The sequence below is a fragment of the Pseudoalteromonas sp. SR43-2 genome (assembly GCF_014163885.1).
Lineage (GTDB): Bacteria > Pseudomonadota > Gammaproteobacteria > Enterobacterales > Alteromonadaceae > Pseudoalteromonas > Pseudoalteromonas distincta.
Genome location: NZ_JACJED010000005.1, coordinates 93,907 through 151,577, shown reverse-complemented (window position 1 = coordinate 151,577; position 57,671 = coordinate 93,907). Strand labels below are relative to the sequence as shown.

Genomic DNA, 57,671 nt, shown 5'->3' with positions numbered 1-57,671 from the left:
CTTAAATAATTGAAATTTATATTATTAATTAAACTTTGCTTGAGCTTGTTCAATAGAAAAGCACATGCAAAATATCGCTTAAATATGAGGATATTATTATGCGTACAGTAGATTTATCACCACTTTATCGTTCATTTATCGGCTTCGAACATTTAGCATCACTTATGGATGCGGCAGCTAATACAGATAAGCAGCCAAGTTTTCCTCCTTACAACATAGAAGCACTCGATAAAGACAAATACAGAATCACTATGGCCGTTGCCGGTTTTAGCGATAACGAATTAACCATTGAGTCAGAAAATAACACATTAAAAGTTACAGGTACTAAAGCAAATAAAGATGAAAACGCAGAGCGTAAATTTATTCATCAAGGTATTGCTGAGCGTAACTTTGAACGTAAATTCCAGTTAGGAGATCACGTAAAAGTACTCGGCGCAGATTTAGCCAATGGCTTACTAAGTATTGACTTAGAACGTGAAATCCCTGAAGCGCTAAAACCACGCAAAATTGAAATTGGTAATAGCAATCTAATAGAAGGTAAATAATCTTCTAAAGTACATATTTCCCTGATTACTTAGCCGCCTCATTCGAGGCGGCTTTTTTGTTTACAGCGCTTCTAAATTATTAAGGTAGTAGGTTGCTTGTTGCAGCGTTTGTTCTTGGAGTGTTTTTTCTTGTTTATCCCAGTTTTTATATACCATACCAATACGTGGGTTCTTTTCTAGTCTGTCTCTGTGTTTATTCATGAAATGCCAGTACAGGCTATTTAGCGGGCAAGCTTTATCACCTACTTTTTGTTTAACTTCGTACTGACAGCTTTTGCAGTAATCGCTCATCTTATTAATGTAGTTACCGCTTGCAGCATAAGGTTTAGTCGCAATTATTCCATCATCGGCAAACTGGCTCATTCCTCGGGTATTGGGCATCTCTACCCACTCTATGGCATCGATATAAACACCTAGGTACCAATTATCTACGTCATCAGGGTTTATTCCTGTAAGCATGCAAAAGTTTCCAATAACCATTAGGCGTTGAATATGGTGGGCATAAGCGGTTTCAAGGCTTTGTTTTAATGAGTGGCTTAGGCAATTCATTTTTGTAGAGCTGTTCCAAAAATAAGATGGTAATGTGTTTTTGGCTTGTAGTTGATTTTTAACAGCGTAGTCGGGCATGTTAATCCAATAAATGGCACGTACATATTCTCTCCAACCTAATATTTGCCTAGTAAAGCCCTCTACTTGCGAGAGGGATATTTCACTGGGTCTTTGTTCGTATTCTCTTATTACACGTTTGATTACATATAACGGGTGGAGTATTTTTGCGTTTAGGGCAAACGATAATCGGCTATGGTACAAGCTGGTATTATTTTTACTTTGATCTGTCATCGCATCTTGAAAGTGACCAAAGCAACTAAGTAAATGCTCGCAAAAGTATTCTAGAGATTCAATAGCTTGTTTACGCGTTGTTGGCCACTCTAGTCTCTGATCGGCTATTTCGCCAAGGTAAACGATCTTGTGCTTATTTAAGCGAGAAATGATGCTCTTGACATCATTATTGAATAGCTTAGGTTTTGGTATACACGCTAAGTCAGCTTTGGAAAATTTATTGCGATTATTACTGTCAAAATTCCATTTGCCACCGGTTGGCTTAGTATCATCAACTAATATATTAAACTGCTTACGCATAGCACGATAGAAGTGCTCCATTGTCACATGCTTGTTTTTTGTAAAGCGTGTTTTTATATCGGTGAACGGTAATAAAAAATGTTCAGTATCTGTGGCAATTACATCAAATGAGCCATCACTTTTAAACTTAGCTAATTGAGACTTAAGCCTAAACTCATCAGGGTATTGATATTCAATAGTTTCGCATTGGTATTTACCGGCAATTCGCTTGAGTAATTCAATTAAATCTTTGTCGTCAGCGGTATCGTCAAGTGTTAAATGCAAAACATTAAAACCTGCCGTTTTTAATGCAGTCGCAAAGTTTTCCATAGCATTAAAAAAAGCACACAGTTTTTGAATGTGATGCTTAACGTAGTCGGTTTCTTGTTTTAATTCTGCGATGAGATAAAGCGTGTCGTCGTCTTTTTGTTTATACCATGAATGAGATGGGTTTAGCTGATCGCCTAGTATTAATCTAAGTGTTTTATGATGGGTCATAGTAAAGCCAAATTTTTTTATACGGGCATAGTTAATTAAACGATCGTTTTAATATTTTACAACAAGCAAATAGGAGTAATTAAGTGCATAACGACAATAGTTTGCTGTTTTTAATGCTGGGGATTAGTTGTTTCTTGAGTTTAATAATAGATTAGTAAAACGAATAGAGGCGGTAAATAACGCAATACATTGTGCTGTTAGCAATAGGGCAAAAAAGTTTAACCGCATATCGAGGCGTTTTTGACCATGGTGTTAAAATGAGCATAATTAAGGGGAGATTAAGTAAATTAAGTCTCCCCCCCAATTGAATATCTAAATTTTATTACTTTGCTTTTGCTGCATTCTTTGTTGTAACGAAACCACATTGGTAACGTTGAAAAGAACATTGCTTGCAAAGCTTTCAAAGTACCTAAGCGCTTTTTTCCAAGCGAGCTGACTCTCAGTATTAAAATGCTTACCAAGGTGCTCTTCAAGGGTTTCGTAAAAAGCGTTAGATAAAAGGGCAATGTCACTGTGTGAAGCGCCGCTTTTTTTTAGATACATTAAATGGTGAGCTAAAAAAGGAGCTACCGATGCTGGTTTATCTAAATGTTTAACAATTCGTTCTAACACGCAAAAGAGGGTAAAGCTCTTTTCGTTAAACTGTAAGGCCGTCGGGTAATTCATCTCAATACTAGATTGGGCTAATTTACTATGAAATTTAGCCGTAAACGCATGAAAGTTAGGCTTAATAATTGTTAAGTTATTTAATAATGCTGATTGTTGTTGATTCATTTTTATCTCGTTGCAGTGAGTAATAACTATTATTATCAAGTAGGAATAATGTTGATTATAGCGGGCAGTTCAAATTCTGCACGTTTTTTAGTGTGAAAGTATGGCTTTTTGTTATATCTATTTACTTTCTGGTAATTAGTGAGCCTTTAAAACGTATTTTAAGAGTTATTAAACTTCAGTTTATCTGATTTTTATCCTGAAATAATAAGCTACTACATTTTATGACTCAAGTATGGGCATTTTATAAAGTTGGCTGATTACTTATGTTACTTACATATACATTAAATTAGCATCTTGACGAATTGCAAATTTTATAAACTAATTGCGTATTATAGTTGCTAATTATCCTGTACATCCTTATAATAGCGGCCATTGTTTAGCGTGTTGTATAACAGCTAACAGCGATATTAAATTTAAGGTTTGATATCTATTGGCGCGGGATGGAGCAGTCTGGTAGCTCGTCGGGCTCATAACCCGAAGGTCGTCGGTTCAAATCCGGCTCCCGCAACCAATTCTACTAGTAGGTATTACCTTACTAATTTATATCGCGCATTCTAAGTAATGCGCGTTTTGCGTTTTAGGCTATGTAGTTTAATTAGGTCAGTTTACTGACTCGCAACCAAGCTTGGCCCTCGGCCACACAGTTTTATGCTTTATTGGTGTGACGCCCCGCTTGGTTCGGGGCGTTGTTGTATCTGCACCTTACGATTTGTGGCAATTGCTATCAAATTAAAATTTAAACTCAGTATTTTAGGGCTATAAGCCCTTTTTTTGTTTGTATGGAGGATTTTCGTGACAAAACTTGAACAAGATTTAGTAACCATGTTAACGCCTGCGGTAGAAATGTTAGGCTTTGAGTTGCATGGTCTTGAATTTGTACAAGCGGGTCGCCATTCTACCTTGAGAGTATATATTGCTCATGAGGATGGGATCTCAGTTGATAACTGTGCGGATGCCAGTCGCCAAATTAGTGCGATTTTAGACGTCGAAGACCCAATTACAAATGAATATGATTTGGAAGTATCGTCTCCTGGTGTTGATCGTCTATTATTCAAACAAGATCACTACGAGCAGGCGCAAGGAGAGGAAGTACGCGTGCGTACTAAACTTCCACAGGATGGTCGTCGTAATTTTAAAGGCGACTTAGTAGCAGTTAGCAGCGATATGATCACACTATCTAGCGATGGTGCAGAGCATCTGATCATGCTTAGTAACATCGAACGTGCGAATTTAATCGCGAAGTTTTAAATTCGAGTGCGAAGGAATAGGGCAAGCGAGGCATTACCCATGGCAAAAGAGATATTATTGGTTGCTGAAGCCGTTTCCAATGAGAAAGCGGTTCCAAAAGAAAAGATTTTTGAAGCTCTAGAGTTCGCTCTAGCGACAGCGACAAAGAAAAAACACGATGGCGAAATTGAAGTACGTGTAGCAATTGACCGTAAAACCGGTGATTACGATACGTTCCGTCGCTGGCAAATTGCCGCTGTATTAGAAGATGGTTCTTTAGAGAACCCATACAGCGAAATCACTCTAGAAGCAGCACAGGTTGAAGAACCTGATTTGCAAATGGGTGATTATGTTGAAGAGCAAATTGACTCAATCAAATTTGACCGTATTACAACACAAATGGCTAAGCAAGTTATCGTACAAAAAGTACGTGAAGCTGAGCGCGCTTTAGTTGTTGAAGCATACAAAGATCAAGAAGGCGAGCTGGTAACGGGTGTTGTTAAAAAAGCAACTCGCGATGCAATCGTACTTGATTTAGGTAACAACGCAGAAGCGGTAATTTACCGTGATGACATGTTGCCACGTGAAAACTTCCGCCCGGGTGATCGAATCCGTGGTCTTTTATATGAAGTTAAACCTGAAGCACGCGGTGCTCAATTATTTGTAACGCGCTCAAAACCTGAAATGCTAATGGAATTATTCCGCATCGAGGTGCCAGAAATTGGCGAAGAGATGATTGAGTTACGTGCAGCTGCACGTGATCCAGGTTCACGCGCTAAAATTGCTGTTAAATCTAACGACAAACGCATTGATCCAATTGGTGCATGTGTTGGTATGCGTGGCGCACGAGTTCAAGCTGTATCGTCTGAGCTTGGTGGTGAGCGTGTTGATATCGTACTTTACGATGACAACCCAGCACAATTTGTTATCAATGCAATGGCGCCAGCAGAAGTTGCTTCAATCGTAATGGATGAAGACACTCACTCAATGGATATCGCTGTAGAAGCCGATAACCTAGCACAAGCAATTGGTCGTAATGGTCAGAATGTTCGTTTAGCAAGCCAATTAACTGGCTGGGAACTAAACGTAATGACTGTTGAAGACATGCGTACTAAAAATGAAGCTGAATCTGATAAGTTACTTAACTTATTCACTGAAAATTTAGATATAGATGATGAGTTTGCATCATTACTTATTAACGAAGGTTTCTCGACACTTGAAGAAGTGGCGTATGTACCTGCGTCTGAATTTTTAGAAATTGATGGTCTTGATGAAGATACTGTAGATTTATTGCGTTCACGCGCAAAAGATGCATTGACAACTAAAGCACTTAAAACGGAAGAAAGCTTAGATGGCGCAGAGCCTGCTGAAGACTTACTTGCGCTTGAAGGCTTAGAGCGTCACTTAGCATTTGTTATGGCAAGCAAAGGTGTTGTTACACTTGAAGACTTGGCAGAGCAAGGTATTGACGAATTAGTTGATATCACAGAACTTTCATCTGAAAAAGCGGGTGAACTGATTATGGCTGCACGAAACATTTGTTGGTTTGCAGACGAGTAATTTATTAACGGAGGTATTACACACTATGGCAGAAGTAAATGTTGAAAAACTAGCCGGCGATATAGGTACAACTGTTGATAAATTGCTACAGCAGTTTTCACAAGCAGGTATCACTAAGCAAGCAACTGATAACGTAACAGAAGCTGAAAAAGCAACGTTACTTGATCATTTAAGCAAGCATCATGGTGGTACAGGTTCAGATGGCCCAGCGCGTATGACTTTACAACGTAAGAGCAAAAGCACATTAAGTGTGACTGGTTCTACGGGTAAAGCTAAAGATGTTCAAGTTGAAGTTCGCAAAACACGTACCTACGTGAAGAAAAGCGCAATGGAACAAGAACAAGAGCAAGCACGCTTAGCCGCTGAAGAAAAAGCCCGTCTTGAACAGCAACAAAAAGCTGAACAAGAAGCCGCAGAATTAAAAGCGAAACAAGAGGCAGAACGTAAAGCGAAAGAAGAAGCTGACCGTAAAGCCAAAGAAGAAGCTAAACGCAAAGCTGATGCAGAGCGTAAAGCGAAACAAAAGCAGATGACCCCAGAGCAAAGTGCTAAGTCTGAGAAAGATCGCATAGAAGCTGAGCGTCTGCAAAAAGAAGCAGAAGAGGCCGCATTGAAGAAAGCTGAAGAAGAAGCGAAACGTCAAGCAGAAGAGGCAAGAAAGCTAGCTGAAGAGAATTCAGCACGCTGGAAGAAAGAAGAAGAAGAACGTAAGAAACGCGAAGAAACAGCGGATCACCATCTTACGACTTCAACTTATGCACGTGAAGCAGAAGATGTTGCCGATGCTCGTGATGAGCAAGGCACTCGCCGTGCTAAGAAAAAGAAAAAAGCGCCAGCAAAAGATAAATTTGCAGCGTCAAGAGGCCGTAACAAGTCTAAATTAAAAGCACCAGCATCGCTGCAGCATGGTTTCCAAAAACCAACTGTTGATGTTAAAAATGAAGTGCGTATTAGCGAAACAATTACAGTAGCTGAGCTTGCATCACGCATGGCTGTTAAAGGCGCTGAAGTTGTTAAAACAATGATGAAAATGGGTGACATGGTTACTATTAACCAAGTGATCGACCAAGAAGCTGCACAACTAGTTGCAGAAGAAATGGGTCACAAGGTTATCATTGTTAAAGAAAACGAATTAGAGCAAACAGTACTTAACGACCGCCATGAAGATGGTAAGTCAGAGCCTCGTGCTCCAGTAGTAACTGTAATGGGTCACGTTGACCATGGTAAAACATCGACTCTAGATTACATTCGTTCTGCGAAGGTTGCTTCTGGCGAAGCCGGTGGTATTACACAGCATATTGGTGCATACCATGTTGATGTAAACGGCAATATGATTACCTTCTTAGATACTCCAGGACATGCTGCATTTACATCAATGCGTGCTCGTGGTGCTAAAGCGACAGATATCGTAATCTTAGTGGTTGCAGCAGATGATGGTGTTATGCCACAAACTAAAGAAGCGGTACAGCACGCACGTGCAGCTGGCGTTCCTTTAATCATTGCTGTAAACAAAATGGATAAAGAAGGCGCAGATCCAGATCGCGTTAAAAACGAACTAGCTCAGCTAGACGTTATCCCTGAAGAATGGGGCGGCGATACGCAGTACGTTCATATCTCAGCTAAAACTGGTCTAGGTATTGATGACCTTCTTGAAGCCGTACTTATGCAATCTGAGCTTTTAGAGCTTTCAGCCCCTACCGAAGGTATGGCTGCAGGTGTTGTAATTGAATCTCGTCTTGATAAAGGTCGTGGTCCAGTTGCATCAGTACTTGTTCAATCTGGTACGCTTAACCAAGGTGACATTGTATTATGTGGTCTTGAGTATGGCCGTGTTCGTGCAATGCGCGATGAAAACGGTAAAGATATCAAGTCGGCAGGTCCATCGATTCCAGTAGAGATTTTAGGTCTTTCTGGTATTCCAGCTGCGGGTGACGAAGCAACTGTAGTTAAAGATGAGCGTAAAGCGCGTGAAGTTGCTTTATACCGTCAAGGTAAGTTCCGCGATGTTAAACTAGCACGTCAGCAAAAAGCTAAGCTTGAAAACATGTTTACTAACATGACTGAAGGTGATGTTTCTGAAGTTAACGTGGTACTTAAAGCAGACGTTCAAGGTTCTATCGAAGCAATCTCTGATTCACTAACTAAACTTTCTACTGATGAAGTAAAAGTGAAGATTGTAGGCTCTGGTGTTGGTGGTATTACTGAGACTGATGCGACACTAGCTGCAGCGTCTAACGCAATTGTAGTTGGCTTTAACGTTCGTGCTGATGCTTCTGCTCGTAAAGTGATTGATACTGAAAACTTAGACCTTCGTTATTACAGCGTAATTTATGCTTTAATCGAAGAAGTTAAGCAAGCAATGTCAGGCATGCTAGCACCTGAGTTTAAACAAGAAATCATTGGTCTTGCGCAAGTTCGTGACGTATTCAAGTCTCCAAAAATTGGCGCAATTGCTGGTTGTATGGTTACTGAAGGTGTTATTAAACGTAGCGCTCCAATCCGTGTACTACGTGAAAACGTGGTTATCTATGAAGGTGAACTTGAGTCACTTCGTCGCTTTAAAGACGATGTTGCTGATGTTCGTAACGGCATGGAATGTGGTATCGGCGTTAAGAACTACAATGACGTACGTGTTGGTGACCAAATCGAAGTATTTGAAACAGTTGAAGTACAACGTACTCTTTAATTGTTAGCTCGCTAAACTAATAAATGGGGGCTTAGCCCCCATTTGTGTATCCATTATTTAATTAGCTTATTATTAAATTTCAATAAGTTATGATTTTAGGACAAATGCAATGAGAGAATTTTCTCGCACTGATCGTGTTGCACAGCAAATCCAAAAAGAAATTGCTGTAATTTTACAACGCGAAATTAAAGATCCACGCTTAGGTATGGTGACAGTGTCAGCGGTAGAAGTATCGCGTGATTTATCTTATGCCAAAATTTTCATCACTGTGTTTAACACACAAGATGAAGATGCAGCTAAGCAAAGCGCAAAAGTACTTAATGAAGCAACGGGTTATATTCGCTCGTTACTTGGTAAGCGTATTCGTGCTCGTATAATGCCTGAGTTAAAGTTTGTAGTTGATAATTCACTGATGGAAGGTATGCGTATTTCTAATTTAGTGGATTCTATTATCCGCGAAGATAACGCAAAGCATGTCGATGAAGATGTAGAAAGTGTTGATGCTGATATTTCAAATAGTGAACAAAGTACTAAGCACGTAGAAGATACAGATAGCGAAGAAGGCACTGATACAGATGGCAAAGCGCAGTAAAGGCCGTGCAGTTGACGGTATTTTGTTGTTAAACAAACCGCAAGGCATTTCATCAAATAAAGCTCTGCAGCAAGCGAAAGGTGTTTATTTTGCACAAAAAGCTGGCCACACTGGGGCTTTAGACCCGCTTGCTACAGGTATGCTGCCAATTTGTTTTGGTGAGGCGACTAAGTTTACGCAGTTTTTACTCGATACAGATAAAACCTATATCGTTCGTGCAAAACTGGGTGAGCGTACAACGACATCAGATTCTGATGGTGAAATCGTAAGCACGAAAGATGTGAATGTGACGCGTGAGCAGTTAACAAAAGAAATTGCAGCTTTTGTTGGTGAGTCAGATCAATATCCATCAATGTACTCAGCACTTAAGTATCAAGGTAGACCATTATATAAGTACGCACGAGAGGGTATTGAAGTCCCTCGTAAATGCAGAAAAATAAATGTGTTTAGCTTATCGTTTGACGAATTTGATGAACAAAACAACGTATTACAAATGACGGCTCATGTATCAAAAGGGACGTATATTCGTACAATAGTTGATGATTTGGGCGAAAACCTAGGGTGTGGCGCACACGTTATAATGCTTCACAGAACTGCTGTTGGTCAGTATCCGGCAGATAAAATGGTTTCGCTTGATGAAATTGAAGCGTTGCTTGCTAAAGCGAAAGCAGAAGAGCTTGCGCCTTCTACTTATTTAGACTCGTTGTTATTACCTATAGACACTGCTTTAACTGATTTACCTGTTATTGAAATTTCGAAAGAGCAGGGCAAAGTATTTAGTCATGGGCAAGCAGTCGAGTTACCTGAAGCTTTACCTGAGGGGGCAATTAAAGTTGTTGCGGATGGTGTGTTTATTGGTACTGGCGAGCGCAACTCAAGTGGCCATTTAAAGGTTAAACGTGGTCTTGCTAGCCAGCAAGATGATTACGTAAAGCCTGAATAAGCAATTAGTGTGCCCAGCAGTGGCTTATTAGTTGTAGATGGGAATAATTAACTTGTAGTTATTCCCACAGTTGGTAGAATACGCCGGCTTAATCGTTTTGGCTGAATTAGTGATCGGCTAAGACACCTTTTAAATTTAATTTTTGGAGTTACTATGTCACTAAGCAATCAAGAAAAAATCGATATCATTGCTAAATTTGCACGTGCAGAAGGCGATACAGGTTCATCAGAAGTACAAGTAGCATTACTTACTTATGATATCAACAAGCTTCAAGGTCACTTTGCTGATCACAAGCATGACTTCCACTCACGTCGTGGTCTGCTTCGTAAAGTAAGCACTCGCCGTAAACTACTTGATTACCTTAAAGGTAAAGATATCACTAGTTATACTGCACTAATCAAAGAACTTGGCCTACGTCGTTAAGAACTAGATTATAGAAATGGGAGCTTTTTAGCTCCTTTTTTTGTGCCTAAAATTTGTGTTTGAAAATAAAACAAATTTATAAACTTATTGAATTATATTATAAAACTCCTATTTCATAGCTTATCAAGCATCGTTGTATTTACCCACTCATTAGCCCAACTTAAATCTAGTAGCTAGTGTGTGTTGACCTATCGTGATTAATTTTGCAGCTGTATGTTTGGTCTTTAGGCAAGGCAGCGCCTATGTAGTGTGGTTATTCCCCATAAATAGGCGATAACGCAGCATAAATGCCAAACATGCGCTGCCCTAGGATGAACAAATTTCAATCCACAAAGATCAACACACCCTAGACTCGCATTTTGAAGTAGCTTTGGTATATACTATGCGCGTAGGTAAAAAGGTTTATCTGCAATTATTCACATCATTGCCAATTGTAGTACTTAATTGATTTCCAACTGAATACAATTATGTACTGTAATTGGTACTTTGATGACAACTTATTAGAATACATTTAAGGAATATTTTAAGTGCAAGCAATTATTAAAGAATTCAAACTAGGTCAACATACAGTGACTCTAGAAACTGGTGCAATCGCTCGTCAAGCAGACGGCGCTGTACTTGCAAGCATTGGCGACACTTCAGTTTTAGTAACTGTTGTTGGTAAGCGTGAAGCACAACCTGGTCAAGACTTTTTCCCACTAACAGTTAACTACCAAGAGCGTATGTACGCTGCTGGTCGTATCCCTGGTGGTTTCTTAAAGCGTGAAGGCCGTCCTAACGATGGCGAAACTCTTATTGCACGTCTTATTGACCGTCCAATTCGTCCACTTTTCCCAAGCGGCTTTGTAAACGAAGTACAAGTTATTGCTACTGTTGTTTCTGTTAACCCTGAAATCCAACCTGATATGGTTGCGATGATTGGTACTTCAGCAGCACTTGCTATCTCTGGTATTCCATTCAGTGGTCCAATTGGTGCATCTCGTGTTGGTTACATCAACGGCGAATACGTACTTAACCCTACATTAAAAGAGCTTGAAGAAAGCCAACTTGATTTAGTGGTAGCCGGTACTGATAAAGCGGTACTTATGGTTGAATCAGAAGCTAACGTACTTGCAGAAGACGTAATGCTTGGCGCTGTTGTATATGGTCATGAGCAATCTCAAGCGATCATTACTGCAATCGAAGAATTTAAAGCGCAAGCAGGCAAGCCTACTTGGGATTGGACTGCACCTGAGAAAAATGTTGCACTAGAAGATAAAGTAGCAACTATTGCTGCTGAAAAAGTAGGCGCAGCTTACTTAATCACTGATAAAGTAGCGCGTAAAGAAGCTCTTGGTGAAGCTAAAGATGAAGTTGTTGCAGTATTAACAGCTGAACTTGCTGAAGGCGATTCTTTAGACAAGCAAGAAATTGGCAAAATCTTCGGTTCACTTGAGAAGAAAATCGTTCGTGGCCGTATCGCTGCTGGCGAAAAACGTATCGATGGTCGTGAACCAGATATGATTCGTGCACTAGACGTAATGACTGGCGTATTACCGCGTACTCACGGTTCTGCTATCTTTACACGTGGTGAAACTCAAGCGTTAGTAACAGCGACACTTGGTACAGAACGTGATTCACAGTTAATCGACGATTTAACTGGTACTCATAAAAACCACTTTATGCTTAACTACAACTTCCCTCCATTCTGTGTAGGTGAAACTGGTTTTGTTGGTTCTCCTAAGCGTCGTGAAATCGGCCATGGTAACCTTGCTAAGCGTGGTATTTCAGCTGTAATGCCTACACTTACTGAGTTCCCTTACTCAATCCGTGTAGTATCTGAAATTACTGAATCAAACGGTTCTTCTTCAATGGCGTCTGTTTGTGGTACTTCTCTAGCACTTATGAACGCGGGTGTACCAATTAAAGCATCTGTTGCCGGTATTGCGATGGGTCTAGTTAAAGAAGACGATAAATTCGTTGTTCTTTCTGACATTTTAGGTGATGAAGATCACTTAGGTGACATGGACTTTAAAGTTGCCGGTACTGCTGCGGGTATTACTGCACTTCAAATGGATATCAAAATCGAAGGTATCACTCAAGAAATCATGCAAATTGCGCTTAAACAAGCAAAAGCTGCACGTTTACATATCTTAGAAGTGATGGATGAAGCGATTTCTGCTCCTTCTGAAGAGCTATCAATGTTTGCTCCTCGCATATACACAATGAAAATCCCACAGAAGAAAATCGCTGAAGTTATTGGTAAAGGTGGCGCAACTATTCGTCAGCTTACTGAAGAAACTGGTACAACGATTGAAATCGGTGACGACGGTACAATTAAAATTGCCGCTACAGATGGCGAAAGTGCAGCTAATGCAATTAGCCGTATTGAGCAATTAACAGCTGAACTTGAAGTAGGTACTATCTACGAAGGTAAAGTTGTACGTATCGTAGACTTCGGTGCGTTTGTAAACATTCTTCCTGGCAAAGATGGTCTAGTACATATTTCTCAAATTAGTACTGAGCGCGTTAATAACGTGGCTGATCACCTTTCTGAAGGTCAAGAAGTTAAAGTTAAAGTACTAGAAGTAGATCGCCAAGGCCGTGTACGTCTAAGTATTAAAGAAGCAATGGAATCAGCAGCACCTGCAGCTGACGCGCCAACTGACGCGTAATTGCTAACTTATTAATCTAGTTATATTAGCTAGATAGTAAAAAAGGGGCTGTTTAGCCCCTTTTTTTATGCTTTAATGAAACCTTATTGGACAAGGTCTGTCTTATATTAATCGCGATATATCTTGGTATTAAGGATTTTAATGATACTCAAACATTTAGCTTTGGCATCTTTTGCTATTTTGTCTTTAAGCGCTTGCCAAACTACAACAGAATCAGAACCAACCCCGATTGTTAATGTGCCATTTACTGCACCTTTAGCTTCTGACTTTAGAAGTGAAATTGCTATTGCACGCTACTCAGAGCTATTAAATAGAGCCGACTTAAGCGAAGAACAACAAGCTAAGCTTTATTACGACCGTGGTGTACTTTTTGATAGTCTAGGTATGACAACTCTTTCGCGTATTGATTTTAATCGCGCAGTAAAGCTTAAGCCTGATTTAGCTGAAGTGTATAATTTTTTAGGTATTCAACATACGCTTATGCAGCAGTATGAAAAAGCCTATGAGTTTTTCGATTCTGCCCTAGAACTTGATGAAGAGCATGAATACGCCTATTTAAATCGTGGTATCGCACTGTATTACGGCGACAGAGCAGGCCTTGCTAAAAATGATTTTAATGAATTTTTAGCTCGCTCTCCAAAAGATCCGTACCGAGTTTTATGGGTTTATTTAGCACAAGCACAAGAGGATAAAGCCGTTGCGCTTGATGCACTTAAACAAAATGCCACTGCACTTGATGAGTCACAATGGGCGTACCAGTTAATTTCTCTTTATACGGGGGATATGAGTGAACATGCATTTTTATCTGGCATTAGTGATGGTGTTAGAACTGAGCAAGAATATGCGCAGCGTTTATGCGAAGCTTATTTTTATTTAGCTAAAATGCATCAAGCAGCAGGTGAGCTGTATTTAGCATCAGATTACTTTAGGCTTGCGCTAGCAACTAATGTACACGAGTTTATTGAGTACAAATATGCGCGTTTAGAGCTTGAGTTGATGCAAGGTGTTGACGCAAGTTAAGCGTTTTAAATTAACAGGTGTATTACTATGTTGTTTGTTAATTACAGGCTCGAGTAATCACCTAGGCGCTATTGGCTTTTGGCATGTTTTAAACGCAAAAGCTAATGTGCTACAAAGTTATTGGAAATCACCTGGTTATTTTTCTGATCACTTAGAGCAGTTACCAAATACCTCTTTAGCTATACTCGCCCGCAGTAAAATTTCTTCAGCCCAATATATGTATTCTCTTAAGCTTATTAAAAACAGTCAGAGCGATACTGCAAAACAATTTTGGCTCTCCGCTATAAATGACTTAACAATCCCAGAGCGTAAAATATTAGCAACAAAGTTACTTGAGCGCTCACGTTGGAGCGATTTAAAGTTACTCGCTAGTAAAAACAAATTACCAGCAGGGGATGTGCTAAATCATCTAAAGCTTCAGTTAAAAACACCACAGAGTAAAGTATCTAGTGAGTTTATCCACGCTCTTGGTTTTTCATCTTTAATAAATATAAGCAAACCTAATAAGCAATGTATGTTTAACGTGCTGGCTATGAGCGATCATCGTAGTGGCTTATATAAACTCACCGAGTTTATTAATGCTTATAATAAACAGCCAGAGCCCCGTGAAAATATTTTTTGCTTTTCAAAACCAGTTTACGTTGCAGGTATGCTTGAGTGTAAAAGTAGCATTAATCAAATAGCAAAGTGTGACTGGCAATCAGCTAAACTCAATAACCAGCTTCCTAACAATTTTGATTTTATAGTAATGATGCCAAAAGATGGAACGGCTAATGTTTCTAAAGGAACAATGCTAATAAACTCAAAAGCAAAATACAGTGTGTTTTTGCATGAGTTGATGCATTTTAACGGTTTTGAAGATGAATATGCGCTACCTAAAGCTAAACAAGCATGGTTGTGTACAAAAACAGGTTTTGTGGCACCTAATTTATTTATTTCTCATGATGAGTCGCCCCCAATAGGCTGGCATAAAGCAAAGAGTTGCCAGATAGGTGGTGTTGCATATAAACCTAGTGAAAATTGGTCTATTATGCAATATCAGCAGTTAGGGCTCTCGGCGCAGTATAGAGAGATTTGGTTGAAGCATTTAGATATGACCAATGGTAATTCTTATCGCCACTCCAGCGCGCTTACATTTGCAAATAAGGCCATATTAAATTAACAATTATCAGTATTAATTAATTGTTTTTGTAGGCTTAATAAATTGTTAGTTCATGTTTAAAAAACACCCATACAGAACCGCTTTTTATAGACAAAATCAGTGTTTTTCAGTATAACTATAGTCATTAATGTCGTTTAAAAACAGGCAGTAAAAGCATCCCTTAGTATTAAAAAGAGATGCCCTGATAAACTTATGATAATAAAAGGCCCTACATTATGACTTTGCTCTGGATACCCTTGTTATCCTTAATTGGCAGTGTTATTTCTGCATGCACAGGTAAGTTATCCCGCAATTTAAGCACTAGTTTAACGGCTCTTGCGCCTTTAACGGCTTTGGGAATAACTTTATACCATGCACCTGCAGTTTTAGCGGGCGAAACCATTCGTTACTCTTTCGCTTGGATCCCGTCAATAGGGCTCGACCTATCTCTGCGGTTAGACGGCCTCAGTTTATTGTTTATGTTTATGATTTTAGGCATAGGCTTGCTCGTTATTCTCTACACGCGTTACTACCTCAGTGCCAACGACTCAATGGCTAAGTTATATAGTTATTTAATGCTGTTTATGACCGCAATGCTTGGCATTGTTATGTCTAACAATGTTATTCAGCTGTGGTTGTTTTGGGAATTAACGAGCATCAGCTCATTTTTATTAATTAGTTTTTGGTGGCATAAGTCTGAAGCGCGAAAGGGTGCTCGTATGGCTCTTGCTGTAACAGGTGCGGGTGGCTTAGCGTTACTTGCAGGCTTAATGCTATTAGGTGATATTGTTGGTAGTTATGACCTAGATGTTATCCTAGCGAGTAAAGCAATAATTCAATCTCACGATTTATACGAAGTAGCATTAGTATTGGTGCTATTGGGTGCGTTTACTAAATCGGCACAATTTCCATTTCATTTTTGGCTTCCTCATGCAATGGCAGCGCCTACGCCAGTGAGCGCGTATTTACATTCTGCAACCATGGTAAAAGCCGGTATATTTTTGTTAGCACGTTTTCATCCGGCTTTAGCTGGCACCGATACGTGGTTCTTACTTGTTGGATTAACAGGTTTAGCTACGCTGTTGTTTGGTGCTTATATAGCATTATTCAAACACGATTTAAAAGGATTGTTAGCCTACTCAACAATAAGCCATTTGGGTTTAATAACGCTATTACTCGGGCTTGATACTGAGCTTGCGACTGTTGCTGCTATATTTCATATAATTAACCATGCAACGTTTAAAGCGTCGTTATTTATGGCCGTTGGTATTATCGATCATGAAACAGGCACGCGCGATATGCGTAAATTAAATGGTATGTGGCGATACTTACCATACACTGCAACGCTTGCAATGGTCGCGGCGGCTGCAATGGCAGGGGTTCCATTACTTAATGGCTTCTTGTCTAAAGAGATGTTTTTTGCAGAAACGCTGCATCAGCAAGTGCTTGGTTCTATGTCGTGGTTAATTCCAGTACTGGCAACGGTTGCAGGCGCATTAGCTGTTGCGTACTCCGCACGCTTTATTCATGACGTGTTCTTTAATGGTGAGCCAATCGATTTACCTCGCACGCCGCACGAACCGCCACGTTATATGCGAGTACCAATAGAAATATTAGTTGTGATTTGTTTGCTAGTGGGTATGTTCCCACACTTTACAATTGATGGCATTTTATCTGCGGCCTCTTTAGCTGTACTTGGAAAAGAAATGCCAGTTTACGAATTGGCTATTTGGCACGGGTTTAACTTGCCTCTATTAATGAGTGCAATGGCGATTGCTGGCGGTTTATTTATTTATATTAATCGTAAATATCTATTTCAGTTTCAAGCGTCATTACCACCTTTAAATGCTAAAAAAACCTTTGAACGTGTAATTTTAAGTGTTGTTGCCTGGTGTCAGTCAAAGGTAAGCAGTATTGAAAATGGATCGCTGCAGCGCTACCTAGTAATTATGTTAGCGGTAGTCTTACTGTGTGCCGGTTGGCCATTATTTGAAATGCAACAACTTGCTGGCAGCATGCCACTTACCCCTGTTGATGTGCACAATGCAATTGGTGCGGGCTTATTGATTATTGGTGCTCTTGCTACCGTTATTTGGCATCGCTCTCGAATGGTATCGTTGTTAATGCTCTCAATCGTAGGGTTAATGGTATCGGTTGTGTTCACACGTTTTTCTGCTCCAGATTTAGCGCTTACACAGTTAACTGTTGAGGTTGTTACTATTATTTTACTTATGCTGGCATTGTTTTTCTTGCCCCAGCATACGCCAAAAGAATCAAGTTCATTACGCGTACTTCGAGATTTAGGAATTGCCTCTACGTTAGGTGTAGTTATAGCGAGTATCTGTTATGCATTACTTACACGTCCATTAGATTCAATCTCAGACTTCTTTATTGCTAACGCTAAAATTGGTGGCGGTGGTACTAATGTAGTTAACGTTATTTTAGTCGACTTTAGGGGCTTTGATACGCTTGGTGAAATTACCGTATTAGGCATTGCCGCATTAGGTATATTTAAAGTACTTTCTCGAATCCCATTATTTATGCCAGCAAGTGACAGCGAAGGGCGCCCATGGGCACGAGAGCGCCATCCAATATTACTGGCGAGTATTTCACAAAGTTTATTACCGCTTGCGTTATTGGTTTCTGCATATATTTTCTTACGCGGACATAACTTACCTGGCGGTGGCTTTATTGCAGGACTGGTAACGTCAATCGCGTTTATTTTGCAATACATGGCGCATGGTACAGCATGGATAAACGGACGTTTTGATGTTAATTATCGTAAAATCATAGCTTCAGGCATTGGTATTTCACTGTTCACTGGTGTGGGTAGCTGGTTCTTTGATAAGCCATTTTTAACAACTTGGTTTGACTACTTTGATATTCCGTTTGTCGGTAAAACAGAGCTTGCCAGCGCTATTGCATTTGACCTAGGTGTTTACTTAACGGTTGTAGGCGCTACGCTAATGATTTTGGCAAGCTTAGGTAATATGACGGCAGATACCCAGAAAAAAGAGGTAAATATTTAATGGAATTATTGTACGCATCTTGCGTTGGAGTATTGGTCAGTTGCGGTGTGTTTTTACTGCTAAGAGCTCGTACGTTCCCTGTAGTACTTGGGCTTACTATGATTTCATATGCTGTTAACTTATTTTTATTTTCAGCAGGTCGTCTTACTATTAATAAAGCGGTAGTGCTTGGTACTGGTACAGAATACGCCGACCCATTACCTCAAGCTTTAGTGCTTACAGCTATTGTTATTGGTTTTGCGATGACCGCATTCGTGGTTATTTTGGCAATACGTGGACGCGCCGATTTAGGTAGCGATCATGTTGATGGTTATGTGCCTAACACCTCGGCAGATAATAAGGAGCAAAAATGATCCAACATTTAGCTTCGCTCCCTATTTTATTACCTATGCTGACGGCCGTTATTTTACTGCTGCCACCATGTGGTAAAAGCGTTAAAATTCGCCGCTTAGTTTCAATTGTAATGGCAATAGCTACTTTTGCCATTAGTGTGCTTTTACTTGTACATGTTAATAATACAGGTATTAACGTTTACGCTATTGGTAATTGGTCTGCACCATTTGGAATAGTCTTAGTAGCCGATATGTTGTCTACCTTATTGGTTACGTTAACTTCATTTTTAGGTTTGGGCGCTATTTTATATGGTAGTGCTGGCGATGATGAAAAAGGCAGCTTTTATCACCCACTTGTTCACTTTTTGATATTAGGTGTAAATGGCGCGTTTTTAACTGGCGATTTATTTAACCTATTTGTATTTTTTGAAGTGCTACTGATTGCATCTTATGCATTGTTAATGCACGCAGGTGATAAACAAAATACTCGCGCGGCATTGCAATATGTAATATTGAATTTAGTTGGCTCAAGTGTATTTTTAATCGGTTTGGGGATTTTGTACGGTGTGCTTGGTACGCTTAATATTGCAGATATGACGCAAAAGGTATCACTACTTACAGGTGATGATGTATATCTAGCAAAAGCAGGCGGCTTACTACTATTAATAGTATTTGCTTTAAAAGGCGCACTATTACCTCTGCATTTATGGCTTCCAAATACTTACGCAAGTGCTAAACCTGTGGTTGCTGCATTGTTTGCGATTATGACTAAAGTAGGCGTTTACGCTATGCTTCGTGTTTATACGGTGATATTTGGCGAACAAGCAGGAGCGCTTGAACACATGGCGCAGCCTTGGCTTTGGGGCTTAGCAATTGCGACCATTATAGTAGGTGCAATTGGTGTGATGGCAGCACAAGACTTACGTAAACTCACCTCTAACTTAGTATTAGTATCGGTAGGTACGCTGGTTGCGCTAATAGCATTGCAAAATGTAAATGCCACTGCTGCACTTTTATATTATTTAGTGCATTCAACACTTGTTAGTGCCGCACTATTTTTACTAGCAGACTTAGTTTCAATCCAGCGCGGTAAAGTTGGCGATAGACTAGTAGCAGGTCGCTCTGTAAAACAGCCATTTTTATTAGGTGTGTGCTTTATTATTGCGTCTTTAACGGTAGTTGGTATGCCACCACTGTCAGGCTTTGTAGGTAAAATTTGGATACTTAAAGCGACATTAAACAGTGAGCAAGCTTTACTATTTTGGCCAGTATATTTAGTAACAAGTTTTGCGTTGTTAGTTGCGCTTTCGCGCGCTGGCACAACTTTGTTCTGGGAGCATAGAAGCAAAAATAGCGAAAATGCCGATTGTGCAAGTGCACACCCGTTGCAGGTAACTGTAATTATAGCTTTACTTGCATGTTCGCCATTGCTCGTTATTTTGGGCGGACCAATAAGTGAATATATGCTAAATGCTGCTACTCAGTTACATGATCTAAGCGGCGGTATTAATGCTGTACTTAAAGGAGGCATGTGATGAGATTACAAGCCCGTTTTCGTTGGTTACCAACGCCATTTCGTAGCTTATTTTTGTTTATGGTTTGGTTATTGTTAAACAATAGCGTATCGGTAGGGCACTTAGTATTAGCGACTATTTTTGCGATACTTATCCCTATTTTAAGTTTTTCGTTTCGAGACCCTCAGCCACTGATTTTAAAGCCAGGCTTGGCGCTTAAACAGTTACTTATAGTGCTGTACGATATTGTTGTTGCAAATTTACAAGTGGCTTTACTTATACTTGGGCCATCAAAAAAATTGCGTCCGGCATTTATAAAAGTACCGATAGATTTAACACACGACATGCCAATTACTATATTGGCCAGTTGTGTATCGCTTACACCTGGTACTGTGAGTGCAGAAGTTTATCCAATTGCTGAGTCGTTACCTGAAGGTGAAGAGCCAACGCAACGCTACTTATTAATACATGTGCTTGACCTTAAAGATGAAGAAGCACTTATCAAACAAATAAAACAACGCTACGAAGCTCCACTAAAGGAGATATTTCAATGTTAGACACCGTATTACTCATTGTTTTTTCGATGATTGGTTTATCATTATTGCTTAATTTATGGCGATTAATCATCGGTCCTTCAGTGCCTGACCGTGTTTTAGCGCTCGATACTATGTACATTAACGTCATCGCACTGATTATTTTATACAGCATTAGTATGGATACAGGGCTTTATTTTGAAGCTGCACTGCTTATTGCCATGCTCGGCTTTATAAGTACGGTTGCAGTGTGTAAGTATTTACTACGTGGCGATATAATTGAATAAGGTGAAAACATGATCAGCGAATGGGTTGTATCAATATTATTGTTATTTGGTGGTACGTTTATTTTAATTGGCTCAATAGGTTTAATTAAACTACCTGACTTTTTTATGCGTTTGCATGGACCAACTAAAGCAACCACGTTAGGCATGGCGAGTATGTTAATTGCGGCTATGGTCTATTTTGCAAGTTCAGAGCATGGCCTAAGTGTTAAAGAAATACTCATCACTATATTTTTACTAATTACAGCACCGATTAGTGGTTACATGCTAATAAAGTCAGCTATTCATCATAAGCTAAAGGCCAAAGAAGGCACTAAAGGCCTAGATAATGTAGAAGACGACTAACGCAAAAATTAATTTATAAAAGGCCGAATAAATACATTTTATTCGGCCTTTTTAATGATTGCTTGTACCCTTTACAATACAAACTATTCATGTGACTATAAATCCATTATTTATATGAAAGGATATTATTATGGGTAAGGTACTACTTTTATCATTGCTAATTTTTTCTAGTAGTTTATATGCTGAACAAAATACTAAGCAGCAAAAAATAGATGAACTCATTAAAGTAATGAATTTAGATTCAATGGTCGATTCTATGTACGGCCAGGTTGAAGGTATGATGAAAGGCATGTCAGACCAAATGGGTGTTAAGCCTTCTGAGCAAGCAATTTTTGATAAGTACTACGGCGACATGACGACGGTATTAAAAACTGAGATGAGTTGGGCTAAAATGCAGCCAATGATGGTCAATGTATACGACAAGCATTTTAGTGAGCAAGAAATTGCCGATATGTTAGCGTTTTATAAAACAGATACAGGGCAAAAAATACTTGAAAAAATGCCTGTTGTAATGCAAGAGTCTATGCAAATGTCACAAAGCTTAATGAAAGATGCTATGCCTAAAATACAAACTTTAGCGCAGCAACTAAGCGACGAATTAGAGCAAAGCCGTAGCGAATCAAACTAGGGCAGCGCATATTTGGTATTTATGCTGCGTTATCGCCTGTTTATGGGGGATAACCACACAACATAGGCTCTGCCTTGCCTAAAGACCAAACAGTCTGCATAAATTAAATCACCAATGATCAACACGCCCTTACATTAATACGCGCCTCACTTAGGCGCTTCTCTGCTAAATTACGCCCCCTTCAGATAATACACGGCCAATATTAGCTTAAGTTAATTATGTTTGTGTCACTATACCAACGAGCAATAATACATAATCAATTTGAGGGATTAAATTCGGCGCTAACTGCGTTAAACATTTTTGAGATACGACTGCATGGATGCAGGGGCAATTAATAATAACAACTAAATAACGAAACCTTTGCTCTGCTATCCACTCGATTTATTGTCTTAAATAGAGCACTTAATTAAGCCAATTAGTATTATTTTGTTAGTTTTAAAATAGCCATTGACCTATGTGTTGCACCTAGGTTTATTATGAAGCTATTCAAACACGACGGAGCTAAATTATGTATGTTAAACAACTCGCCAAGTTAATGGGCGTGACTGCCGATACTGTTCGTCATTACACACGAATTGGGTTACTTCATCCAATACGCAGTGAAGAAAATGGTTATCAAGAATATACAAAGCAAGACCAGCAGCGTTTAAGGTTTATTATTAGCTCTCGTCAACTTGGTTTTTCACTCAAAGATATTCAACACATTATAGGCGAGTCTGAGCAGGGGAATTGTCCTTGTCCGTTAACGCGTAAACTCATTACTAAACGCCTAGAAGAAACCGAAGCACTATTTCAAGAAACATTAAAATTACGAAACAGAATGCATGCAGCTCTGGCGCAATGGGATACATCAGCCGATGGTGCAAATGCCAGTGACGTGTGTAGTTTAATAGAATCTTTTGTTGATCCAATAAACGATTCTGCAAATAAGGAGCAGCGTAATGACGACTAATACAAAAGACACCGCGCAAAACTTTATTATTGAAGGCGCTAATTGCGGCAGTTGTGTGGCTAAAATTGAAAAAGCCCTTAATAGCGTGCAAGGTGCGCAAAATGTAGAAATGAACTTTGCACAGCGTACTGTCCGTGTAGAAGGTAAAGCCCGCGAAAGCACGCTTATTAAAGCAGTCGAAAACATTGGTTATTCAGCTAAGCCAATGAGTAACGAGTCTGATCAAGATGCACTTGATGAAAAAGCAAAGTCGGATGAGGCACATTATAAAAAGCTAATGCGTAATATGATATTAGCGTTAGGAGTCGGTGCGCCGTTAATGATATACGGGCTTATTTTTGATATGAGTGTGACCACCGACACACAACGAATAGCCTGGTTTTTAGTGGGTATAGTCACGCTTGTGGTTATGGCTATATCAGGTAAACAATTTTACAACGGTGCATGGCAGGCATTCAAAAACCATGCTGCCAATATGGATACATTAATAGCGCTTGGTACAGGTACTGCGTGGTTGTATTCAATGTTTGTGGTAATAGCACCAAACTTATTACCACAAGTTGCAAGACACGTATATTTTGAAGCATCATCGATGATCATCGGTTTAATTAGTTTAGGGCTCGCTTTTGAAGTAAAAGCACGTGGGCGCACCTCACAAGCAATTAAACGCTTAATTGGCCTGCAACCAAAAACTGCACGCGTAATTCGCGATGGTCAAGAGCAAGACATCGACATTAGTGATGTTGTAAAAAATGATGAAGTACGCGTACGCCCGGGTGAAAAAATCCCTGTGGATGGCGATGTTATTGAAGGCAGCAGTACGGTTGATGAGTCAATGCTTACTGGTGAGCCAATGGCTGTAAGCAAAAAAACGGGCGATAAAGTCGTTGCCGGAAGTATTAATAAAAGTGGCACTTTATTATTTAAAGCCACGCACATTGGTAGCGAAACCACACTTGCCAATATTATCAATATGGTAAAGCGTGCACAAAACTCAAAGCCATCAATAGGGCGCTTAGCTGATGTTATATCAGGAATATTTGTACCAACAGTCATGATTATTGCGGTGCTTGCAGGCCTTGCATGGTTAAACTTCGGACCTGAGCCATCAATTGCTTATGCCGTTGTTGCGGTTACCACTGTACTTATTATTGCTTGTCCTTGTGCGTTAGGACTCGCAACCCCTATGTCAGTTATGGTGGGTATTGGTAAAGCTGCAGAGTCAGGAATATTAATTCGAAATGGTGAGTCGCTGCAAACAACATCTAAAATCACCACCATGATTTTAGATAAAACAGGCACTATTACTCAAGGCACACCGCAAGTTACCGATGTAGTTACCTTTAACAACAGTGATGAAAATACAGTAATGCAACGTGTCGCAAGCCTTGAAAGTAGCTCAGAGCATCCACTGGCCCAAGCAATTACGGCACACGCTAAAAAGCAGGGCTTAGCTTTAAGTAAAGTAGCCGACTTTAACGCAATTACAGGTAAAGGTGTCACTGGCAGTGTTGACGGGCAAACATTGTTGTTTGGCAATAAAGCGCTAATGGATAAATACAACGTGGCCGTTGATGATGCAACCGAGCAAGCTCAAACACTTGCCAGTGATGCTAAAACACCCATGTATTTTGCAAGTAATAATAAGCTCCACGCTATTATTGCAGTAGCCGATCCTATTAAGGAGGATTCAGTTGAAGCTATTAAACGCCTGCAAGATAAAGGTATCCACCTAGTTATGCTAACAGGTGACAACAAAGCCACTGCACAAGCCGTTGCTAAGCAAGTCGGTATTGATGACTTTATTGCAGAAGTAATGCCCGATGACAAAGTAAACGAAGTAACAAAACGCCAAGCAAATGGTGAAATAGTGGGTATGACAGGTGATGGTATTAACGATGCCCCCGCACTTGCGCAAGCCGACGTAGGATTTGCAATTGGTACAGGTACCGATGTTGCAATAGAAAGTGCAGACATTACCTTAATGCGTGGTTCGTTACATGGCCTTGCTGATGCAATTGCAGTGAGTAATGCAACTATTTCAAATATTAAACAAAACCTATTTGGTGCCTTTATTTATAACGTGGCGGGTATTCCGATTGCAGCCGGCGTGTTGTATCCATTTTTTGGCATACTACTTAACCCTGTTGTTGCAGGTGCAGCTATGGCACTTTCATCGCTTACAGTGGTAAGTAACGCTAATCGCTTACGTTTTTTCAAACCAAATGAATCGTAATTTAAGCTAAGGAGTACATTATGTTGATGATTAATATAGGTGGTGCACTGTTAATAGCCGCAATTATTTATTGGTTTTGGCTATACAAACCAGAGCAAACACAAAGTAATGATAGTCGTTGATAACGGTGTTTATAAGCCAGGACATATTATAGTGGCAGCCAACAAAGAGGTTGTACTTACCTTTGATAGAAAAGACAGCGCGCCGTGCGCCGAAACAGTGGTATTTCCACAGCTTGATATAAGTAAAACGCTGGCAATGGGTGATGGCAATACAGTTAAACTACCTACGCTTGAAGCCGGTGAATACGACTTTCATTGCCAAATGCAAATGTATAAGGGCAAGCTAGTTGCAGAGTAACCTGAACTAAGTAGGTGTTGGGGTCGTATAGTTGCCTTATATAAGCTGTATAAATAGATGAATAGGAGTCGTTATACTAAATGAATAAACTAAACCCTAAAAAATTATTGAATAGTAAATGGACCGCAACACCTGCTATAAATAAAGAAAAACACTTCATTATTGTTGAGGTGGAATTTGATGAAGACGGTAATGTAATTGAATGTATTACCGAGGCTGTTATGTCAAAAAATCAATATCCAATTAGTTGGCGAGATTTAAAAGATAACCAAAAGTGGCTGCAAGGGTGGAAGTAGTTTAAGTCTATATAATTTACCTCACTCCAATAGCTGGCACACGATGTAGGTTTGCTTAACTCAAGCGAACATATGTTTTACAGCGCATTAAATTATGAGTTTAATGCTACAACTTAGCTTTAGCATTGAAACCTTCCTAAATAAATTCGCCATTTGGCAACAAAACAGTTAATTTCAAAATATCTTTCCAAAATTTTTATAATAAATTTCAAAAAAAATCTAACTTACTGATTATAAGTAAATTAATTATTTAATAGCCGCAAATAAATCCGATGTAATTTCCATGTTCATATTCAGTTTATCTTGAAGGCTAACCTAAACGCCCCCTTATTGGCTTTTTAGCAAAAGTGTGTCTTTTTAATTAAACTTAACCAATTGATTTATAATGGTTTATTATTTTTAGTTAAATGACTGTTGCTAAATAGCAACAATAACACCTCCTCAAATTAAGCTTTTCTCGCTTTATATCATTTAACTCATTGTTTTTAAATAATAAATAAAAAGTGGCACCGAAGTTGTAATACCTAGAGTGTATTAAGCAAAACGTGATGAAAGCCAAAGGCCTTAATCGCAACAACCCAATGAAGGAATACTATTATGAAAACATTTCAATCAACATTAGTACTAATGGCGCTAGCTTCTTCATCAGCGGCTTTTGCAGCAACAGATTTTGATACGCTAGACGTAGATGGTAATGGCGCAATCAGCCAAGCCGAAGCATCAGTGGATGCTGAGCTTTTAAGCAAATTTGAAGAACTCGATACAAACCAAGATGGTGAGCTATCTGAAGATGAGTTTTCTAAGGCCTAAAATTAAAGCCTTAAGCAGTTAATGCTCTGTAATGTTATCTAAATTCTGAGTTGCCAAAGACAACCTAAGTAGGCACGGGAGCCTACTAAAAAGAATAACCAGGAAGTGACTAGAGAGCACTATAGAGCAAATTTATTTAGGACGCCGCATACTTTTGAAGGATTAAATTATGAAAAAGCTACAATCAACATTTGTACTTATGGCTATTGTTTCTTCGTCAGTAGTATTTGCAAACACAGACTTTGAAACACGCGACGCAGACGACAACGCTTCAATTAGTCGCTCTGAAGAGTCACTGCAAGTGATAGAGCAATTTGACGAGCTGAATGTTCAAAGTAGCGGTGGTCCGACAGAAAATGATTTTTTTGAATATTAATTTATAGACACTTTACTCCTAAAGGATCTTTGAAAAGGACTTCTTACCTCTAATCAGGTCACCCCTAATCAGGCTCAAAGCCTAAGGAAACGATTATGAAAACATTACACAAAACTTTAGCACTTGTAGCCCTAGCTTCTTCTTCAGCGGCGTTTGCTGCGGTAGATTTTGATTCTTTTGATACTGATGGCGACGGCGTAATTAGTAAAACAGAAGCTCAAGTAAACTCGCAACTAGTACAGCTTTTTGATCAATTAGATACAGATGGAAATGGCGAGTTATCTAAAGAAGAGTTTTCGAAGGTTCAGTAATAAGCTCTATGTAGAACCTTACCAGTCATACTCACAAAGCAGCTAAGTAATTAATACTTAGCTGCTTTTTTGTGCATTTAATTTAATATATTACTTTTTAGTCACCAAAGTAGTGCAAAACTTGAGTTTGAATAGTGTCAAATTACTGATTATTAAGTTATTTTATTGTTGGTTTTAAACTTGCAAATCTATTTATAACTTAGGTTAATGAGTATTTAAAATGGCGCGAATGAGTTATATCAGTAGTGTTGAGCGCTACCACGAATATGAGCATGTAATACACAGTTTACTTGAATCTATTTTAATGAGTATTGAGGACGGATTAACTAAAGAGCGTGATACCCGCTATTTGATTAAGCAGTACCCATTTTTAGAATTACAATATTGTTTGAATGCAGAAGGTTTGCAGCAAGGTAATAATGTCTGCTTTAAACGCGCATACAGCAAAAAATTAGGTGAAAGTGGTAATCAACAAGATTTAAGTGAGCGACCCTATTTTTTGAACGCTAAAGCAAGTGATAAAGTGTGCTTTACTGATCCCTATATTTCTATAGCGACTAACCATTTATGTATATCGGCGATTAAAGAGCTAAAAAAACCAATTAATAATCAACATTACTTGGTCGTTGATGTGAGCTTAACGCAGCTTATTGAGTTTGTAATGGGTGATACTGCGCGCGCTAATATGTCGCCTTACTTCAAGGCGGGTTACGGTATTATTGTGGCGTGCTTATTTTGCTTAGTATTATTTTTACTAAATATCGTTTTTAGTGATATATACGCGCTATTAACTCATGTAGATACCTCATCAGACCCACTTGAACCCTTTAGTATCATTATTTACATCACCTTGGCATTGGCAGTATTTGATTTAGGTAAAACAATACTCGAAGAAGAAATCCTGATGCATAAGGATATTTTTAGGCACTCGTCTACGCGGCGCACTATCACACGGTTTATCTCTACTGTGTTGATTGCTATATCAATTGAGGCGCTGTTAACTATGTTTAAAGCGGCTTTGGGGCAATCGGAGTATTTAATGCCTGCCATAGCGATGATGCTGGCAGTAGTAGGGCTTTTAATTGCACTGGCTATTTATGTTTATTTAGGGGCAAAGGCCGAAACGCTATTAATGCGCGCTCGTTTAAAACAAAAATCCTCCAAGTAGGAGGATTTTTATATTACATAACTCTATTTAATAACTATTTAATAGCTATTTAATAGCTATTTAATAGCTATTTATTGCTTATCTTGCGCGCGTTTGGCTTTAAAGTCAGACTCGCTCGTCCATTTTGGCCAATCGCCATTATTTGCAAGCTGTGTGGCTATATCAACAATAAGATCTATATCTTGCTTAACACCAACTAACGACCAATCAGCTGAGTAGTCGTCTGCTTCTTTATGGTATTTATGCGCAATGTACTCAGGGTCGGTATCGCCCAGACTCATAAATAATAAACTAGGCACGCCTTGCTTAGAAAGCGAGAAATGATCAGATCTAAAAAACAAGCCATTTTGCGGGCGAGGATCCATTTTAACAACACGGCCTTGTGATTTTGCAGCCTTTGCTAAATAGTTTTCCATTGTCGATAAATCTTTACCGTATTGTAAAATGTAGTCAGTGCCATCAAGCACGTTCATGCCATCAATATTTAATAAACCGACCATTTGTTTTGTAGGTACAACCGCACCCGATGCAAACTCTTCAGAACCAATTAACCCTGTTTCTTCTGCTGTAAAGTTAGCAAAAATAATTGAGCGTTTAAATGGTTTTTGCTTGTTCATTTTGCTCATTATACGTGCTATTTCAAGCGTGGCTGCAGTGCCTGAAGCGTTATCTACCGCGCCGTTATAAATCTTAGGGCCGGTATCAGTTTGTTTAGTACCAAAGTGGTCCCAGTGAGCGCTGACAACAACGTATTCGTCAGGTGATTCGCTACCTGTAATTTGTGCAACTACGTTATGCGATTTGGCATGTGATACTTCGTTTTTAAAGGCTAGGTTTGCTTTTAAGTTAAGTGGCATCGCTTTAAAGTCATCATTTAATGCTGCTTGTTTTAAATCTTGGTAGTTAAGCTTTGCGGCGTTAAACATTTTCTCAGTCGCATCAAGTGTTAGCCAGCCCATAACCGGTAATTTAGACGCGTTTAAATTGTTATCCATTAACGTGTATTTAGTGCCGGTGTTTGAACTTTCAACTACGCCCCAAGGATATGCCGCAGGTGCTGTTTCATGAACAATAAATACAGCCTTTGCACCTTGGCGAGCGGCTTCTTCATATTTATAAGTCCAACGACCGTAGTAGGTCATTGCATTACCAGTAAAAAGGGCGTCGTTTTGAGTAGCAAAGCCTGGATCGTTAACTAGCACAACCACAGTTTTACCAGTTACATCGATATTTTTATAGTCATTCCAGTTATATTCTGGTGCATTAATACCATAGCCCGCAAATACAACGTCAGAATTGCGTACATCAATTAATGGCTGAAGTTGCTCGGTACGTGCGGTAAAGTCTTTACCTGATTCAAAGCTTAAATCACCTACCTTTAACTGCATATCCTGATTAGCTGTCACCATTGCCATTTTTACAGGCTGTAAGTATTTACCTTTATAAGCACCGGTTAAACCCAGCGCTTTATATTGCTCGCTTAAGTAGCCTACGGTTTTTACTTCACCATGAGTAAGCGGGCCTCGGCCTTCAAAGTCATCAGAGGCTAGCGTTTTAATATGCTGTTTAATATTGCTAAGGCTTACACCTGCTGTATTTTCTAATGGAGTTTGTTCGCTTGCAGGCTCTGAGCAGCCAAAGAGTGCAACTAGCAAGCTTAGGCTAGCGCTTTTTAAAAGAGTAGATGCCATAGTCTTCATATTGTTATTTAATTAGGCTTTCAATATAAAGGAAGCACCGCAGCGATGTCGAATTTTTATAGAGAACTTTTCATTCAATTGCAGATTGATTTTATAAAGTGTATAAATAACGAACAACCTAAAGGAGCACATAATGGGCCAATGTAAAAAAAGTGGGTATTTATTTATAGCTAGTGGCATTGCATTTTTTGCTGCTGCAATATTAGCTGAGCAGGAGACATTTTTTGTGCTGTCTGCTTCTTTTATAATACTGGGCACTAAAAGCAAAAAACCAGCATTAGCTGGTTTTTTTGCATAGGTTGCAGTTAGCTTTATGCGTCTGCAAGTTTTACGCGGATCTTACTTTTATCAACAGTAGATTGGTTAAGTGCAGTAATTGCGCTTTTACTTTCTATGTCGTTTGGCATTTCTACAAAGGCAAAACCTTTAGATTGGCCAGTTTCTTTATCAAGTACCAAGTTACAAGTAGTCACTTTACCGTGCTCTGCAAATAAAGTACGAAGCTCATGCTCAGTGGTAGCACGAGACAAGTTACGAACTAATAGTTTCATAATGAACCTAAATAATTATGTCAGTATTAATTATCTCAAGTAACTCAGGTTTAACCTAATTTTATTTTAAAACAAATATAAATAAACACTCTATAGAAATAATTTTTTGTATCGCTTTGAAAATAATAGATTTTATAATTAAATTTAAAATATTAGTAAATTGGTAATATTAATTGGTAATTGAATCGTGGCTATTTTTACAATAAATTGGTAAATTCATATTTAATTAACTTACTATTAACCGCAGAACTAGTCATGTCTAAATATACCCTTAAACCGTGCAATACAGTTACAGCTATACTTCTATCTTGTTTAGTTACTGGTTGTGGCAGCTCAGGCTCTGATCCTACGGTGCAAAATAATGAAGCGATTTCTTCACAAACTCCTGCAACAATTGCTGGTAACACTCTAGGTGAAGTTATTAGCGATAGTAATGATGCAATAACAGGCTCGTTAACTATTACGGATCAACAATCAGGTGAAGCTGCTTTTGTAGCACAAGAAAATAGCGCTACAAGCTATGGTTTTTTTAGCTTAAATGCTGGTGGAGATTGGTCATACACACTTGACGATTTAAACGCTTCAATAACATCTTTAAGTGAAAGTGAAACACTACAAGATACAATAACAGTAAACTCTGTAGATGGTACCAGCGCACAAATTATCATAACAATTGTAGGTGCACCAATAGCTCAAGCTGATGGCTTTGAGAAAATATCACACGTTTTATTGCGATCAGATGGCGTTAATTCGGGGCTTGGCGCATACACGCTTATTGAAAATACCTTCGGCGAAGGGTCAATTGAATCTCCAGACTTATATGGTGGCAATCATCAAAGTGTTGTCCATATTATTGAAGATACCGATACGATAATTGGTAACCATTTTGTCTTTTTAGCTCACCGAGATGATGACCAAGATAAAGACAAAGGCGTAAGTGATAGACAACGTAACGAAATAAAAACCTACGATAAATCACCACAAGAAACACTGGCGTTTGAGGGTGAGACATTTCAATATAGCTGGAAATTTAAAGTAAGCAGCGAGCTTGAGCTTACGAGTAAGTTTAGCCATTTTTTTCAAATAAAAGCCCGTAACGAAAGTAACGACAACACCAATGGTAATGACGATCAGCCTATTATTACGCTCTCGGGTGCGCAAAAAAATAGTACAGGTAACCAGCTGCAAGTGCGATATAGTGCAGGCTTTGACGAAAACGGTATCAGCACAGGGCTTGATAAAAACCTCATTGAAACCGACTGGTCACTCATTACAGATGAATGGGTCGAGGTATTTGTACAAGCTACATTTAGTGAAAATGGCAAGTTTGATATGACGTTAACGCGCTTAAGCGATAATGCAGAGATATTTAATATAAGCGAGCAAAACATAGATATGTGGCGCGGCTTTAGTGATGCTGATTTTGCTCGTCCTAAGTGGGGAATATACCGCTCAATTGTTGAAACCGACAGCCTTCGCGCTGATGAAGAACGTGTTAGGTTTGCTGATTTATCTATTACAAAAGGTAAGATAGCGCAGTAAGCTATTTTATCAATTAGCATGAAAAAGCCGTTAATGATTATGCATCATTAACGGCTTTTTTAATTTTTTGATAAAAGTGATTACTTCACTTCTTTACCCGCTGCTTGTTGATCAGCATGGTAGCTTGAACGTACAAACGGGCCAGAAGCCGCGTGAGTAAAGCCAATTTCGTCTGCATACGCTTTTAAGCCGTCAAACTCTACTGGTGGCACGTAGCGCTTAACCGGTAAGTGATGCTTAGAAGGTTGTAGGTACTGGCCTACAGTTAGCATATCAACGTTGTGAGCACGTAAATCGCGAAGTACTTCTTCAATTTCGCTAATTTCTTCACCTAAACCAACCATTAAGCCTGATTTAGTTTTTACTTCTGGGTGAGCTTCTTTAAAGCGACGAAGTAACTCTAATGACCATTTATAGTCAGCACCTGGACGAGCTAGTTTGTATAAACGTGGCGCAGTTTCAAGATTGTGGTTAAACACATCTGGTGGCGTCTCGATTAATATCTCTAGTGCGCGGTCCATACGACCACGAAAATCAGGTACTAAAATTTCGATAGTAATAGTTGGATTATGTTTACGAATCTCGCGAATACAATCGGCAAAATGCTGTGCACCACCATCACGTAAATCATCACGGTCAACTGAAGTGATTACAACGTAGCTTAGCTTCATATCTTTAATAGTAAGTGCTAGCTTTTCAGGTTCAGTGGCATCAGGTTTTAATGGGCGACCATGAGCAACATCACAAAATGGGCAACGACGAGTACAAATTGCACCTAAAATCATAAAGGTAGCTGTACCGTGGTTAAAACATTCAGATAGGTTAGGGCACGAAGCTTCTTCACATACCGAGTGTAAGCCATGCTTACGTAGCGCTTTTTTAATACCGTCAATACGATCGGTTGATTTAGGTAAGCGAATTTTTAACCATTCTGGCTTACGCAACATTTCAGTTTTTTCTGTAGGTAAAACTTTTACTGGGATCAACGCCATTTTTTCTGCGTCGCGTAGTTTTACACCTGGTTCCATTTTGACTGGTTTATTCATTCGTTTTCAAACCCTTCAGTATGCTTAACCTGTGTTGCATTAAGCTTCTTGATCATGTGTTTCACCAATCCTTCACCCGCACTTTCTAGGTTTTGAGGACCATCTAATTCTTTAGTTTGCACCATATTCATGCCCGCATAACCACATGGGTTAATGCGTAAAAATGGACTTAGGTCCATGTTAACATTTAATGCTAAGCCATGAAACGAGCAACCACGACGAACCCTTAACCCAAGGGATGCAATTTTACTGTCATTAACGTATACACCTGGTGCATCAGCTTTAGCATAAGCTTCAATACCATACTCGGCGAGTGATTCAATAATACACTCTTCAAGCCACGTAACCAGTTCACGTACACCAATCTTTAAACGACGTAGATTAAATAATACATACATCATTTGCTGGCCAGGGCCGTGGTAAGTTACTTGCCCGCCACGGTCAACTTTAATCACCTCAATGTCGCCAGGAGCTAGTAAGTGTTCGTCCTTACCAGCCTGACCTTGGGTGAATACACTCTCGTGCTCTACAAGCCAAATTTCATCTGGCGTATTTTCATCACGGGTGTCGGTAAAGTCCTGCATTTTTTGCCAAATTGGCATATAACGCTGACGACCCAGTTGGCGTACGATCAAAGTGTTTTCGTTCACAACAAATCTCAACTATGGATTAAAGCATGTGGCGTACGTCATCAATATTGCTGATCACGTTGTAAATTTCTTCAATGTGTTTGCCACTAGTAACTGTTGCTACAAGGCTTACTGACTCGTAATTACCTTTGCTGCTTGGTTTTACTTTAGGGGCGTAATCGCCAGGTGCTATTGGTTGTAACTTAGCTAAAATTTGATCAGTTAAGTTTACGTTAGCTAAACCCATTATTCTGAATGTAAATGGGCAAGGGTACTCTAGGTACTCATCAAATTTAGTATCTTTAACAGGTTGAACCACGACGGTGACTCCTCATACAAAAGTGTGGACTCTATGCAAGCTTGAAGCTTAATACAGATAGGCAATTAGCAGTCTTGCTTATATGGGGCGCATTCTAACATTTTTCAAGCAAAAAAAAACGCCTCACAGTGGAGACGTTTAAATTAGTTACCTAGTTAATAGGGGAGATATAAGTTACTGCATGATCTGTAAGCGTAAGTAATCATAAATTTTGCTAAAGAAGCTGCCTTCTTCCACTTCTTCAAGTGTAACTAGTGGGTATTGAGCAATATCTTCGCCCTCTAGTTGTAAGAATAACGTACCTACTTTAGTACCTTTAGCAAGTGGTGCTTCAAGCGTATTATCTAGCTCAAAGTTAGCTTTAAGGTTTTTATGCTGACCACGTGGGATAGTAATTGGTGTATCTTCTAAAATACCTAAAGATACGTTCTCTTTGTTACCCATCCAAATACGTTGTTCTGCAAAGCTATCGCCTGCTTTGTACGGAGTAATTGTTTCATAAAAACGAAAACCATAGTTAAGTAGCTTTTTACTTTCTACTTTACGAGCTCGTTCGCTTGAGGTACCCATAACAACAGCAATTAAACGCATATCGTTTTTAGTTGCTGAGGTAACTAGGCTGTAACCAGCTTCTGATGTATGCCCTGTTTTAATGCCGTCAACATCTAAGCTTTCATCCCATAATAATGAGTTACGGTTATATTGCTTAATGCCGTTGTAAGTAAACGATTTTTGCTTATAAAGTGCATATTCATCTGGTACATCACGAATAAGTGCAGCACCAAGTGTCGCCATATCGCGTGGAGTTGTGAAGTGCTCGTCAGTATCAAGGCCGTGGCTGTTGATAAAGTGACTGTTGCTCATACCTAATTTAGCAGCATGGGCATTCATTAAATCAGCAAATGCACTTTCGCTTCCAGCAATATGCTCAGCCATTGCTACACATGCATCATTACCTGATTGAATAATAATACCGTGGTTAAGCTCATCAACACTAATTTGTTTACCTACTTCAATAAACATCTTTGAAGATTCTGGAAAGTTTTTAGCCCATGCTTTTTCGCTTACCGTTACCATATCGGTAGTGGCAATATTACCTGCTTTAATTTCAGTACCAATTACATAACTGGTCATCATTTTAGTTAAACTTGCAGGTGCTAGCTGTGTATCGGCTTCACCTTCAGCAATAACTTTACCTGTTGTAAAGTCGACTAAAAAATAACCTTTCGCATTAACTTGAGGTGGTGCCGGAATAATTTGGGCGCTGGCTGAGAATACGGCGGCTGTACAAACTAGGCCGCATACACCTTTGAGGATTTTATGTTTAATAGATTTCATCATACTCATTAATGGTTAAAGTTAAAGATTCGCGTTACGCCATTTTATACCCAAACTACCCCGAGATGCGAGCATCTTGGGCTGGTTTGGGTATTAGTCTTACTGAGTGTAAAGCAAGAACGCGTTTTGAAATTGATTTTGTTTTAATTTTTTTAATACTTCGTCTGCATGAGGGGTGTCTTTTATTGGCCCTAAATGCAATCTGTAAATATCGTCTTTTTGAACGATATTTGTTGGTAATTTGTATTGCTCTCGCAATGTACTGGCAAGTGCTTCAATGTTAGCAAGTGTACTACCTGCAGCTACCTGAATATAGGTTTGACGCGCAGTTGCGCCGGCAAGCGTAACGGCCTCTAGCTTAACCTTTGCTGTACCATGGGTGTAGTAGCCAAGCTTATAAGCGGCTGCGTACGAAAGATCAATTATTCTATCGTCATGAAACGGGCCACGGTCGTTCACGCGTACTATTACCGACTTACCATTTGCTGTATTGGTTACTCTAACAAAGCTAGGTAGGGGGAGCGTTTTATGCGCTGCGGTCATCGCAAACATATCATACGTTTCACCATTTGAGGTGTGATAACCATGAAATTTACGACCATACCAAGAGGCAATGCCTTCCTCACTATAACCCGTCTCATCAAGCATGGGCGAATAGCTTTTACCAAGCACTGTGTATGGGCGGCTAGCGCTAGCGCTTTTAGTGGTTTCAGTAACTATAGCGTCTTGCATCTCAAGTGTAGTTGGGGCTCTTAATGGCGCTGCATCATGACGCATACTATAACGGCTACTAGAACCGCTACTACAAGCACTTAAAAGCAAAATTAATAACGTGGTAAATATAAGCTGATTTGTGTGTCGCATTATTTTAAAAGCATCCTTTTATCTGTCGCGATTGACATAATAATGCCAAATCCTGCCATTAACGTCACCATCGATGTACCACCATAACTAATCAGTGGTAAAGGTACGCCTACAACAGGTAATAAACCCGATACCATGCCTATGTTTACGAATACATATACAAAAAAGGTGAGGGTGAGTGCGCCTGCGAGCAATTTACCAAATGCATCTTGTGCATTAACAGCAATGTATAAACCACGACCAATAATAAATAAGTACAGGCTAAGTAAAACACATACGCCGAATAAGCCAAATTCTTCGCTTAAAACCGAAAATATAAAGTCGGTGTGGCGCTCTGGCAAAAACTCTAATTGCGATTGTGTACCAAGCAACCAGCCTTTACCTTCTATGCCGCCTGATCCAATAGCAATTTTCGATTGAATAATATGATAACCCGAACCAAGCGGATCGCTCTCAGGGTCTAAAAAGGTGAGTACACGTTGTTTTTGATAATCGTGCATACCGTAGTGCCAAAATGGCCATGCAGCAAGCGCTACAATCGAGCTTAAAAAGCCTATTAAACGCCAACTCAACCCAGACAAAAATAATACAAATATACCTGAGCTTGCAATAAGTATAGCGGTACCTAAGTCGGGTTGTTCTTTAATTAATAATGTAGGGAGCATTACAATCATAAAACCAATAATTAAATGTAGCGGGCGAGGTGGTAAGTGGTTTCTACCTATATACCAAGCTACCATCATCGGGACAGCCAACTTCATTAATTCTGCAGGTTGAAATCGTGTCACCCCTAAATTGAGCCAACGCTGCGCGCCTTTTGAGCTTACACCAAATAAAAGTACACCGACTAGCATTAATAACCCAACACAATAAAGTGGGATCACTAACCGCTTTAACGTGGCAGGCGAAAACTGGGCTAAAACAATCATAGCAACAACCGCACCGCCCATGCGGGTCATGTGCCTAATCATCATAGAAGACTCTTGCCCGCTTGCGCTGTAAACAACCATTATGCTGCCAGCCATCATTATAAGTAGTGCAATAAGCAGCGGTAGGTCTAGGTGCATACGCATCCAAATAGAGCGTTTATCGTGCAAAGCGGTCATGGTGTCTCGTTCCTTGCAAGATTAACAGGATTGGCTGCAAAGTAGTAATCCATAAGTTGGCGAGCTATTTGAATGCCGCCGTGGTTGTTTTCTAACACAACAGAAACCACAATTTTAGGATCGCTATAAGGTGCAAAGCCTACATAAATTGTATTATCGCGTTGGCGCTCTTTAAGAGATTCTGCATCGTAGCGTTCACCTTGGGCAATACTAACTACTTGCGCGGTACCGGTTTTACCAGCCGAGTCGTAGTTAGTCCCTTTAAATGCTTTGTGGGCTGTGCCTGATATTTTTTGTACTGTATTATGCATTGCATCTAACGATACTTGCCAATGGCGCGGATCTTTTAAAATAACTGGGGGTTTTTCTTCGTTGTTAATTTGCGTTATGTCGTTATCTTTTTTTATCACTTGCACCAAATGAGGGGGGTGATTAATACCACGATTAACTAATATGTTAGTTGCATTTGCAATTTGAATAGGTGTGGCAGTCCAATAACCTTGGCCAATGCCTACAGAAATTGTGTCACCAGGCCACCAAGACTCTTTAAAGCGTCCTTCTTTCCATTCTTTTGAAGGTAGAATAGCAGTAGTTTCTTCGTGAATATCAATACCTGACAAATCACCGTAGCCAAAACGGGCCATAAAATCGCTTATTTTAGTAATGCCTAATCGATAAGCCGCATCGTAAAAATAGGTATCACACGACTCTTCAATGGCTTTGTATACATCTACATGACCATGGCCCCAACGTTTCCAATCTCGCCATTTATGCTCTACGTTTCGTATTTCAAAAAAGCCTGGATCCCACATTGATGTTGTTTCATTTACTATATTTTCTTCAAGCGCTAATACAGCCATTAAGGGCTTTACAGTAGAGGCCGGCGCATAACGACCTTGCGTAGTACGGTTTATTAATGGCCGGTCTTGGTTAAGCAGCGCTTTATAATTTTTGCTGCTGATGCCGTGTACAAATAAGTTTGGATCGTAACTTGGGTTTGAATAAAGTGCCAGCACGCCGCCATCTTTGGCGTCCATAACTACAACAGCGCCGCGCATATCTTTAAGCGCGTGTTGTGCTATTTGTTGCAAGCCAACGTCTAAAGTAAGTACTAAGTCGCTACCAGGTTGCGGTTGGGTCATGCTCAGGGTGCGTATTACACGGCCACGGTTATTAACTTCTACCCGTTGTGAGCCTACTTTACCGTGCAGTGTTTCTTCGTAATATTTTTCTATGCCGAGTTTGCCAATATCATGTGTGGCGCGGTAATTGGTTGCACGGTCTTCTTGTTCTAATTGGTTTAGCTCTTTTCTATTAAGCTTGGCAACGTAACCGAGCGCATGCGTTAGTGTGTCGCCAAATGGGTAGTAGCGTGCAAGGCGTGCCTCAATGCTAAAACCAGGGAATTTATGTTGATTAACCGAAAATTTCGCCACTTCTGTTTCGTCTAAGCGGGCTTTTAATACTTGTGATTTAAAACGGCGGGTGTGTTTTATATCTTTTAAAAAGTCTTGTTTGTCTTGCTCTGTAATCGCAATTATTTTACTTATTTGATCAAGCGATTCGTCAAGGTCGTCTACCTCTTCGGGGATGACTTCAAGGTTGTAAACCGGTTTGTTTTCAGCAAGTAGCACACCGTTACGGTCGTAAATTAAACCACGGTTGGGTGCAATAGGAATAACTTTAATGCGATTATCGTTGGAGCGGGTTTGGTAGTCTTGGTGATCTTCGACCTGAATAGTATAAAGATTAGAAAGCAATACTGCGACTAATCCTAATACAAAAACAAAACCCACGAATGCTCGCCTAGCAAATAAGTTTGCTTCTGCGGAGTGGTCACGAATAGTGGGTCTATGTTTTAGCATGGCAAGGGGTTACTCGCGATGATAAGGATGGTTGTTATTTAAGCTCCAGCCTCGGTAAAGGCTCTCTGCAACAATTATACGCACCAAAGGGTGCGGCAATGTTAAATTAGATAACGACCATTTTTGCTCAGACGCTGCAATACAATCTGGAGCAAGTCCTTCAGGTCCGCCAATAAGTAAACTTACATCGCGGCCATCGAGTTGCCATTTTTCCATATTTTTAGCAAGTTGGTGAGTATCCAGTGCTTTCCCTGTTACCTCTAACGTTACAATACGATTGCCTTTTGGAATAGCCGCTAATGTTTTTTCACCTTCAATGTGTAAAATACGCTTTATATCTGCATTTTTACCACGTTTACCGGCTGGAATTTCGATTAACTCTAGCGCCATATCTTTAGGGAAACGGCGCTGATATTCTGCAAATCCCGTTTCTACCCATGCTGGCATTTTAGTACCAACAGCAATCATTTGTATTTTCACGTATTACTTCCAAGCATTGTCTAAAATGAGTGAGCGTTTAGCCCCACAGTTTTTCTAGATCGTAATAGCTACGTGCTTCGTTTTGCATCACGTGTACAACCACATCACCTAAATCAACCAGTGCCCATTCGCCGTCGCCTTCACCTTCATAACCTAGTGGCTCTGAATCTGCATGACGCGCTTCTTTTGCTAAGTGATCGGCAATTGACTGTACGTGGCGTTTAGAAGTACCAGAACAAATTACCATGTAATCTGTAATATCTGATGTTTCAGTTACGTCAATATGAACGATGTCACGCGCTTTCATATCGTCAATTTTATCCATTGCAAAGGCGAGTAGTTGTTTTGAATCCAAGGTTTTGTCTCAATTTAAAAATTTAATGGCGCGCATTTTAACACGCTAGGAGTTTTTAAGCATCAATTTGATAGAGCTGATGCACTTCTATGTAATGACTCACTGCATCGGGCAATAGTTCATTCTTTTTATTACTTTTTTTTAGCTGCTTGCGAATAGTGCTTGAGGCCGCATCGAGCATTTCACCAGGTAAAAAATAAAGTTTACCTGCAAGTGAGTGTTTAAGTGCCGCTACTTCGCCAGCGTTTGCGTGTTGCATATAGCTTTTGAGTTCACCTTTTACAGTGCAATGTTGAGCAGGGCGCTGGTACACCACAATATGGCAAAGCTGTGTTATTGCCTTCCACTCAAACCACTTATCTAGGTTGTTAAATGAGTCCATTCCAATTAAAAATAAAATAGGCGTAGTGGGGTGCTCTTTACGAAGTTCTTGCAAACTAAGTAGCGAATACGATGGACCAGCTCGGTTAAGTTCTCTTAAATCGAGTTCAAAATGAGAATAAGGTGCAATAGCTGCGTTGAGCATATTAATTCGGTGCTGCGTACTAATACCCGGAGCTGCTTTGTGTGCAGGTAATGCACAGGGCATAAAATAAAGCGTATCCAAATTAAACGCATTAACGCATTGCTGCGCCATATTTAGATGGCCTAAATGGACGGGGTCGAAAGTGCCACCAAAAATTGCGATCATTTAACACCCATTAGTTATTTATTAATTAACCGCGTGGCACGGCATAGGAATGTTGAGCGGCTGGCAAAATTTAATGCAAATATGAGCAAGCGCTTGGTAAGGTGCAATTAAATTACCTTGCTTGTAACTGGCATCAAACAACGCAACATCACTGTTTATTTGTTCTAGTGTGTGCATATTTAAACGGTTAATTGCGTTTTGAACTGGACCTTGTTGGTTTTTCCAAATTGCTTTTTGTTTAAATAAATTTGCTATAGGTTCGCCATTTAATAAACCAAGTTGCACACTTATAAGTGTATTAAGCTCTTTGGTTATAGCCCACAAAATACTCACCACTTCGGTGTTATCGCTGGCAAGTTTGTTTAGTACTTTTATAGCTTGTTTAGCGTGGCCATTTAATAGTGCATCGCTTAAATCAAAAATATCAAACTTGGCTTGATTTAACAGCCCTTGCATAACTAGTTGCTGAGTAATTAATGCATTGCCGTGCAGTAGCGAGAGCTTTTCAAGCTCCTGAAAACAGGCTAATAAGTTGCCTTCGGTGGCATTTATTAAGCTTACTTTGGCGTCGCTTTGCATATTAAGTGATAAACGTTGGCATTGCTCATCAAGCCATCGTTTTACATGAGAGCCCGTAAGTGGGTAGCAAGGTACGAACACGCCTAGTTTATCAAGGGCTTTAAACCACGCACCACGTTGTACTTCTTGACTGGCTTTAGCGCCTTTAACAATTAAAATAGTATCGGGATTAACCAGTTCAACTACTTTTTTAAAGGTATTGCTGCCAATAACGCCTGGCTTTTGTTGGTTTAAATCAAGCTCAATAATAGTGCGGGCGCTAAACAGCGACATGCTCTGATACTGGGCTATGATTTCTTGCCAATCGAATCCTTGCATTAAAGTAAATTTAATTACTTCATCAAAACCTTGTTGCTTAGCACAGTCGCGAATTTGTTGTACGCATTGCGCTTCTTGAAAAGGCTCTTCACCAAATACTAAATAAAAGGGCTTTAGCCCTTTATTTAATTCATTCGGTAGTTGATTAGCGTAGCAGCGCATTATAGTTGCGACAGCTCTCTAACAATACGACGACTGGCTTGCTCACGAATCTCGCTAATGAGTAGCTCAAGCTCTTTTGCTTTTGCTAATGCATGATCCGGATCGTCTTGGTAATTACGATAAAGCTCAAAACGTTTTTCTATCGCTTTTTCGCCTGGGAGTTTAACTACATACGACACGCCATATGCAAGTTCGTATTCAGCAACCTGACCATTTTGAAACAGCGAAAGTGTTTGGCGTTCAATACTTTCTTTGCGTAAATACAATTGGGCTTTATCTTTAGCTGACGATACAAGCTCTACGTTACTCGCTTTAAGCTCTTTTTTAAGCTCAGTAAATAAAGTCGATTTTTCATCATCGCCTACAAGTGTTAGCTGTTTTAAGTTATCAGGCAAGCTAGAGGCTTTTTTTAAATGAAAGCCACAGCTTGATAACAAAAAACAGACTAGCACTAAGGCTAGTCCATTTTTAATGGCGTTAAATGCAGCCATATTAGTTAGCTACCACGTTAAGTAGTTTACCTGGTACGTAAATGATTTTACGAATAGTTGCGCCATCCGTAAATTTAGTTACGTTAGATTCTGCAAACGCAAGGGCTTCTACTTGCTCTTGAGTGGCATCAGCTGCCACTGTTAACTTAGCGCGAAGCTTGCCGTTTACTTGTACGATGATTAGTTTTTCGTCTTCAACAAGTGCCGACTCATCAACTTTTGGCCATGCTGCATCTAAAATCTCGCCTTCTTTACCAAGCTCTTTCCAAAGCTCATGTGATAAATGCGGAGTAATAGGTGCAAGCATAATAACTAATGCTTCAAGTGCTTCGTTAGCAATCGCTACATCTTGTTTGTCGCTCAGTGGTGCTTTTAATAACTTATTAGAAAGCTCCATAATGGCTGCAATAGCGGTGTTAAAGGTTTGACGACGTTCAACATCATCAGTCACTTTAGCAATTGCTTTGTGTAAGTCGCGACGTAGTACTTTTTGCGGGTTAGTGAGCGCTGATTTATCAAGTGCTTGGTAACCTACTGTTTTAACATCTACTGCGTATTTCCATACACGTTTTAGGAAGCGATGTGCGCCTTCAACACCTGAGTCTGACCATTCAAGCGTTTGCTCTGGTGGTGCTGTAAACATCATAAATAAACGCACTGTATCTGCACCGTATTGGGCAATTACTTGTTGTGGGTCTATACCGTTGTTTTTAGACTTAGACATTTTACTCATGCCTGATGAGAATACCGGCTCACCGTCTTCTTTATGCCATGCTTTAGTTACGCGGCCTTTGTCGTCGGTTTCGGTATTTACATCGCTTGGCGAAATCCATACATCGCCGCCTTTTTCATCTTTACGATAAAATGTTTCAGCAAGTACCATACCTTGACAAAGTAAGCGGTCGAACGGCTCGTCTGAATTTACTAAACCAAAGTCACGTAATAATTTATGGAAAAATCGCGAGTACAATAAGTGTAAAATAGCGTGCTCAATACCACCAATGTATTGGTTTACTGGTAACCAATAGTTAGCAGCCGCTGGATCTAGCATGCCTTCGTCGTAGCGTGGGCTACAGTAGCGTGCGTAGTACCAAGATGATTCCATAAAGGTGTCAAACGTGTCAGTTTCGTGAAACGCAGGTGCGCCATTTACTGTTGTTTTAGCCCATTCAGGGTCTGCTTTAAGAGGTGACGTTACACCATTCATTACCACATCTTCTGGTAAGCGAACTGGTAGCATATCTTCTGTTGCTGCAAGTTCTTTGCCTTCTTCGTCGCTAAGCATTGGGATTGGAGAGCCCCAATAACGCTGACGGCTCACACCCCAGTCACGTAGACGGAAGTTTACTTTACGCTCCCCAACACCGAGTGCTTCAAGCTTGTCGGCAATGGCTTTAAACGCGGCGTCAAAATCAAGACCATCAAATTCACCTGAATTTACAAGTACGCCTTTATCGGTAAATGCTTCTTGCTCAAGGTTTACTTCAAGATCTGAGCCTTCAACCGGTGCAATTACTTGTTTAATATCTAGGCCGTAAGCCGTTGCAAATTCAAAATCGCGTTGGTCGTGTGCAGGTACCGCCATAACAGCGCCTGAGCCGTAATGCATTAATACAAAGTTAGCGACCCAAATTGGTACTTGCTCGCCCGTTAATGGGTGAGTTGCGTAAAAGCCTGTTGCTATGCCTTTTTTCTCCATTGTTGCCATGTCTGCTTCGGCAACTTTGGTGTTTTTGCATTCTTCAACAAACATTGCAACAGCATCGCTATTTTTAGCGGCTTCTTGTGCAATAGGGTGACCACCGGCAACAGCAACATACGTAACACCCATAAAGGTGTCTGGACGAGTTGTATATACGCTAAAAGTTTCGTCGTTATCGGTGCGTTTAAATTCAATATCACACCCTTCAGAGCGGCCAATCCAGTTGCGCTGCATTGTTTTAACTTGCTCTGGCCAGTCTTCTAACTTGTCTAAATCGTCAAGTAGCTCTTGTGCGTAGTCGGTAATTTTAATAAACCACTGTGGAATTTCTTTTTGCTCAACCACTGCACCAGAGCGCCATCCGCGGCCATCTATTACTTGCTCGTTAGCAAGTACAGTTTGATCCACTGGATCCCAGTTAACCGTCGACATTTTTTTATACACTAAGCCTTTTTCGTAAAGCTTAGTGAAAAACCACTGCTCCCACTTGTAGTATTCTGGATGACACGTCGCAATTTCGCGATCCCAGTCATAACCAAAGCCTAATTGCTTAAGTTGGTTACGCATGTAATCAATATTTTCGTATGTCCACTTAGCAGGAGCTGTTTTGTTTTTAATAGCAGCGTTTTCTGCAGGTAAACCAAACGCATCCCAACCCATAGGTTGCATTACGTTTTTGCCTTGCAGACGCTGGAAACGAGAAACAACATCACCAATGGTGTAGTTACGTACATGACCCATATGCAGTCGACCACTCGGATAAGGAAACATAGAAAGGCAATAATACTTTTCTTTGCTCTCATCTTCAGTGACTTTAAATACCTGGTTTTCTTCCCAGTAGCTTTGTACTTTTGACTCTATATCTTGCGGGTTATATTGCTCTTGCATCTATGGTTCCAGACTTCTTGCAAACTAATAAAAAATTGCCATTAGGATACCCCAAATAAAGTGCTATTCACAGCGTCAAAAACGCGGTTTTGATAAATTCTAACCTTCAGTTCAGGTTAACCTATACTTATCTAAGTTATAGGGTGATTTAACAGCAATTTTGAAGGAGTAAAAAATGGCAGATTATAAAGCATGGCTTGGCGATTTAACCAAATGGCTAAAAGATGTAAAAGATCATGAAGTCAAAGACGCAGTTACTCGATTTGTTGAATCTGAGCAGGCACTTAAAGATTTAGGGCAAGAAAGATACGCTTTATATAAAAGTTATTTACAGCGCGATATAGAACATGTCCAAGAAAACGAATCGCACTATAATTCGCTTGCATGGCAAGAGCTTAAAGAATCATTATGGTTTGAGCTTTCGCACATAGAAGATAAAACTCAGCTTGAGTGGCAATCTCTTAGTCAAGATTTTAAGCACAATGGTGTGTATCACGCAGGCGAATGGATAGCCATGGGCACATTAGTATGTAAGAATTGCACTCATAGTTACGATGTTTATCACGCGACACAAATTACACCGTGTATTGAATGTGATGGAATCTATTTTAGTCGTAAGGCGCTGCACCCTTAAATATAAGTATTAAGTGGCTGCGGGCCACTTAATACGCCCAAAGGCCAGCGAATATGTTGGTAAAAAAAGAAGTTAGAATGACGAAAAAATTGCTGCCACTATCTGTTTCAAAGCTCGCACCGAGTATTTCTACTAATCACGTACATACGTGTATGAGCAATCCATACCCCGAGCAACTAACATTTATAGGCCAACAACGCGCCCAAAGTGCCTTAGATTTCTCTTTAGGGATGGAACTGCCGGGTTATAACGTTTATGTAATGGGCGAGGCTGCCCATGGGCGCTTTACGCTTGTTAAAGATAAACTTAAGCAACATGCAAAAGACCGCCCAACCCCAAACGAATGGTTATACGTAAATAATTACGATGACCACAGAGAGCCTATTGCGCTGTTTATGCATGCAGGGCAAAGCAAGCAACTTAGTGACGACATAGATTCATTTTTAGATGAAGTACTCGACACATTTCCTGCTGCATTTGATAACCCAGGATATCAACGCAAAAAAAAATCAATCGACCGTGAATTTAACGATGCCTACGACAGCGCTATTACCGCAGTAGAAATTGCGGCATTTGAGCAAAGTGTTGCATTAGTCGAAGAAAAAAATTCAGTTGGGTTTGCACCGCTTGTAGATGGTAAACAATTAAGCGATAGCGAATTTGGCGAACTTGAAGAAACGTTACGCGAAGAGTTTTTTGAAAAAATTGAAAAGCTAGAAGATGCATTAATAGAAGCGTTAATTGAGCTGCCACGCTGGAAGCGCGAATCAAAAGAAAAACAGCGTAATCTTAAAAAGTCGACTGCAGAGCAGGCCACAAAACCGCTTTTAAAAGACTTAGAACATAAATATGCAACTCATATTGGTGTACTGCGTTATTTAAAAGATATACGCGTTGAAATTATAGACGCGGTACTTGAATGGCTCGATGACGAAGACGAAAGCGAAGAAAGCAAAGAAGACTTTGATCGTAAAGGCATGCTTACCGACTTTTTTGCACCTAATATTTTAGTTGAGTTTAAAGAAGACGATGCAGCACCCGTGGTTTACGAGCCCAATCCAACATTTGGTAATATATTTGGTAAAATTGAGTATTCCACATCGCAAGGGTCTTTAATTACCAGTTATCGTTCTATTCAGCCAGGAGCATTGCACCGTGCTAATGGCGGTTATTTAATTATGGATGCTGAAAAGGTAATGGCTAACCCTCAAGTGTGGGATGGTTTAAAACTTTCGCTTAAAACGCATCAAATTAAAAACGACTTACCGTATCAAGATAGCTCAGTAGGCAGTAGTTTTACACTTCGCCCGCAGCTTATACCGCTTGACGTAAAAATTATTTTATTAGGCTCGCGCGAACTGTATTACACCATAGGTGAATACGATGAAGAGTTTGCAGAGTTATTTAGAGTATTAGCTGACTTTGATTACTACTTACCAAGTAGCGATAAATTACAGTACCAATTTATAACTAAAGTTACCGAGTACTGCGAGCAAACATTAAAGTGCACTACCACGCAAGCTGCTATGGTGCGTTTACTTAAGTTTAGCTACCGCCAAGCAGAGCATCACAATAAGCTTTCTGCGCGTTTTGCTGATGTACTTGAATTAGTTGCAGAGGCAAGTTACTACGCAAAACAAGATAAATTAACTGTTATAGATGCGCATCATATTGATGAAGCCATTGAAGGTAAGCAATACCGTACCGGCCAAATTAGTGAAAACATGTTAAGCGATATAAAAGAAGGTCATACACTTATTGCAACCGACGGCCAAGCCATTGGTAAAGTAAATGGCTTAACCGTATTACACATTGGCGATACCTCTTTTGGTACCCCTGCGCGTATTACGGCAACGGTTTATGCTGGCGCCGATGGCGTAATAGATGTTGAACGTGAAGCCGAGCTTGGTAAAGCAATTCACTCAAAAGGGGTAATGCTACTTACCGGTTATTTAGGTAATAAATACGCACAGCACTTTAGCTTAACGCTTAGCGCTAATATCGCTATTGAGCAAAGCTACGGTTATATAGATGGCGATAGTGCATCTTTGGCAGAGTTGTGTGCGCTTATTTCGTCTATTACAAGCCTACCTATTAGCCAATCAATTGCACTTACAGGCTCTATTAACCAACATGGTGATGTACAGGCTATTGGTGGCGTAAACGAAAAAATAGAAGGCTTTTTCAAACTGTGTAAAATGCGTGGCTTAACAGGTTCGCAAGGCGTTATCATTCCTAAATCAAACCAAGTTAACTTAGTGCTTGATGACGAAATACTTAATGCGGTTGAAGCGGGTAAATTTAATATTTACGCAGTTGAAACCGTAGACCAAGCGCTTAACCTGTTAATGGATATAGAAGCTGGCGATATTATTGATGACCAGTATCCAGAAAACTCAGTAAACGGAATTGCGCTTGCTCGCCTTAAAGAAATTGCCGACATAGTTAATGGCGATAACGATAACGATGACGAAAAAGACGAAGAACTAGATAACGAAAAAGGTTAATAATGATCAATATAATTTTGGCGGTGGTTATCGCCATTTTTTGTTTTTTAATATTTCAAAATAGTAAAAAAGCAAAACAACAAGCAGGCATAAATGCACAAATAGGGGCAGATTACTTAGCCGCTAACGCAAAAGTAGAAGGTGTAGTAGAAACAGCTTCTGGCTTGCAGTACAAAATAGTACACAAAGGTGAGAGTGAAAACACACCAAGCCCAACAAGTATGGTTAACGTGCATTACCACGGCACACTAATCGACGGCACGGTGTTTGACAGCTCAGTAGAGCGTAAAACACCGATTAGCTTTGGTTTGCACCAAGTGATTAAAGGCTGGACTGAGGGCTTACAACTGATGAGCCCAGGCGATAAATACACCTTTTATGTACCGCACCAATTAGCGTACGGCGAAAAACGTGTAGGAAGTATTCCTCCTGCTTCAGTACTTATTTTTGAAGTAGAGCTACTGGCAATTGAGTCTTAGTGATTAAATAACAAGGAAGTAAATTATGAATAAAGACGAATTACTTAAAATAGCCAAAGGTGATATTAACTTTACCTTTCAATCTATTATTTATGCATTAGCGCTATGCTTACTAGTTGCAGCTGTTTTTTTACTAGAGATGAGCGTTAACCTACAAATGGGTTTAATAGTTTGTATTATTGGTGTGTTTGGAATGACTATTTATAATAATTTAAATACTCGCCTAAATGCGGCGCTTGCACTTATTGCGCTCTCACAAGATAACCAAAACACTAAGTAAGCAACGAGTTAGTTTAATAAATTGGTATAAGCCCTGCTTTAATAAAGTGGGGCTTTTTGCTTTTAGCTAACATTAAAATTTACTCAAGAATTTTAATGCGAGGTCGATACCTATAATAGTTACAAAGCTATTTTAGGGATAAAATAATGAAGATTTTAGCGGCTCCCATTGCATACCAAGTACACAGCTCAAATACTCAACCTTTAGCGCAATCAGATAAACTACCGGTTGAAAAAGCGAGTGAAGAAAAGAGCGAGGAAGAAAATGAGGAAGAGCCAAAATATGTGTTATCAAAATTTCTAGATACCAAAGCACAAGAATACAGTGAAGATCACGCAACGTTTAGCAATCAGTATAAAAACCTAGAAAAAGTATACAAGCACTTCACTGGGCGAGTTATTGCGCTGCAAGAACAAATTAACAAACTTAAACAAAGCCCTGTACAACGTAGTTTAACTATAAATACTTCTGCAAGTGAGCTAAATAAAAGTGATGCGAGTTTAACTCTAGATGCAGAGCACTTAGGCTCTAAAAAATATAAAAATACGCAACAGCAAGAACAAATAGATTTGTTAGAGCTGCAATTAGGGGAGTTAAAGTCAGAGCAAGCAGCAATAAAACAACAAATGGTTGAGCTGGTTATTAGTGAAATGAAGAGGCGGGGCGACGACTATACTATTTAGCGCCACCAACATGCTGGTGGGCTAGCTTTTAAACTCAATTTTACCCACTTCAAGTTTAAATTTACCTTCTTGCTTACCTGCAATCATAAAGCCTAGCTGTTTTATATCATCAAAATCAATAATCGGTTGTTGCTCAAGCACGCGACCGCGATACGTTAAAGTAAAATCACTCGGAGCAAAGTTTATATCTACCCATTCATTTTTTACAGTTTTAAATGAGTGAGTGTACGCTGCGCCATCAAGGTAATTAGTTGTTCTGAGCCTGAGCTGATAGGTTTGTCCATCGCCTTTAACACGCAAAACTATAGCTTTAGTATTTTGGCTTTGTGTATTTAGCTCTGTACGTATTGATGCAAAACCGCCGTTATTATCAAGCGAAACATTGCCTGTAAAAAGCAAACTTTCTTGAGTTTGTGTTACTTGGCTATTAGATACACCGCCCATTACTGAGTCGTTAATAACGTACCAGCGCTGGTTTGCATTAGCTTGTGCACTTACAACTAATAAATTAAATACAAAAAGTGAGGATAGTTGTTTGGTGGTCATGGCTTACTCCTAATTACTTTAAGCTTGTCAATACGGATAAACATATTATTTGTTCACTTATTTAAAGCTAATTATTTTTACGGCTCCATTTTTTCATGATTTTTTCAAACATAATTTCTTTATCAGTTTTATCCTCAGGACAGGGTTTACCGCTACCTTGTGGCATGCCATTACTACCAAATACGGTTGAAGTATCAATTAAATAGCATTTACCATTAAATTTTTCTAATCGTCGTGTGCCAGTTGTATTTTGGCTAATAACTTCTGAATTATCAGATTTTACTGGCGTTTTAATAGTGGGCTTATTGTTTATCTCATCATTTTCAGAGCTTTTATCTTCACCAAAGGAGACTATTTTTTTATGAGTCATATTATTTACAGGAGAGCCAAATAGCGGCGCGTATGGATTTAGCTTTTTAAATGTTTGAGAGGCTTTTGTTGTAGGCTTTGAAGGCTCAGCTAACAGGGGTTCAACAGGTTTTACAGGGTCTTTTTTAAGGTCTGTTTGTGCCTTTGGTAACGTGATGGTTTTGGCTTGCGATTTTTTAGTCACCCTTACTTTGGCTTTTGTAGAATCTTTTTTTATAGGTGTAGTGTTAGAGGTCACTGAATTTGGTGCATCAGTTTTAGTGTTTACAGGTTTTATATCTGGCGCATTAGCTGTTGTAACAACTGAGCTTAGCTTAGGTAGGCTTGCTAAATTAACCGTAACATAGGCCTGTATTATTGCGTTTTTTCCCTGCTTTGGCGCCGCAACTTTAATAGATTGCGAAAACAAAAAGTACAACACAATAGCGTGTATACACAACGAGATAACCCACGGCCATGCATTCCCTTTATTCACATCAAACCCTCAACTTAATAGTGCTGTTAAGAGTCAATTAAATACATTTAGTTCACCTAAAGTTAATGTGTTTTACTTTGTGGCTTTATTGCAGATACAACAAAACTATTTTGCAGTTTTTGTTGTTTTTGCATGTGCTTGGTTACGTTATTATGAGCGCAATCAAACTTAGGAGGCATTATGACATTACTTTTTGAACCAATAGAACTTGCAGGTAAAACATTAAAAAACCGTATTGTTATGCCCCCAATGACTCGCTCGCGTTCAACGCAGCCTGGCGATATAGCCAACGACTTAATGGCAACATATTACGCACAGCGCGCAAGTGCCGGACTAATTGTAAGCGAAGGAACACAAATTAGTGAGCTTGGTAAAGGTTACGCTTGGACTCCGGGTATTTATTCAAATGAGCAAGTTGCAGGCTGGAGTAAAGTAACAAGCGCAGTACATAGCGCTGGTGGAGTGATGTTTGCTCAGCTTTGGCATGTTGGCCGTGTTACCCACAGTGACAACACCGGTGGCGTGCAGCCTATTTCAGCCTCGGGCATTGCCGCAAAAGACGTAAAAGTATTTGTAGATACAAACGGCTCACCGGGGTTTGTAGACACCCAACTCCCACGCGAAATGAGCAAACAAGATATTACGCATGTCATAGGCGAATTTCGCCAAGCAGCTAAAAATGCAGTTAATGCAGGGTTTGATGGCATAGAGCTTCATGCTGCAAATGGTTACCTTATTAATCAATTTTTAGACTCAGAGTCAAATGCTCGCACCGATGAATATGGTGGCAGTGTGCAAAACCGAATACGCTTTTTAATTGAAGTGGTACATGCTGTTAGCGACGAAATTGGTAGCAGCAAAGTAGGCGTAAGACTTGCCCCGTTAACAACTCTTAATGGCACAGTAGACGAAAACCCTGAAGAAACTTACTTAGCGGTTTCTGAGGCACTAAATAAAGCCGGTGTAGGTTACATGCATATAGCCGAAGCCGATTGGGATGACGCACCTTTAATGAGTGTTGAGTTTAAAAAATCGATTCGCAAAGCCTTCAGTGGTGTATTAATTTACGCAGGCAAGTACACCAAAGAGCGCGCAGACAACGCACTTAGCGAAGGCTGGGCCGACATGATTGGCTTTGGTCGCCCGTTTGTATCAAACCCAGACTTACCAGCACGCTTAAAGCAAGGCAAGCCTCTTAACAGCCACAACCCCGACACCTTATTTGGTGGCGAAGAACAAGGCTATACCGATTATCCAACGGTATAATTGCTAGTAAGTAATTAACATTGAGTAAAAACATGAAGGGCTGCATTTTATGCAGCCCTTTTTTGTGCATTGATTCTAATAGCTTTACCTTGAGCAAAAAATAAAAAACGCGTAAGTTAACCGGGTTACCTATTTTAATAACAAGAAAATAAATGAAAGCCAAAGAAATAGAACAATTAGAATTATCAAATTCTGAAACCCGAGAAGTTATTACACCCTACGCTTTTAAAATTGACAGCGCTTTACTGGGCTTGCCTTTAGCTACACCTATTCAGCGTGCACTAGCGATTATTATTGATGTTGCACTGATATTTTTAGCGGCCAAGCTTAGCGCTGCTCTAATAGCATTTGTCGCGGCTATGGCTTTTTATAAAGGTACGGCACAGCAATACCTTCCAAAAATGTCGAATGTGTGGCGAAGAATATTAAAAATAACGGCAGCAAGTATTTTGTTTGTAAGCGCACTTACTGTGCTTTCAATTGGCATTGATTACCTAGAAGACGATAACGCTGATCAAGGTTTAGCTGTTCAGGGCGTAAAAATACAAGATGAAATTCAGCTTACCGCCACAGAAAAACAACAGGTAAATACTTATTTAGCGCAAACAGCCGATGACAGCTGTGAGCAATCTTGCCAACAAAACGCGCTTGATAATTTAATTGGGCAAGTACCTAAATTAGCAGAAATGGACGACCTACAAAACCCACAACTTGCTACCGTACTTTTACAACTTTTAGTACTCAGTGAAAATAACGAAATAAAGCCTGCGCAGTTAATAGAAGAAAAACCTGCACAAGCAAGCACAAATAGTATTTTGCAGTGGAGTAAAGGCATTATTCAAGACTTGGGCTTAGGTTTTGGCTGGGCTGCTGTTTACTTTACGTTGTTCTCGTTACTTTGGCGCGGCCAAACACCGGGTAAAAAGGTATGTAATATTCGTGTGGTTGCCTTAAGCGGTGAGCCATTAGGTTTATTAGATTGTTTTGGTCGCTACGGCGGCTACGGTGCAGGCTTTGCCACAGGCTTGTTAGGGTTTTTACAGATATATTGGGACCCAAACAGGCAAGCTATTCAAGATAAAATATCAGCCACTGTGGTTATTAAAGGTAACTTGAATCAAGTTGTAAATGTGGAAACGGTAGAAGAGACTGTAAAAAGTTAAGTTTGCTCTTATTAATTACAAGGATGGTTATGAAAGCTTTATTAATGGCGTTTAGTTATCTGTATTTTATTACAGCTTCGTATGCGTCAGAAAATATTGTGTTAGCAAAAAAACATCAGCTTAAGTCTATTATTTTAGGTGAGCAGCGCAGTTATAGTGTTTATTTACCGCCAAGCTACAAGCAAAACCTCGAACGAGTATATCCTGTTATTTACCTGCTTGATGGCGACCCAACCCATTTAAAAGCCTTAGCGGGGCTTGTTGAAGCACTCAGTACTGAGCGGCTAGAAAAACAAATTCAACAAGCAATTATTGTCGCTGTTCCTAATAGTAAAAATGCGATAAGAGAGCGCGACTTTACCCCTACCAATGTCGATTGGACTTTTAACGGCAAGCTACTAGAGAAATTTGAAAAAATTGGCAATGCCGCAAACTACACCGCTTTCTTTGAATAAGAACTTATTCCCTTCATTAATAAAAATTACCGTACATCAAATAAGCGGGTATTAATTGGGGAATCTTTCGGCGGCTTGTTCGCAAGTTATGTTTTACTTACAAATCACTCTTTATTTACTGATTACTTAATTATTGATGCAGCCTACCTTTGGGATAATAATTATCTCAATCGTTATTTTGACGAGCAACAGCTTATAAATAAGCAGCTTAAAGGCAATGTATATTTTACTTTTGCTAATAATGCAGCTTTTGGTGAAATTGGAGAGGCTAATTATAAATGGGGCTTAGAGCTTGCTAAAAACTAAAAGCGCACCCGAGTAACAGTTTATATATAAATCAACGTTACTTTGAAGAAGAAACTCATGGCACGGTGGCAGCGCTTAGTTGGTACTATGGTTTAAAAAGCTTATTACAAAAATAAGTCTTAATTTATATACTAGGTTAGTGAAAGGAGTAATTTTGGGTATATTGTTAACGAAATTTAGTAGTGAAAAATTAAAAGGGAATTAAATGAGTAATAATTTTAATGAGGCTATAAAGGGCTTTTTTTGGGGGATAGGGTTTGTAATAGCAACACTCAGTGGTATCAGTGTGTACGCGCTAACAATAGCCGCAGAAGTTGATAGTGGCTTTAAAGAGCAGGTATCAAATAAAGCATTGGAGGGCACTGACGACTTAAATAGTGATTATAAACTTACCCTTTCTGATATCTTTAAAGAAAATGGGCGAGTAAGAATAACTGCCGAGTTAAAAAATATCACCAATGAAAGCATATATGCAGGTGGTGTTATAGCATCTACATTCGATAAAAACGGAAAGTTTGTTGGTAATTGTTTAGGTAAAAGCGATGATATTTTTATAGAACCAAATAAAAGTAGCTATATTGATATTCATTGTAATCTACTGAGGCCACAGGTGAGTAGAGTGCACTCAGCAAAGCTAAAGTTTAAGTGGCTTGGTTTGTAAGTTATAAAGGATAAGGCAGGCTTTATGAAGCTCATTGAAGTAGGTTCTTTGTGGTATTTATTGAAAAATAATGATGATTATTATATTCAACAACTTAGCGGTTCTATGCATACTGAAACAGCTGCAACTTATAAACTACTAGATGAAGAGGTCAATAATTATCTAAAGCTTGGTAATGAAGCGCTATCTAAAACGATAATTCACTTTAATAATATCGGTAATTACAGTTGTTTATCAGCAGAGCGTCGAGCGAGTTTAGAAACAATTAGTAAGATACAAACAATTATTAAAATGTTCCTTGATAAATAGGTGCTCGGTGAATAGTGATAATAAAGAAATTTTAAAATGTGTAAAAGTAACATCGAATCCCTTTTCATCAAATAGGGACTCATCTTTGAATTTAACTATAAGTGCAATTGATATGGCTCTTCAAAAGTATTCAAATGACCAGATTACACAAGTTTTAAATAAACACCTTTTTTAAATAGCTGTCCACCGACAGCTATTAATTTTAATTCACTTTCTCAACCTAACCCCAAACCCAACAACTCCCATCAACAACACAAATCCCCACACAAACACATTGCCGTATTGGCTGTACACGCTGTCGCCTTTTATGAGCTTAATGTTGGCTTTCAATGTTGTAGCTTCAAACTGAGGCATGGTTTGTTGAGTGTGGCTTATAGGGTCGTATACGGCGCTTACACCATTGTTAGTAACACGCACTAGAGGGCGCTGTAGTTCGAGCGCGCGCATACGGGCTATTTGCATGTGTTGCAAAGGTCCAATAGAGTCGCCAAACCAGGCATCGTTACTTACCGTAAAGAGTAGGTCGGAGTCGCTTTTGTAATTACCGCGCACTAAGTCGGCAAAAACAATTTCGTAGCAAATAGCAGGGAGTAAGTTATAGCCATTGGCGCGTAAGTTGTTTTGTACTTTGTCGCCACGGGTAAACGATGACATAGGCAAATCGAATAATGGGGCGATAGGGCGCAAAAAGTCTTGAAACGGCACAAATTCGCCAATGGGTAATAGCTGGTGTTTTTGATAGCGGTTTTTATCAAGGTAATGGTAATGCCCATGCTCGTCGCCGCGCTCTTTATTACCGACAACAATTAAGGTGTTAAATATATTTTTGGTGTCTCGCTGGTAATCAACAATACCGGTTACAAGGGCAGTGTTATTAAACGAAGCTGCACTGTCTAAATTGGCTAGGTAGGAATCAGCAAGCATTTCTATTTCAGGCACTGCGGCTTCTGGCCATACTATTAAGTCGGCATCCCAATGTGGGCGTGTCATGTCTTGGTATTTGCTCATTGTGGTCCAAAACTCACTTGGCTCAAAGCGCAGGTGTTGCTGTATGTTGCCTTGTACGAGCAATACTGACATGTTTTTATCTGTGTAATGAATACTGCCTGTGGTACTTGCGCCTGTAAAAATAAGTGCAACAGCTGTCGCAGTAACAGCCGGGGTTTTAAAATCTTTTTGGGTTAAGCGATAAAGTGCAAAACCAATTGCGATACACACGAGGGTTAGGCCAAACTCGCCAATATAAGATGCAAGCAGCCTGAGTGGTCCGTCGGTTTGTGTATAGCCAAAACTTAGCCACGGGAAACCGGTAAGTACGGTGCCACGTAAATATTCACTAATTGCAAAGCAGGCAATTAGTAATGCGCCAAAGCTTTTAGGGCCACTGGCAAAGCGTGTAGTTGCCCAAAAGGCAAGGGCGGGGAATAATGCTAAGTATGAGCACAAAAAAGCCATTAACGAGAGCGACGCTATAAGCGGCATACCGCCAAAGGTGGCAATAGAAACATGTACCCAGCTTATGCCCGCACCAAACCAGCCTAGCCCAAATATAAAGCCATATTTAGCGGCGGTTTTTGCGTGTGCTTTACCGGTATTATTAGGATTAACGCAAAAAATTATGGTACCAAGGCTAATAAATACAATGGACCAAATTTCAAAGGGGGCGTAGCCAAAAGTTAAAACAAGGCCCGCAATAAGTGCGAGCCATGCTTTTTTATCTTTTGCTAACAGGGTGAGTTTAGTTAGCTGAGTCTTCACTGTCGTTTTCATCAACCTTAGGTACGGTGACTTGCAGTTGTAAGATACGACGATTGTCAGAGTTGGTTACCTTAAATTGATAACCTTCTATGTCTATTGTTTCACCGCGACTTGGCATATGGCCAAATGCATGTAATACAGTGCCGCCAATGGTGTCGGCTTCGTCGGTGCTGTAACCTGTTTTAAAGTACTCGTTAAAGTCATCTACAGGGGTAAGCGCTTGTACTACGTATACGTGCTTAGCAAGCTGTCGAATATCTTGTTGATCTTCTTCTTCGTCATGCTCATCTTCGATTTCGCCAACGATTATTTCAAGAATGTCTTCGATTGTCACAAGGCCCGATACACCGCCGTATTCGTCAATAACAATAGCCATGTGGTAGCGTTGCTGACGAAATTCGTTTAGTAGGGTATCTACGCGTTTGCTTTCAGGTACTACCATTGCTGGGCGTAAGTAATCGCGTATTGATGGTAAATGCTCGTCTTTATTTAAGATCAGTGGCAGTAAATCTTTTGCGAGTAATATCCCTTCTACATGATCTTTATCTTCAATCACCACAGGAAAGCGTGAGTGAGTTGAGTCAACCATCATTGGAATTAGCTCTTCAAGCGGGCTGTCTATCTCAAGAGTGATCATTTGTGAGCGCGGGACCATTATGTCTCGCACTTTAAGCTCAGACACGCCAAGCACACCTTCTATCATCTCTTTTGTTTCAGGATCGATTACGTCTCGTTCTTGCGCATCGGCAATAACTTCGACCAGCTCTTCTCTATTCTGGGGTTCCCCTTGCAACATTT

The 57,671-nt window shown here is 39.7% G+C and carries 57 protein-coding genes, 1 tRNA gene and 2 pseudogenes (1 of these 60 running past the window's edge); 39 read left to right on the top strand and 21 right to left on the bottom strand.

Annotated elements, in window-relative coordinates; genetic code table 11:
• The first annotated feature begins 98 nt into the window (after positions 1-98).
• Entirely contained in the window at positions 99-545 is a 447-nt protein-coding gene (locus H5120_RS06275) for an Hsp20 family protein (RefSeq protein WP_024595972.1), read from the top strand.
• 60 nt (positions 546-605) lie between these two features.
• Here H5120_RS06275 and H5120_RS06270 read toward each other — a convergent pair whose 3' ends face one another.
• Together H5120_RS06270 and H5120_RS06265 are read right to left on the bottom strand one after the other, a co-directional pair.
• The gene (locus H5120_RS06270) at positions 606-2,162 is read right to left on the bottom strand and encodes a cryptochrome/photolyase family protein (protein ID WP_182673887.1); all 1,557 of its coding nucleotides are present in this window, start codon (positions 2,160-2,162) and stop codon (positions 606-608) included.
• 312 nt (positions 2,163-2,474) lie between these two features.
• Entirely contained in the window at positions 2,475-2,936 is a 462-nt protein-coding gene (locus H5120_RS06265; protein WP_138489413.1) for a globin, read from the bottom strand.
• Positions 2,937-3,370: 434 nt separating this feature from the next.
• On the opposite strand from H5120_RS06265, the gene H5120_RS06260 reads away from it, so the two are divergent.
• The 25 genes and pseudogenes from H5120_RS06260 to H5120_RS06140 all read left to right on the top strand — a co-directional run bounded on the left by H5120_RS06260 (position 3,371) and on the right by H5120_RS06140 (position 28,356).
• Positions 3,371-3,447, top strand: a tRNA-Met gene (locus tag H5120_RS06260).
• Positions 3,448-3,728: 281 nt separating this feature from the next.
• Positions 3,729-4,184 carry a ribosome maturation factor RimP gene (gene rimP, locus H5120_RS06255; protein WP_002958482.1) on the top strand — a complete coding sequence of 152 codons (456 nt, stop codon included), beginning with the start codon at positions 3,729-3,731 and terminating at the stop codon, positions 4,182-4,184.
• Between the two features lie 39 nt (positions 4,185-4,223).
• Entirely contained in the window at positions 4,224-5,723 is a 1,500-nt protein-coding gene (gene nusA, locus H5120_RS06250; protein WP_182671311.1) for a transcription termination factor NusA, read from the top strand.
• Positions 5,724-5,748: 25 nt separating this feature from the next.
• Positions 5,749-8,409, top strand: coding sequence for a translation initiation factor IF-2 (infB, locus tag H5120_RS06245; RefSeq protein ID WP_002958484.1), 2,661 nt, complete (start codon positions 5,749-5,751; stop codon positions 8,407-8,409).
• 109 nt (positions 8,410-8,518) lie between these two features.
• Entirely contained in the window at positions 8,519-9,001 is a 483-nt protein-coding gene (rbfA, locus tag H5120_RS06240) for a 30S ribosome-binding factor RbfA (RefSeq protein WP_182673886.1), read from the top strand.
• Positions 8,985-9,944 (top strand): tRNA pseudouridine(55) synthase TruB, encoded by a 960-nt coding sequence (truB, locus tag H5120_RS06235; protein ID WP_002958489.1) that lies wholly within the window; start codon positions 8,985-8,987, stop codon positions 9,942-9,944. The genes rbfA and truB overlap by 17 nt, the downstream gene beginning before the upstream one ends.
• A gap of 153 nt (positions 9,945-10,097) precedes the next feature.
• A complete protein-coding gene (gene rpsO, locus H5120_RS06230) occupies positions 10,098-10,367 on the top strand; it encodes a 30S ribosomal protein S15 (protein WP_002958490.1) in 270 nt (89 codons plus the stop codon).
• A 527-nt stretch (positions 10,368-10,894) separates the two neighbouring features.
• On the top strand, positions 10,895-13,021 hold the full coding sequence (gene pnp / locus H5120_RS06225; RefSeq protein ID WP_182673885.1) for a polyribonucleotide nucleotidyltransferase: 2,127 nt from the start codon (positions 10,895-10,897) through the stop codon (positions 13,019-13,021).
• A 141-nt stretch (positions 13,022-13,162) separates the two neighbouring features.
• Positions 13,163-14,041, top strand: coding sequence for a lipoprotein NlpI (gene nlpI, locus H5120_RS06220; RefSeq protein WP_002958493.1), 879 nt, complete (start codon positions 13,163-13,165; stop codon positions 14,039-14,041).
• A complete protein-coding gene (locus H5120_RS06215) occupies positions 14,028-15,203 on the top strand; it encodes a hypothetical protein (RefSeq protein ID WP_182673929.1) in 1,176 nt (391 codons plus the stop codon). The genes nlpI and H5120_RS06215 overlap by 14 nt, the downstream gene beginning before the upstream one ends.
• A gap of 215 nt (positions 15,204-15,418) precedes the next feature.
• Positions 15,419-18,211 carry a monovalent cation/H+ antiporter subunit A gene (locus H5120_RS06210; RefSeq protein ID WP_024603510.1) on the top strand — a complete coding sequence of 931 codons (2,793 nt, stop codon included), beginning with the start codon at positions 15,419-15,421 and terminating at the stop codon, positions 18,209-18,211.
• Positions 18,211-18,564, top strand: a complete 354-nt coding sequence (locus tag H5120_RS06205) for a Na+/H+ antiporter subunit C (RefSeq protein ID WP_010554685.1) — start codon at positions 18,211-18,213, stop codon at positions 18,562-18,564. Before H5120_RS06210 ends, H5120_RS06205 begins: the two co-directional genes overlap by 1 nt.
• Entirely contained in the window at positions 18,561-20,078 is a 1,518-nt protein-coding gene (locus tag H5120_RS06200; protein ID WP_182673884.1) for a monovalent cation/H+ antiporter subunit D, read from the top strand. Before H5120_RS06205 ends, H5120_RS06200 begins: the two co-directional genes overlap by 4 nt.
• The gene (locus tag H5120_RS06195) at positions 20,078-20,614 is read left to right on the top strand and encodes a Na+/H+ antiporter subunit E (RefSeq protein ID WP_002958499.1); all 537 of its coding nucleotides are present in this window, start codon (positions 20,078-20,080) and stop codon (positions 20,612-20,614) included. The genes H5120_RS06200 and H5120_RS06195 overlap by 1 nt, the downstream gene beginning before the upstream one ends.
• Positions 20,608-20,877: a K+/H+ antiporter subunit F gene (locus H5120_RS06190; RefSeq protein WP_007378493.1), complete on the top strand. Its 270-nt coding sequence runs from the start codon at positions 20,608-20,610 to the stop codon at positions 20,875-20,877. The genes H5120_RS06195 and H5120_RS06190 overlap by 7 nt, the downstream gene beginning before the upstream one ends.
• A 9-nt stretch (positions 20,878-20,886) precedes the next feature.
• Complete coding sequence (locus H5120_RS06185) at positions 20,887-21,219, top strand: Na+/H+ antiporter subunit G (protein WP_002958501.1); 333 nt, start codon at positions 20,887-20,889, stop codon at positions 21,217-21,219.
• A gap of 130 nt (positions 21,220-21,349) precedes the next feature.
• Positions 21,350-21,847, top strand: a complete 498-nt coding sequence (locus H5120_RS06180) for a DUF2059 domain-containing protein (RefSeq protein WP_182673883.1) — start codon at positions 21,350-21,352, stop codon at positions 21,845-21,847.
• 508 nt (positions 21,848-22,355) lie between these two features.
• Entirely contained in the window at positions 22,356-22,799 is a 444-nt protein-coding gene (locus H5120_RS06175) for a MerR family transcriptional regulator (RefSeq protein WP_182673882.1), read from the top strand.
• Positions 22,789-25,035: a heavy metal translocating P-type ATPase gene (locus H5120_RS06170; protein ID WP_182673881.1), complete on the top strand. Its 2,247-nt coding sequence runs from the start codon at positions 22,789-22,791 to the stop codon at positions 25,033-25,035. The genes H5120_RS06175 and H5120_RS06170 overlap by 11 nt, the downstream gene beginning before the upstream one ends.
• A 20-nt stretch (positions 25,036-25,055) precedes the next feature.
• Positions 25,056-25,395: pseudogene (locus tag H5120_RS06165) on the top strand (cupredoxin domain-containing protein).
• A gap of 80 nt (positions 25,396-25,475) precedes the next feature.
• Positions 25,476-25,691: a TIGR02450 family Trp-rich protein gene (locus H5120_RS06160; RefSeq protein ID WP_002958506.1), complete on the top strand. Its 216-nt coding sequence runs from the start codon at positions 25,476-25,478 to the stop codon at positions 25,689-25,691.
• A 597-nt stretch (positions 25,692-26,288) separates the two neighbouring features.
• Entirely contained in the window at positions 26,289-26,501 is a 213-nt protein-coding gene (locus H5120_RS06155; protein WP_007585535.1) for a calmodulin, read from the top strand.
• Between the two features lie 169 nt (positions 26,502-26,670).
• A complete protein-coding gene (locus tag H5120_RS06150; protein ID WP_182673880.1) occupies positions 26,671-26,877 on the top strand; it encodes a calmodulin in 207 nt (68 codons plus the stop codon).
• A 95-nt stretch (positions 26,878-26,972) separates the two neighbouring features.
• Positions 26,973-27,188: an EF-hand domain-containing protein gene (locus H5120_RS06145; RefSeq protein WP_024597051.1), complete on the top strand. Its 216-nt coding sequence runs from the start codon at positions 26,973-26,975 to the stop codon at positions 27,186-27,188.
• Between the two features lie 220 nt (positions 27,189-27,408).
• Positions 27,409-28,356 (top strand): PDC sensor domain-containing protein, encoded by a 948-nt coding sequence (locus H5120_RS06140; protein WP_024603579.1) that lies wholly within the window; start codon positions 27,409-27,411, stop codon positions 28,354-28,356.
• 71 nt (positions 28,357-28,427) lie between these two features.
• On the opposite strand, the gene H5120_RS06135 is transcribed toward H5120_RS06140, so the two are convergent.
• Positions 28,428-30,047: a M28 family metallopeptidase gene (locus H5120_RS06135; protein ID WP_182673879.1), complete on the bottom strand. Its 1,620-nt coding sequence runs from the start codon at positions 30,045-30,047 to the stop codon at positions 28,428-28,430.
• A gap of 142 nt (positions 30,048-30,189) precedes the next feature.
• Between H5120_RS06135 and H5120_RS06130 the strand changes: the two genes are divergently transcribed.
• Entirely contained in the window at positions 30,190-30,354 is a 165-nt protein-coding gene (locus H5120_RS06130; protein ID WP_182673878.1) for a hypothetical protein, read from the top strand.
• 13 nt (positions 30,355-30,367) lie between these two features.
• Here the strand turns inward: H5120_RS06130 and H5120_RS06125 are convergent, their stop codons facing one another.
• Entirely contained in the window at positions 30,368-30,607 is a 240-nt protein-coding gene (locus tag H5120_RS06125) for an RNA-binding protein (RefSeq protein ID WP_002958513.1), read from the bottom strand.
• Between the two features lie 255 nt (positions 30,608-30,862).
• Between H5120_RS06125 and H5120_RS06120 the strand changes: the two genes are divergently transcribed.
• On the top strand, positions 30,863-32,149 hold the full coding sequence (locus H5120_RS06120; RefSeq protein ID WP_182673877.1) for a VCBS domain-containing protein: 1,287 nt from the start codon (positions 30,863-30,865) through the stop codon (positions 32,147-32,149).
• Positions 32,150-32,229: 80 nt separating this feature from the next.
• On the opposite strand, the gene lipA is transcribed toward H5120_RS06120, so the two are convergent.
• The 13 genes from lipA to leuS form a co-directional block, all read right to left on the bottom strand.
• Positions 32,230-33,195 (bottom strand): lipoyl synthase, encoded by a 966-nt coding sequence (lipA, locus tag H5120_RS06115; RefSeq protein ID WP_002958515.1) that lies wholly within the window; start codon positions 33,193-33,195, stop codon positions 32,230-32,232.
• On the bottom strand, positions 33,192-33,845 hold the full coding sequence (gene lipB / locus H5120_RS06110; protein ID WP_010554695.1) for a lipoyl(octanoyl) transferase LipB: 654 nt from the start codon (positions 33,843-33,845) through the stop codon (positions 33,192-33,194). The genes lipA and lipB overlap by 4 nt, the downstream gene beginning before the upstream one ends.
• Before the next feature lie 19 nt (positions 33,846-33,864).
• Entirely contained in the window at positions 33,865-34,143 is a 279-nt protein-coding gene (ybeD, locus tag H5120_RS06105) for a DUF493 family protein YbeD (RefSeq protein ID WP_002958517.1), read from the bottom strand.
• A gap of 174 nt (positions 34,144-34,317) precedes the next feature.
• A complete protein-coding gene (locus H5120_RS06100; protein ID WP_002958518.1) occupies positions 34,318-35,481 on the bottom strand; it encodes a serine hydrolase in 1,164 nt (387 codons plus the stop codon).
• 99 nt (positions 35,482-35,580) lie between these two features.
• On the bottom strand, positions 35,581-36,345 hold the full coding sequence (locus tag H5120_RS06095; RefSeq protein WP_182671322.1) for a septal ring lytic transglycosylase RlpA family protein: 765 nt from the start codon (positions 36,343-36,345) through the stop codon (positions 35,581-35,583).
• Complete coding sequence (rodA, locus tag H5120_RS06090; RefSeq protein WP_182671323.1) at positions 36,345-37,451, bottom strand: rod shape-determining protein RodA; 1,107 nt, start codon at positions 37,449-37,451, stop codon at positions 36,345-36,347. Before rodA ends, H5120_RS06095 begins: the two co-directional genes overlap by 1 nt.
• Entirely contained in the window at positions 37,448-39,316 is a 1,869-nt protein-coding gene (mrdA, locus tag H5120_RS06085) for a penicillin-binding protein 2 (protein ID WP_039489318.1), read from the bottom strand. The genes rodA and mrdA overlap by 4 nt, the downstream gene beginning before the upstream one ends.
• Before the next feature lie 9 nt (positions 39,317-39,325).
• Positions 39,326-39,796: a 23S rRNA (pseudouridine(1915)-N(3))-methyltransferase RlmH gene (gene rlmH / locus H5120_RS06080; RefSeq protein WP_182671324.1), complete on the bottom strand. Its 471-nt coding sequence runs from the start codon at positions 39,794-39,796 to the stop codon at positions 39,326-39,328.
• 37 nt (positions 39,797-39,833) lie between these two features.
• The gene (rsfS, locus tag H5120_RS06075) at positions 39,834-40,151 is read right to left on the bottom strand and encodes a ribosome silencing factor (protein WP_002958523.1); all 318 of its coding nucleotides are present in this window, start codon (positions 40,149-40,151) and stop codon (positions 39,834-39,836) included.
• Between the two features lie 55 nt (positions 40,152-40,206).
• Complete coding sequence (nadD, locus tag H5120_RS06070) at positions 40,207-40,842, bottom strand: nicotinate-nucleotide adenylyltransferase (protein WP_182673876.1); 636 nt, start codon at positions 40,840-40,842, stop codon at positions 40,207-40,209.
• A gap of 21 nt (positions 40,843-40,863) precedes the next feature.
• Positions 40,864-41,901, bottom strand: coding sequence for a DNA polymerase III subunit delta (holA, locus tag H5120_RS06065; protein ID WP_138489398.1), 1,038 nt, complete (start codon positions 41,899-41,901; stop codon positions 40,864-40,866).
• Positions 41,901-42,392, bottom strand: coding sequence for an LPS assembly lipoprotein LptE (lptE, locus tag H5120_RS06060; protein ID WP_024594704.1), 492 nt, complete (start codon positions 42,390-42,392; stop codon positions 41,901-41,903). Before lptE ends, holA begins: the two co-directional genes overlap by 1 nt.
• 1 nt (position 42,393) lies before the next feature.
• A complete protein-coding gene (gene leuS, locus H5120_RS06055; RefSeq protein ID WP_182673875.1) occupies positions 42,394-44,982 on the bottom strand; it encodes a leucine--tRNA ligase in 2,589 nt (862 codons plus the stop codon).
• A gap of 175 nt (positions 44,983-45,157) precedes the next feature.
• Between leuS and H5120_RS06050 the strand changes: the two genes are divergently transcribed.
• From H5120_RS06050 to H5120_RS06030, 5 genes are all read left to right on the top strand, one after another.
• The gene (locus H5120_RS06050; protein WP_002958528.1) at positions 45,158-45,616 is read left to right on the top strand and encodes a zinc ribbon-containing protein; all 459 of its coding nucleotides are present in this window, start codon (positions 45,158-45,160) and stop codon (positions 45,614-45,616) included.
• A 77-nt stretch (positions 45,617-45,693) separates the two neighbouring features.
• Positions 45,694-48,123, top strand: coding sequence for a Lon protease family protein (locus tag H5120_RS06045; protein ID WP_234047851.1), 2,430 nt, complete (start codon positions 45,694-45,696; stop codon positions 48,121-48,123).
• A 2-nt stretch (positions 48,124-48,125) separates the two neighbouring features.
• On the top strand, positions 48,126-48,602 hold the full coding sequence (locus H5120_RS06040) for an FKBP-type peptidyl-prolyl cis-trans isomerase (protein ID WP_039489326.1): 477 nt from the start codon (positions 48,126-48,128) through the stop codon (positions 48,600-48,602).
• 25 nt (positions 48,603-48,627) lie between these two features.
• On the top strand, positions 48,628-48,882 hold the full coding sequence (locus H5120_RS06035; protein ID WP_169059895.1) for a hypothetical protein: 255 nt from the start codon (positions 48,628-48,630) through the stop codon (positions 48,880-48,882).
• A 146-nt stretch (positions 48,883-49,028) separates the two neighbouring features.
• The gene (locus H5120_RS06030) at positions 49,029-49,565 is read left to right on the top strand and encodes a hypothetical protein (protein WP_182673873.1); all 537 of its coding nucleotides are present in this window, start codon (positions 49,029-49,031) and stop codon (positions 49,563-49,565) included.
• A gap of 21 nt (positions 49,566-49,586) precedes the next feature.
• Here H5120_RS06030 and H5120_RS06025 read toward each other — a convergent pair whose 3' ends face one another.
• Positions 49,587-50,111, bottom strand: coding sequence for a CIA30 family protein (locus H5120_RS06025; protein WP_182673872.1), 525 nt, complete (start codon positions 50,109-50,111; stop codon positions 49,587-49,589).
• 67 nt (positions 50,112-50,178) lie between these two features.
• The gene (locus tag H5120_RS06020) at positions 50,179-50,955 is read right to left on the bottom strand and encodes a hypothetical protein (protein WP_182673871.1); all 777 of its coding nucleotides are present in this window, start codon (positions 50,953-50,955) and stop codon (positions 50,179-50,181) included.
• Between the two features lie 180 nt (positions 50,956-51,135).
• On the opposite strand from H5120_RS06020, the gene H5120_RS06015 reads away from it, so the two are divergent.
• The 6 genes and pseudogenes from H5120_RS06015 to H5120_RS05995 all read left to right on the top strand — a co-directional run bounded on the left by H5120_RS06015 (position 51,136) and on the right by H5120_RS05995 (position 55,115).
• The gene (locus H5120_RS06015) at positions 51,136-52,221 is read left to right on the top strand and encodes an alkene reductase (RefSeq protein WP_182673870.1); all 1,086 of its coding nucleotides are present in this window, start codon (positions 51,136-51,138) and stop codon (positions 52,219-52,221) included.
• A gap of 152 nt (positions 52,222-52,373) precedes the next feature.
• A complete protein-coding gene (locus H5120_RS06010) occupies positions 52,374-53,384 on the top strand; it encodes an RDD family protein (RefSeq protein WP_182673869.1) in 1,011 nt (336 codons plus the stop codon).
• A 23-nt stretch (positions 53,385-53,407) separates the two neighbouring features.
• Positions 53,408-53,914, top strand: a pseudogene (locus H5120_RS20195) (alpha/beta hydrolase); the annotation flags it as partial.
• The gene (locus tag H5120_RS20190) at positions 53,915-54,145 is read left to right on the top strand and encodes a hypothetical protein (RefSeq protein WP_259397828.1); all 231 of its coding nucleotides are present in this window, start codon (positions 53,915-53,917) and stop codon (positions 54,143-54,145) included.
• A 205-nt stretch (positions 54,146-54,350) separates the two neighbouring features.
• On the top strand, positions 54,351-54,806 hold the full coding sequence (locus H5120_RS06000; protein ID WP_182673868.1) for an ATPase: 456 nt from the start codon (positions 54,351-54,353) through the stop codon (positions 54,804-54,806).
• Positions 54,807-54,830: 24 nt separating this feature from the next.
• A complete protein-coding gene (locus H5120_RS05995; RefSeq protein ID WP_182673867.1) occupies positions 54,831-55,115 on the top strand; it encodes a hypothetical protein in 285 nt (94 codons plus the stop codon).
• Between the two features lie 207 nt (positions 55,116-55,322).
• Here the strand turns inward: H5120_RS05995 and lnt are convergent, their stop codons facing one another.
• Positions 55,323-56,873, bottom strand: a complete 1,551-nt coding sequence (lnt, locus tag H5120_RS05990) for an apolipoprotein N-acyltransferase (RefSeq protein WP_182673866.1) — start codon at positions 56,871-56,873, stop codon at positions 55,323-55,325.
• Positions 56,854-57,671 carry the 3' portion of a CNNM family magnesium/cobalt transport protein CorC gene (gene corC / locus H5120_RS05985; RefSeq protein WP_182673865.1) on the bottom strand. The gene runs 67 nt beyond the window's last position, so the window shows 818 of its 885 coding nt (coding positions 68-885); the start codon falls outside the window, past its right edge — the gene reads right to left on this strand; its stop codon occupies positions 56,854-56,856. Before corC ends, lnt begins: the two co-directional genes overlap by 20 nt.

Excerpts from the sequence above, each read along its gene's own strand:
- H5120_RS06195 (WP_002958499.1), top strand. The coding sequence starts at position 20,078 with ATGAGATTACAAGCCCGTTTTCGTTGGTTACCAACGCCATTTCGTAGC.
- H5120_RS06035 (WP_169059895.1), top strand. The coding sequence starts at position 48,628 with ATGAATAAAGACGAATTACTTAAAATAGCCAAAGGTGATATTAACTTT.
- rpsO (WP_002958490.1), top strand. The coding sequence starts at position 10,098 with ATGTCACTAAGCAATCAAGAAAAAATCGATATCATTGCTAAATTTGCA.
- mrdA (WP_039489318.1), bottom strand. The coding sequence starts at position 39,316 with ATGCTAAAACATAGACCCACTATTCGTGACCACTCCGCAGAAGCAAAC.
- H5120_RS06270 (WP_182673887.1), bottom strand. The coding sequence starts at position 2,162 with ATGACCCATCATAAAACACTTAGATTAATACTAGGCGATCAGCTAAAC.
- lptE (WP_024594704.1), bottom strand. The coding sequence starts at position 42,392 with ATGGCTGCATTTAACGCCATTAAAAATGGACTAGCCTTAGTGCTAGTC.
- rodA (WP_182671323.1), bottom strand. The coding sequence starts at position 37,451 with ATGACCGCTTTGCACGATAAACGCTCTATTTGGATGCGTATGCACCTA.
- H5120_RS06130 (WP_182673878.1), top strand. The coding sequence starts at position 30,190 with ATGGGCCAATGTAAAAAAAGTGGGTATTTATTTATAGCTAGTGGCATT.
- H5120_RS06025 (WP_182673872.1), bottom strand. The coding sequence starts at position 50,111 with ATGACCACCAAACAACTATCCTCACTTTTTGTATTTAATTTATTAGTT.
- H5120_RS06210 (WP_024603510.1), top strand. The coding sequence starts at position 15,419 with ATGACTTTGCTCTGGATACCCTTGTTATCCTTAATTGGCAGTGTTATT.
- H5120_RS06125 (WP_002958513.1), bottom strand. The coding sequence starts at position 30,607 with ATGAAACTATTAGTTCGTAACTTGTCTCGTGCTACCACTGAGCATGAG.
- H5120_RS06010 (WP_182673869.1), top strand. The coding sequence starts at position 52,374 with ATGAAAGCCAAAGAAATAGAACAATTAGAATTATCAAATTCTGAAACC.
- truB (WP_002958489.1), top strand. The coding sequence starts at position 8,985 with ATGGCAAAGCGCAGTAAAGGCCGTGCAGTTGACGGTATTTTGTTGTTA.
- H5120_RS06200 (WP_182673884.1), top strand. The coding sequence starts at position 18,561 with ATGATCCAACATTTAGCTTCGCTCCCTATTTTATTACCTATGCTGACG.
- H5120_RS06155 (WP_007585535.1), top strand. The coding sequence starts at position 26,289 with ATGAAAACATTTCAATCAACATTAGTACTAATGGCGCTAGCTTCTTCA.
- infB (WP_002958484.1), top strand. The coding sequence starts at position 5,749 with ATGGCAGAAGTAAATGTTGAAAAACTAGCCGGCGATATAGGTACAACT.
- rbfA (WP_182673886.1), top strand. The coding sequence starts at position 8,519 with ATGAGAGAATTTTCTCGCACTGATCGTGTTGCACAGCAAATCCAAAAA.
- H5120_RS06120 (WP_182673877.1), top strand. The coding sequence starts at position 30,863 with ATGTCTAAATATACCCTTAAACCGTGCAATACAGTTACAGCTATACTT.
- H5120_RS06100 (WP_002958518.1), bottom strand. The coding sequence starts at position 35,481 with ATGAAATCTATTAAACATAAAATCCTCAAAGGTGTATGCGGCCTAGTT.
- nadD (WP_182673876.1), bottom strand. The coding sequence starts at position 40,842 with ATGATCGCAATTTTTGGTGGCACTTTCGACCCCGTCCATTTAGGCCAT.
- H5120_RS06275 (WP_024595972.1), top strand. The coding sequence starts at position 99 with ATGCGTACAGTAGATTTATCACCACTTTATCGTTCATTTATCGGCTTC.
- H5120_RS06040 (WP_039489326.1), top strand. The coding sequence starts at position 48,126 with ATGATCAATATAATTTTGGCGGTGGTTATCGCCATTTTTTGTTTTTTA.
- H5120_RS06175 (WP_182673882.1), top strand. The coding sequence starts at position 22,356 with ATGTATGTTAAACAACTCGCCAAGTTAATGGGCGTGACTGCCGATACT.
- H5120_RS06145 (WP_024597051.1), top strand. The coding sequence starts at position 26,973 with ATGAAAACATTACACAAAACTTTAGCACTTGTAGCCCTAGCTTCTTCT.
- H5120_RS06050 (WP_002958528.1), top strand. The coding sequence starts at position 45,158 with ATGGCAGATTATAAAGCATGGCTTGGCGATTTAACCAAATGGCTAAAA.
- H5120_RS06190 (WP_007378493.1), top strand. The coding sequence starts at position 20,608 with ATGTTAGACACCGTATTACTCATTGTTTTTTCGATGATTGGTTTATCA.
- H5120_RS06135 (WP_182673879.1), bottom strand. The coding sequence starts at position 30,047 with ATGGCATCTACTCTTTTAAAAAGCGCTAGCCTAAGCTTGCTAGTTGCA.
- H5120_RS06265 (WP_138489413.1), bottom strand. The coding sequence starts at position 2,936 with ATGAATCAACAACAATCAGCATTATTAAATAACTTAACAATTATTAAG.
- leuS (WP_182673875.1), bottom strand. The coding sequence starts at position 44,982 with ATGCAAGAGCAATATAACCCGCAAGATATAGAGTCAAAAGTACAAAGC.
- H5120_RS06030 (WP_182673873.1), top strand. The coding sequence starts at position 49,029 with ATGAAGATTTTAGCGGCTCCCATTGCATACCAAGTACACAGCTCAAAT.
- H5120_RS06180 (WP_182673883.1), top strand. The coding sequence starts at position 21,350 with ATGGGTAAGGTACTACTTTTATCATTGCTAATTTTTTCTAGTAGTTTA.
- holA (WP_138489398.1), bottom strand. The coding sequence starts at position 41,901 with ATGCGCTGCTACGCTAATCAACTACCGAATGAATTAAATAAAGGGCTA.
- H5120_RS05995 (WP_182673867.1), top strand. The coding sequence starts at position 54,831 with ATGAAGCTCATTGAAGTAGGTTCTTTGTGGTATTTATTGAAAAATAAT.
- H5120_RS06095 (WP_182671322.1), bottom strand. The coding sequence starts at position 36,345 with ATGCGACACACAAATCAGCTTATATTTACCACGTTATTAATTTTGCTT.
- H5120_RS06160 (WP_002958506.1), top strand. The coding sequence starts at position 25,476 with ATGAATAAACTAAACCCTAAAAAATTATTGAATAGTAAATGGACCGCA.
- lipA (WP_002958515.1), bottom strand. The coding sequence starts at position 33,195 with ATGAATAAACCAGTCAAAATGGAACCAGGTGTAAAACTACGCGACGCA.
- H5120_RS06015 (WP_182673870.1), top strand. The coding sequence starts at position 51,136 with ATGACATTACTTTTTGAACCAATAGAACTTGCAGGTAAAACATTAAAA.
- nusA (WP_182671311.1), top strand. The coding sequence starts at position 4,224 with ATGGCAAAAGAGATATTATTGGTTGCTGAAGCCGTTTCCAATGAGAAA.
- H5120_RS06150 (WP_182673880.1), top strand. The coding sequence starts at position 26,671 with ATGAAAAAGCTACAATCAACATTTGTACTTATGGCTATTGTTTCTTCG.
- nlpI (WP_002958493.1), top strand. The coding sequence starts at position 13,163 with ATGATACTCAAACATTTAGCTTTGGCATCTTTTGCTATTTTGTCTTTA.
- H5120_RS06205 (WP_010554685.1), top strand. The coding sequence starts at position 18,211 with ATGGAATTATTGTACGCATCTTGCGTTGGAGTATTGGTCAGTTGCGGT.
- H5120_RS06170 (WP_182673881.1), top strand. The coding sequence starts at position 22,789 with ATGACGACTAATACAAAAGACACCGCGCAAAACTTTATTATTGAAGGC.
- H5120_RS06185 (WP_002958501.1), top strand. The coding sequence starts at position 20,887 with ATGATCAGCGAATGGGTTGTATCAATATTATTGTTATTTGGTGGTACG.
- H5120_RS06140 (WP_024603579.1), top strand. The coding sequence starts at position 27,409 with ATGGCGCGAATGAGTTATATCAGTAGTGTTGAGCGCTACCACGAATAT.
- H5120_RS06045 (WP_234047851.1), top strand. The coding sequence starts at position 45,694 with ATGACGAAAAAATTGCTGCCACTATCTGTTTCAAAGCTCGCACCGAGT.
- H5120_RS06000 (WP_182673868.1), top strand. The coding sequence starts at position 54,351 with ATGAGTAATAATTTTAATGAGGCTATAAAGGGCTTTTTTTGGGGGATA.